This window comes from Roseburia sp. 1XD42-69, assembly GCF_003612565.1.
In the GTDB taxonomy this organism is placed as follows: Bacteria; Bacillota; Clostridia; order Lachnospirales; family Lachnospiraceae; genus Roseburia_B.
In genome coordinates this window covers 1-57,384 of record NZ_RAZG01000020.1, presented here as the reverse complement: position 1 = coordinate 57,384, position 57,384 = coordinate 1, and the positions used below count along the sequence as shown (strand labels likewise).

60 protein-coding genes, 1 tRNA gene and 1 pseudogene (1 of these 62 only partly in view) are annotated in these 57,384 nt (G+C 45.8%); 4 read left to right on the top strand and 58 right to left on the bottom strand.

Annotation, left to right across the window (positions count from 1 at the left end; translation table 11 throughout):
- From cobT to D7Y06_RS11750, 12 genes are all read right to left on the bottom strand, one after another.
- On the bottom strand, positions 1-345 hold the 5' end (the start) of the coding sequence (cobT, locus tag D7Y06_RS11805; protein ID WP_243119283.1) for a nicotinate-nucleotide--dimethylbenzimidazole phosphoribosyltransferase. 726 nt of this gene lie to the left of the window's left edge; the window shows 345 of its 1,071 coding nt (coding positions 1-345); its start codon is at positions 343-345; its stop codon lies beyond the left edge, outside the window.
- Positions 342-1,721 (bottom strand): cobyrinate a,c-diamide synthase, encoded by a 1,380-nt coding sequence (locus tag D7Y06_RS11800; protein WP_120408001.1) that lies wholly within the window; start codon positions 1,719-1,721, stop codon positions 342-344. Before D7Y06_RS11800 ends, cobT begins: the two co-directional genes overlap by 4 nt.
- Entirely contained in the window at positions 1,722-3,407 is a 1,686-nt protein-coding gene (locus D7Y06_RS11795; RefSeq protein ID WP_120408000.1) for an AAA family ATPase, read from the bottom strand.
- A gap of 111 nt (positions 3,408-3,518) precedes the next feature.
- Entirely contained in the window at positions 3,519-5,477 is a 1,959-nt protein-coding gene (gene cobK / locus D7Y06_RS11790) for a precorrin-6A reductase (RefSeq protein ID WP_120407999.1), read from the bottom strand.
- Positions 5,474-6,217 (bottom strand): precorrin-3B C(17)-methyltransferase, encoded by a 744-nt coding sequence (gene cobJ, locus D7Y06_RS11785; RefSeq protein ID WP_120407998.1) that lies wholly within the window; start codon positions 6,215-6,217, stop codon positions 5,474-5,476. The genes cobK and cobJ overlap by 4 nt, the downstream gene beginning before the upstream one ends.
- A complete protein-coding gene (locus tag D7Y06_RS11780; protein ID WP_120407997.1) occupies positions 6,199-7,314 on the bottom strand; it encodes a cobalt-precorrin 5A hydrolase in 1,116 nt (371 codons plus the stop codon). The genes cobJ and D7Y06_RS11780 overlap by 19 nt, the downstream gene beginning before the upstream one ends.
- Before the next feature lies 1 nt (position 7,315).
- Positions 7,316-8,071 (bottom strand): precorrin-4 C(11)-methyltransferase, encoded by a 756-nt coding sequence (gene cobM / locus D7Y06_RS11775; RefSeq protein ID WP_120407996.1) that lies wholly within the window; start codon positions 8,069-8,071, stop codon positions 7,316-7,318.
- A gap of 46 nt (positions 8,072-8,117) precedes the next feature.
- The gene (gene cobI, locus D7Y06_RS11770) at positions 8,118-8,801 is read right to left on the bottom strand and encodes a precorrin-2 C(20)-methyltransferase (protein WP_120407995.1); all 684 of its coding nucleotides are present in this window, start codon (positions 8,799-8,801) and stop codon (positions 8,118-8,120) included.
- A 1-nt stretch (position 8,802) separates the two neighbouring features.
- Entirely contained in the window at positions 8,803-9,918 is a 1,116-nt protein-coding gene (gene cbiD, locus D7Y06_RS11765; RefSeq protein WP_120407994.1) for a cobalt-precorrin-5B (C(1))-methyltransferase CbiD, read from the bottom strand.
- Positions 9,915-12,128, bottom strand: a complete 2,214-nt coding sequence (locus D7Y06_RS11760; protein WP_120407993.1) for an ASKHA domain-containing protein — start codon at positions 12,126-12,128, stop codon at positions 9,915-9,917. The genes cbiD and D7Y06_RS11760 overlap by 4 nt, the downstream gene beginning before the upstream one ends.
- Positions 12,129-12,140: 12 nt before the next feature.
- Positions 12,141-12,500: an SdpI family protein gene (locus D7Y06_RS11755; protein ID WP_120407992.1), complete on the bottom strand. Its 360-nt coding sequence runs from the start codon at positions 12,498-12,500 to the stop codon at positions 12,141-12,143.
- A gap of 57 nt (positions 12,501-12,557) precedes the next feature.
- Positions 12,558-14,255 carry an AAA family ATPase gene (locus D7Y06_RS11750; protein WP_120407991.1) on the bottom strand — a complete coding sequence of 566 codons (1,698 nt, stop codon included), beginning with the start codon at positions 14,253-14,255 and terminating at the stop codon, positions 12,558-12,560.
- Between the two features lie 169 nt (positions 14,256-14,424).
- On the opposite strand from D7Y06_RS11750, the gene D7Y06_RS11745 reads away from it, so the two are divergent.
- The gene (locus tag D7Y06_RS11745) at positions 14,425-14,955 is read left to right on the top strand and encodes a GNAT family N-acetyltransferase (RefSeq protein ID WP_120407990.1); all 531 of its coding nucleotides are present in this window, start codon (positions 14,425-14,427) and stop codon (positions 14,953-14,955) included.
- Here the strand turns inward: D7Y06_RS11745 and D7Y06_RS11740 are convergent.
- The 7 genes from D7Y06_RS11740 to D7Y06_RS11710 form a co-directional block, all read right to left on the bottom strand.
- Positions 14,950-16,359: an APC family permease gene (locus tag D7Y06_RS11740; protein ID WP_120407989.1), complete on the bottom strand. Its 1,410-nt coding sequence runs from the start codon at positions 16,357-16,359 to the stop codon at positions 14,950-14,952. The two genes, D7Y06_RS11745 and D7Y06_RS11740, sit on opposite strands and share 6 nt — an antisense overlap.
- 20 nt (positions 16,360-16,379) lie before the next feature.
- Positions 16,380-16,787: a P-II family nitrogen regulator gene (locus tag D7Y06_RS11735; protein ID WP_120407988.1), complete on the bottom strand. Its 408-nt coding sequence runs from the start codon at positions 16,785-16,787 to the stop codon at positions 16,380-16,382.
- Positions 16,788-16,859: 72 nt separating this feature from the next.
- Positions 16,860-18,206: an allophanate hydrolase gene (locus D7Y06_RS11730; protein WP_120407987.1), complete on the bottom strand. Its 1,347-nt coding sequence runs from the start codon at positions 18,204-18,206 to the stop codon at positions 16,860-16,862.
- A gap of 36 nt (positions 18,207-18,242) precedes the next feature.
- The gene (gene uca / locus D7Y06_RS11725) at positions 18,243-21,821 is read right to left on the bottom strand and encodes an urea carboxylase (protein ID WP_120407986.1); all 3,579 of its coding nucleotides are present in this window, start codon (positions 21,819-21,821) and stop codon (positions 18,243-18,245) included.
- Between the two features lie 35 nt (positions 21,822-21,856).
- Positions 21,857-22,504 carry an urea amidolyase associated protein UAAP2 gene (locus tag D7Y06_RS11720; RefSeq protein ID WP_120407985.1) on the bottom strand — a complete coding sequence of 216 codons (648 nt, stop codon included), beginning with the start codon at positions 22,502-22,504 and terminating at the stop codon, positions 21,857-21,859.
- An 18-nt stretch (positions 22,505-22,522) separates the two neighbouring features.
- Entirely contained in the window at positions 22,523-23,242 is a 720-nt protein-coding gene (locus D7Y06_RS11715) for an urea amidolyase associated protein UAAP1 (RefSeq protein ID WP_120407984.1), read from the bottom strand.
- Positions 23,243-23,444: 202 nt separating this feature from the next.
- On the bottom strand, positions 23,445-24,206 hold the full coding sequence (locus D7Y06_RS11710) for a helix-turn-helix transcriptional regulator (RefSeq protein ID WP_120407983.1): 762 nt from the start codon (positions 24,204-24,206) through the stop codon (positions 23,445-23,447).
- A gap of 75 nt (positions 24,207-24,281) precedes the next feature.
- On the opposite strand from D7Y06_RS11710, the gene D7Y06_RS11705 reads away from it, so the two are divergent.
- Positions 24,282-24,354, top strand: a tRNA-Phe gene (locus D7Y06_RS11705).
- 215 nt (positions 24,355-24,569) lie between these two features.
- Here the strand turns inward: D7Y06_RS11705 and D7Y06_RS11700 are convergent.
- The 37 genes from D7Y06_RS11700 to D7Y06_RS11525 form a co-directional block, all read right to left on the bottom strand.
- Positions 24,570-24,779, bottom strand: coding sequence for a DUF3791 domain-containing protein (locus D7Y06_RS11700; protein ID WP_120407982.1), 210 nt, complete (start codon positions 24,777-24,779; stop codon positions 24,570-24,572).
- Position 24,780: 1 nt separating this feature from the next.
- On the bottom strand, positions 24,781-25,026 hold the full coding sequence (locus D7Y06_RS11695; RefSeq protein ID WP_120407981.1) for a hypothetical protein: 246 nt from the start codon (positions 25,024-25,026) through the stop codon (positions 24,781-24,783).
- Positions 25,023-25,502 (bottom strand): DUF3990 domain-containing protein, encoded by a 480-nt coding sequence (locus D7Y06_RS11690; RefSeq protein WP_120407980.1) that lies wholly within the window; start codon positions 25,500-25,502, stop codon positions 25,023-25,025. The genes D7Y06_RS11695 and D7Y06_RS11690 overlap by 4 nt, the downstream gene beginning before the upstream one ends.
- 50 nt (positions 25,503-25,552) lie before the next feature.
- A complete protein-coding gene (locus D7Y06_RS11685; protein WP_330566435.1) occupies positions 25,553-25,930 on the bottom strand; it encodes an HsdM family class I SAM-dependent methyltransferase in 378 nt (125 codons plus the stop codon).
- Complete coding sequence (locus D7Y06_RS27935) at positions 25,905-26,036, bottom strand: hypothetical protein (RefSeq protein ID WP_330566434.1); 132 nt, start codon at positions 26,034-26,036, stop codon at positions 25,905-25,907. The genes D7Y06_RS11685 and D7Y06_RS27935 overlap by 26 nt, the downstream gene beginning before the upstream one ends.
- A gap of 237 nt (positions 26,037-26,273) precedes the next feature.
- A complete protein-coding gene (locus D7Y06_RS11680; RefSeq protein ID WP_120407979.1) occupies positions 26,274-27,662 on the bottom strand; it encodes an MATE family efflux transporter in 1,389 nt (462 codons plus the stop codon).
- A 13-nt stretch (positions 27,663-27,675) separates the two neighbouring features.
- Positions 27,676-28,179, bottom strand: coding sequence for an NUDIX hydrolase (locus D7Y06_RS11675; protein ID WP_120407978.1), 504 nt, complete (start codon positions 28,177-28,179; stop codon positions 27,676-27,678).
- A gap of 68 nt (positions 28,180-28,247) precedes the next feature.
- Positions 28,248-29,366 carry a DUF362 domain-containing protein gene (locus tag D7Y06_RS11670; protein ID WP_120407977.1) on the bottom strand — a complete coding sequence of 373 codons (1,119 nt, stop codon included), beginning with the start codon at positions 29,364-29,366 and terminating at the stop codon, positions 28,248-28,250.
- A gap of 15 nt (positions 29,367-29,381) precedes the next feature.
- Positions 29,382-30,140, bottom strand: coding sequence for a zinc ribbon domain-containing protein (locus tag D7Y06_RS11665; protein ID WP_120407976.1), 759 nt, complete (start codon positions 30,138-30,140; stop codon positions 29,382-29,384).
- 12 nt (positions 30,141-30,152) lie between these two features.
- Entirely contained in the window at positions 30,153-31,535 is a 1,383-nt protein-coding gene (locus D7Y06_RS11660; RefSeq protein ID WP_120407975.1) for an SPFH domain-containing protein, read from the bottom strand.
- Between the two features lie 79 nt (positions 31,536-31,614).
- The gene (aguB, locus tag D7Y06_RS11655; RefSeq protein ID WP_120407974.1) at positions 31,615-32,496 is read right to left on the bottom strand and encodes an N-carbamoylputrescine amidase; all 882 of its coding nucleotides are present in this window, start codon (positions 32,494-32,496) and stop codon (positions 31,615-31,617) included.
- 85 nt (positions 32,497-32,581) lie between these two features.
- On the bottom strand, positions 32,582-34,033 hold the full coding sequence (locus D7Y06_RS11650) for a HAMP domain-containing sensor histidine kinase (RefSeq protein WP_120407973.1): 1,452 nt from the start codon (positions 34,031-34,033) through the stop codon (positions 32,582-32,584).
- On the bottom strand, positions 34,030-34,740 hold the full coding sequence (locus tag D7Y06_RS11645; protein ID WP_120407972.1) for a response regulator transcription factor: 711 nt from the start codon (positions 34,738-34,740) through the stop codon (positions 34,030-34,032). The genes D7Y06_RS11650 and D7Y06_RS11645 overlap by 4 nt, the downstream gene beginning before the upstream one ends.
- Positions 34,741-34,747: 7 nt before the next feature.
- Entirely contained in the window at positions 34,748-35,716 is a 969-nt protein-coding gene (locus D7Y06_RS11640) for a hypothetical protein (protein ID WP_120407971.1), read from the bottom strand.
- A gap of 10 nt (positions 35,717-35,726) precedes the next feature.
- Positions 35,727-36,497: a hypothetical protein gene (locus tag D7Y06_RS11635; RefSeq protein WP_120407970.1), complete on the bottom strand. Its 771-nt coding sequence runs from the start codon at positions 36,495-36,497 to the stop codon at positions 35,727-35,729.
- The gene (locus D7Y06_RS11630) at positions 36,494-37,180 is read right to left on the bottom strand and encodes an ABC transporter ATP-binding protein (RefSeq protein ID WP_120407969.1); all 687 of its coding nucleotides are present in this window, start codon (positions 37,178-37,180) and stop codon (positions 36,494-36,496) included. Before D7Y06_RS11630 ends, D7Y06_RS11635 begins: the two co-directional genes overlap by 4 nt.
- 79 nt (positions 37,181-37,259) lie before the next feature.
- Positions 37,260-38,825 (bottom strand): AAA family ATPase, encoded by a 1,566-nt coding sequence (locus D7Y06_RS11625; RefSeq protein ID WP_120407968.1) that lies wholly within the window; start codon positions 38,823-38,825, stop codon positions 37,260-37,262.
- Between the two features lie 53 nt (positions 38,826-38,878).
- Positions 38,879-40,006 carry an agmatine deiminase gene (gene aguA / locus D7Y06_RS11620; protein WP_120407967.1) on the bottom strand — a complete coding sequence of 376 codons (1,128 nt, stop codon included), beginning with the start codon at positions 40,004-40,006 and terminating at the stop codon, positions 38,879-38,881.
- Positions 40,006-41,133, bottom strand: coding sequence for a carboxynorspermidine decarboxylase (gene nspC / locus D7Y06_RS11615; RefSeq protein WP_120407966.1), 1,128 nt, complete (start codon positions 41,131-41,133; stop codon positions 40,006-40,008). Before nspC ends, aguA begins: the two co-directional genes overlap by 1 nt.
- Positions 41,126-42,394, bottom strand: coding sequence for a saccharopine dehydrogenase family protein (locus tag D7Y06_RS11610; RefSeq protein ID WP_120407965.1), 1,269 nt, complete (start codon positions 42,392-42,394; stop codon positions 41,126-41,128). The genes nspC and D7Y06_RS11610 overlap by 8 nt, the downstream gene beginning before the upstream one ends.
- Before the next feature lie 15 nt (positions 42,395-42,409).
- Entirely contained in the window at positions 42,410-43,264 is an 855-nt protein-coding gene (gene speE / locus D7Y06_RS11605) for a polyamine aminopropyltransferase (RefSeq protein ID WP_120407964.1), read from the bottom strand.
- 31 nt (positions 43,265-43,295) lie between these two features.
- Positions 43,296-44,762: an aminotransferase class I/II-fold pyridoxal phosphate-dependent enzyme gene (locus tag D7Y06_RS11600; protein WP_120407963.1), complete on the bottom strand. Its 1,467-nt coding sequence runs from the start codon at positions 44,760-44,762 to the stop codon at positions 43,296-43,298.
- Positions 44,763-44,989: 227 nt separating this feature from the next.
- Positions 44,990-45,421, bottom strand: a complete 432-nt coding sequence (locus D7Y06_RS11595) for a hypothetical protein (RefSeq protein ID WP_120407962.1) — start codon at positions 45,419-45,421, stop codon at positions 44,990-44,992.
- A gap of 59 nt (positions 45,422-45,480) precedes the next feature.
- A complete protein-coding gene (locus D7Y06_RS11590; protein WP_120407961.1) occupies positions 45,481-46,038 on the bottom strand; it encodes an accessory gene regulator B family protein in 558 nt (185 codons plus the stop codon).
- Position 46,039: 1 nt separating this feature from the next.
- The gene (locus D7Y06_RS11585; RefSeq protein ID WP_120407960.1) at positions 46,040-46,186 is read right to left on the bottom strand and encodes a cyclic lactone autoinducer peptide; all 147 of its coding nucleotides are present in this window, start codon (positions 46,184-46,186) and stop codon (positions 46,040-46,042) included.
- Positions 46,187-46,276: 90 nt separating this feature from the next.
- A complete protein-coding gene (locus tag D7Y06_RS11580; RefSeq protein WP_158591360.1) occupies positions 46,277-47,566 on the bottom strand; it encodes an ATP-binding protein in 1,290 nt (429 codons plus the stop codon).
- A complete protein-coding gene (locus D7Y06_RS11575) occupies positions 47,559-47,915 on the bottom strand; it encodes a helix-turn-helix domain-containing protein (RefSeq protein WP_120407958.1) in 357 nt (118 codons plus the stop codon). The genes D7Y06_RS11580 and D7Y06_RS11575 overlap by 8 nt, the downstream gene beginning before the upstream one ends.
- A 103-nt stretch (positions 47,916-48,018) precedes the next feature.
- On the bottom strand, positions 48,019-48,261 hold the full coding sequence (locus D7Y06_RS11570; RefSeq protein ID WP_120407957.1) for a hypothetical protein: 243 nt from the start codon (positions 48,259-48,261) through the stop codon (positions 48,019-48,021).
- Position 48,262: 1 nt separating this feature from the next.
- The gene (locus tag D7Y06_RS11565; protein ID WP_120407956.1) at positions 48,263-49,375 is read right to left on the bottom strand and encodes a TNT domain-containing protein; all 1,113 of its coding nucleotides are present in this window, start codon (positions 49,373-49,375) and stop codon (positions 48,263-48,265) included.
- 27 nt (positions 49,376-49,402) lie between these two features.
- The gene (locus D7Y06_RS11560) at positions 49,403-49,786 is read right to left on the bottom strand and encodes a DUF4280 domain-containing protein (protein ID WP_120407955.1); all 384 of its coding nucleotides are present in this window, start codon (positions 49,784-49,786) and stop codon (positions 49,403-49,405) included.
- 47 nt (positions 49,787-49,833) lie between these two features.
- Positions 49,834-51,249, bottom strand: a complete 1,416-nt coding sequence (locus tag D7Y06_RS11555; RefSeq protein WP_120407954.1) for a contractile injection system protein, VgrG/Pvc8 family — start codon at positions 51,247-51,249, stop codon at positions 49,834-49,836.
- 55 nt (positions 51,250-51,304) lie between these two features.
- Positions 51,305-51,634, bottom strand: a complete 330-nt coding sequence (locus D7Y06_RS11550) for a DUF2185 domain-containing protein (RefSeq protein WP_120407953.1) — start codon at positions 51,632-51,634, stop codon at positions 51,305-51,307.
- Entirely contained in the window at positions 51,631-52,161 is a 531-nt protein-coding gene (locus D7Y06_RS11545) for an ankyrin repeat domain-containing protein (RefSeq protein WP_120407952.1), read from the bottom strand. Before D7Y06_RS11545 ends, D7Y06_RS11550 begins: the two co-directional genes overlap by 4 nt.
- Positions 52,162-52,169: 8 nt before the next feature.
- Positions 52,170-53,264 carry an HNH/ENDO VII family nuclease gene (locus tag D7Y06_RS11540; RefSeq protein ID WP_199714694.1) on the bottom strand — a complete coding sequence of 365 codons (1,095 nt, stop codon included), beginning with the start codon at positions 53,262-53,264 and terminating at the stop codon, positions 52,170-52,172.
- Positions 53,265-53,536: 272 nt separating this feature from the next.
- Positions 53,537-54,265, bottom strand: coding sequence for a LytR/AlgR family response regulator transcription factor (locus tag D7Y06_RS11535; RefSeq protein WP_120407951.1), 729 nt, complete (start codon positions 54,263-54,265; stop codon positions 53,537-53,539).
- Positions 54,266-54,649 carry a helix-turn-helix domain-containing protein gene (locus D7Y06_RS11530; protein ID WP_120407950.1) on the bottom strand — a complete coding sequence of 128 codons (384 nt, stop codon included), beginning with the start codon at positions 54,647-54,649 and terminating at the stop codon, positions 54,266-54,268.
- A gap of 103 nt (positions 54,650-54,752) precedes the next feature.
- Positions 54,753-55,094, bottom strand: coding sequence for a helix-turn-helix domain-containing protein (locus D7Y06_RS11525; protein WP_120407949.1), 342 nt, complete (start codon positions 55,092-55,094; stop codon positions 54,753-54,755).
- A gap of 625 nt (positions 55,095-55,719) precedes the next feature.
- On the opposite strand from D7Y06_RS11525, the gene D7Y06_RS11520 reads away from it, so the two are divergent.
- On the top strand, positions 55,720-55,995 hold the full coding sequence (locus D7Y06_RS11520; protein ID WP_120407948.1) for a hypothetical protein: 276 nt from the start codon (positions 55,720-55,722) through the stop codon (positions 55,993-55,995).
- A gap of 44 nt (positions 55,996-56,039) precedes the next feature.
- Here the strand turns inward: D7Y06_RS11520 and D7Y06_RS11515 are convergent, their stop codons facing one another.
- Positions 56,040-56,369: a hypothetical protein gene (locus D7Y06_RS11515; protein WP_120407947.1), complete on the bottom strand. Its 330-nt coding sequence runs from the start codon at positions 56,367-56,369 to the stop codon at positions 56,040-56,042.
- Positions 56,370-56,834 (bottom strand): hypothetical protein, encoded by a 465-nt coding sequence (locus D7Y06_RS11510; RefSeq protein WP_120407946.1) that lies wholly within the window; start codon positions 56,832-56,834, stop codon positions 56,370-56,372.
- A gap of 26 nt (positions 56,835-56,860) precedes the next feature.
- Between D7Y06_RS11510 and D7Y06_RS11505 the strand changes: the two are divergent.
- A pseudogene (locus D7Y06_RS11505) lies at positions 56,861-57,175 on the top strand (sensor histidine kinase); the annotation flags it as partial.
- Between the last annotated feature and the right edge of the window lie 209 nt (positions 57,176-57,384).

Genomic DNA, 57,384 nt, shown 5'->3' with positions numbered 1-57,384 from the left:
AAAAATATCCGCCCCTGTCTCACGGCAGAGAATTGCGGCTGTGGCCTGCTCTTTTAAGAAATTTTCCGCTACAATGGCCGTGACTTCCTGGCCTGTCTGGGTCACGCCCTCCTCCACCACCCCGTTGTCTGCGCACATAACAACCAGGGCCTTTTTCGGCTTTTCCACCTTAAACTCCCCGGTAATCCCCGCCAGAAAAACCACATAATCCTCCAGTTTCCCCAGGCTGTGGAGGGGGTGGGCGATTTCATTCCAGCGCCTTTTCGCTTCCTCCCTTGCCCCTTGGTTTACAGGGGGAATATTTTTTATCCTGTCATAAAATTCCATGGTTGTTTTATCTCTCATCTGCTTTCCTCCCTAAACTCCCTGCAGGCGCCTAAAAAGGCCTCAGGCAGTTTCAGGTTTCCGTAAAAATACTGGTGGGGAAACCCTGCAAATATTGTGCCACTGCTGTGGATACAATGCCAGTTTCTGTGGCTTAATGGTTTTTGGGCCAAAAAACTGCCGCCCGGATTTTCCGTATCGTAGTGGTGGAACTCATGGGCACGAATCGTCCCCACATCCCTTCCAAATGCTTTTCCGCCTTTTAATTCCACATAGCCGAACCGCATCAGTTTTCCCCCATCATATCCACTGCCAGGAAATACACCTGCCATGGGATATTCTCTTCCGGAATCTTTATCCTGAAGGGATTCCAGAAGATAGAGAAATCCACCGCACTCCGCCATTGTGGGAAGGCCAGATAAAATTTTATCCCTGATTTCATTTCGTAAGATTATATTATTACTTAATTTTTCTGCATATAATTCCGGATATCCTCCAAATAAAAGAAGCCCGTGTATCTGCTTTGGCAAATGCCCATCAGAAAGGGGAGAAAAGGGATACAATTTTACTCCCAAATCACGGAGGAGTTCTAAATTATCCTCATAACAAAAACAAAACGCCTCATCCTTTGCGTAAGCAACAGAAATCCCCTCCCCGGCAAAAGGGCTGGGAAGCCCTGTTATCTCTTCCCCTGGTTTTCCCTGCATTTTTTCTGCTCCCCTGGCCAGGCGCAAAAGCCCCTCTATATCCAGGGTTTCCTCCATAACTTTGGCAATTTTATTTAATCGTGATTTAAAATCACAGATTTCCTCTGGCATAAAAAGCCCCAGATGTCGGCTTTCTATCTCACAATCTTTCATTACCGGAAGATAGCCATATACCTTTACCCCTGTCTCCCTCTCCACGCACTCTTTCATTCTGTCATAGAGCATGGGGGAGAGTTGGTTTAAAATCACCCCTTTGATATGGGAAACTTGGCGAAATTCCAAAAAACCCTTGATAAGCGCCGTCACAGACAGGCCCATACCCCTGACATTTACCACCAAAACCACCGGCGCCCCTATCGTCCCTGCCAGTTCATAGGCACTGCCCCAGGTGGAATTTCCCACTCCATCATAATAGCCCATCACCCCTTCCAACAATGCCAAATCCGCCTCTTTGGCATGTCTGGAAAAAAGGTATCTCACTGTTTCCTCTGAGGACAAAAACAAATCAAGATTCCTGCATTTTGTCCCCAAAACTTCTGTGTGAAACATGGGATCTATGTAGTCCGGACCGCATTTAAAAGACACAATATTTAATTTTTGATTTAATAATACCTGCAAAAGCCCGCAGGTCAGCAGTGTTTTTCCGCTTCCGCTGGCCGGGGCTGCAAGCATCAGAGATGGTGTATTCATTTAACCGATCAAAACCTCTTTCCCCTCAAAGGCAAACCCGTACTTCTTTATCCTGTCCGCCTCTATCCCCCGGCTTAACATTTCTTCCTCATACTTCTTCTCCTCTATCTGCCTTAATGCCTCCTCCACTGTCTCAGACAGGCTTTTCTCATCCTCCCTGTCCCGCACCTTGAATTCCAGGATGTATGCGGCATCCTCTTTTTTCTCCGGCACAAGCATCACGTCATAGCGCCCGAACCCGCTCTCCCGGTTTGAGCTTATCTGGTAGCGTCCTGCCAGATCCACCATCAGCCCCAGCACAAAACCATGGTAGAAACGCTCCGGCTCACTGGCTGGTGAGGGATTCTTCCCCGTATCAAAAAAACTGAAGGTGGAAAGGGCTACACGGTTCATATATACATTCATGGCCTTTTTATCGTTTAAAAGCAGGGCCTTGATAAAGTCGTTGTAATCTTTGGTATATTCATAAAACCAGTCACGTATCATCCCCTCGAACATGATTTTTACTTCCCGGTTGGTTAGTTTCAGCTCATACGTCATCCGGTCTGTCACCGGGTTTGCCCTGCAGCTTTCCACTTTCAGGTACCCGCTGGCAACCAGCAAGCTCCAAATGGCTGACTGCTTCTTCCCAAGCTGGTTGAACACAATCTGCTCATCAATTTCCGTAAACAGGGAATTCCCTTTTAAAAGATCCTCCATGGCCATCTTCACATCCGCATCGCCCTCACGGATCAGTTTTCCGGCAAGGCTATTGGAACTGGTGTTGGCCCAGTAGGTACCGAACATCTTTTTATCCAGAAGGTTAATCACCGACCAGGGATTATAAATGTCTGGCTGGTTCCCGAAGACGAAGCCGTCATACCAGAATTTTGCTTTTTCCTTCTGTTTGGACAAGCCAAACGCATCCATGGCCGCAAAGACTTCTTTTTCCGTAAATCCAAAGGCTGTGGCATATTCATTGGAAGTGGTAGTTACGACATTCAAATTATTCAAGTCGGAAAACATCGACTCCCGGCTCACCCTGGTAATCCCCGTCATAAGCCCCCTTTCGATATAAGGGTTTGTTTTAAAGGTAGAGTTAAATAGGCTTCTGGTAAAGGAAACCAGCTCCTCCCAGTACCCATGCACATAGGCTTCCTGCATGGGGGTGTCGTACTCATCCAACAAGATAATCACTTTTTTCCCATAGTAACGGGAGAGGTAACTGGAAAGCTGATTTAAAGACTGGGTGGCAACATAATCATCCATTTCAGGATCTATTCTTTTTACAAATTCTTTTTCCTTTAAACTTAATCCCTCCCAGTCTGATAAAAACCTGTATTTATCAAACAATTCTGTAATGAACTGCCCTGTTTTCAGCCGCACACTGCGAAAATTATCTTCCTTTATCCCCGCAAAGGAAAGGCTGATAACCGGATACGTCCCCTGAATCCCCCGATACTCCTCTCTTTCCCAGATAGAAAGTCCCTCAAACAAATCCCCGCGCCCTGCATACTCCAAAGAAAAAAACTGTTCCGTCATACTCATGTTTAAGGTTTTCCCAAAACGCCTGGGGCGGGTGATTAACGTCACATCATCATTGCTCTCCCACCATTCACGGATAAAATCTGTTTTATCTACATAAAATATATTTCTCGTCCTTATCTTTTCAAAATCCTGGATTCCGATTCCGATTGTCTGTTTCATCCGTCCCCTCCTGTTTCTATATTTTATGCCATAGCAGCTTTCTGCCAGCTTGCCGACGCCTTTCAGCCATGGAAGGTAAACCTCCACGCAGCGCATATACTTCACAATTCATTATAACACATAACTCTCAAACAAATACACCGGATTTCCCCCCATCATCATGTGATACTCCCCCAACACCTTCGACTTTGCCACAGAAAGAGCCGTGATCTCCGTTTTTCTCCCAAACCGCTCTTCTAACGCCTTCATCTCCCCAAAAGCCTCCCCTATGGTCTCTAAGGAAACAGCACTGACCACAATCCCTGCTCTTAGATTCTTTTTTAAAACCATTTCTATTATCTCTTTTAAATTTCCTCCGCTTCCTCCGATAAACACATGGCTTGGCCCAGGCAAATCCTCCATAACCTCTGGAGCCCTCCCGGGAACCACAAAAAGGTTCTCTGTTCCAAATTTCTTTTTATTCTTAAGAATCAACTCCACCGCCTCCGGCTTTTCCTCAATGGCATAGACTTCCCCCAGAAAAGCCGTTCTGGCAAGCTCCACAGAGACAGAGCCGGTTCCCGCCCCGATATCGTAAACCACCGCTTTTCTTGTCAGCTTCATTTTGGACAAAATAATGCTGCGGATTTCCTCTTTTGTCATGGGCACATTTCCCCGAATAAAAGCATGATCCCCGATTCCACAGGTACAGACCGCCTCCTCCTTAAGTTCCAGAAGGCATACGCTTAAAAGGCTTGTCTCTGTATGAAGAAAGTCCTCTGCCCTGCCCCGGGTAATTTTTTCCTCCGGGTATCCCAGGTTCTCCCCCACAGACACACAGGCGTTTTCCAGGCCGCAGTCTTTTAACCTTTGGCAGAGCCCCTGCAGGTCGTCCCCTTTCCCAAGAATCACAAAAACCCTGCCCCGCTCCCTTAAAATTCCTGCCACATTATCTTTTTTTCCGTGAAGGCTCACACTGCTCACATCCTCCCAGGAACAGGGGAGTTTAGAACAAAAATAGGAAAGGGAGGAGATTCCGGGCATCACCCGGGCCTCAGGAAAGATGCCGGTGAGATTTTTTGCCCCGCTGAAAAACCCTACGTCCCCGGATAAAAGAATGGCAGCTTTCCGGCAATGGCTGTGGGATTTTAAGCAGGATTCTATCTCATCTTTTAAATAGGCATGGCAGGCTTCCCGCTCCCCGTCCTCAAACAGCTCTGTCATGCGCTTTGCCCCTATGATTAAATCTGACTCTTCAATCCATTTCAGGGCTTCCCCCGTAAGTAAATCCCTGTTTCCCATGCCGATTCCAATCAGGGCAATCTCCTGTTTTGGGGTAAAGCCGAAAAATTCCGCCAGATACCTTTTTCCCTCCCAAAGGGAAATCCCTTCCTCTTCCTTGGGTTTTCCGATTACAACTAAAGTAACGCCGCACTCCTTAGCCGCCTTACATTTTTCTTCAAAACCCCCGGCATCGCCGCTCTCCTTTGTCACAAGATAAGACGCCTTTACCTGTTTTAGCATAGCTGCATTCATCTCTTTGGAAAAAGGCCCCTGCATGGCAATGAGATGGCTGCCCCGAAAGCCCAGGGCATCACACATAGTTACCACCTGGGGAAGGGATAATACTCTGGCAAAACAGCGTTCTTTGTAGTTTTTCATTGCCGTATACTCTTTTAACTCTTTGCTGCCGGTGGTAATTAAAATATTTCCTTCCCCGGCATCTAAATACGCCGCCCCTTCCTTTACGGAATCCACATACACTGCATTCTCTGCGGCCCTAGTATCCCTTAAAATCCGAAGATATGGAATCTTCCTGTCCTCACAGGCCCTTTTTACATTTTCCGTAACCTCACAGGCATAAATATGGGTGGCGTCCACCACAATCCTTGGAGATTCCTGATCTAACAATTCACAGATTCCCTGGAAATCACGTTTTCCATGGACAATATTTAATCCACTTATAACATTTAAAATTTCCTCCCCGTACTCTGTCGCCACAGAGGCAGTCACCTTTCCAAGGTTACTGCAGAGATATTCCGCAAGGATCCGCCCTTCTTTTGTCCCTGCAAAGACAAGTGCATCCGTCATATCCTGTTCCTCTCCCTCCCATAGCCTCTGGGGGTCACCATTTTCCCCTGTATCACAAGGGTTTCCTCATTTCCGATAAATACCGTGGTAAACATATCCGCCTCCTTGTCCCGAAGCTCCCTTAAGGTAAGGATTTCACTGATTTCCCCCTCCCTGGCAATATTCTTTGCCAGGCCGCACACGGTGTCCTCTTTTTTACATTTTAAAAGGATATCACATGCCCGGCTCAGATAATCCTCCCTTTTTTTGCTGGAAGGGTTGTAAAGGCAGATAACAAAATCCCCCTGGGCCGCTGCCGTAAGCCTTTTTTCGATTTTCTCCCAGGGCGTTAAAAGGTCGCTTAAACTGATAAAACAGCAGTCGTGCACCAGAGGCGCCCCCAAAAGAGCCCCCCCTCCCAAGGCCGCCGTCACCCCCGGCACCACCTCAATGGAGATATCTTTATACTTTCTGCCAATTTCATACATCAGCCCCGCCATGCCGTAAATCCCTGCATCCCCGCTGCAGATTAAGGCAACCCTCCTGCCCTTTTCCGCCTCCTTAAAGGCAAGTTCACACCGCTCTTCTTCCCTGCGCATCGGGGTTACAATAAATTCTTTTTCGGGAAAATGTTTTCGCACCAGTTCCACATACACCGTGTAACCTGCGATGACATCGCACTGGGACAAAACATTTGCCCCCCGGATGGTCATCTCCTCATAGGCCCCCGGGCCGATTCCCACTACATAGATCTGTCCCATATAATCTCCTTTCCCAAGACAACAGCCGCAGCCGCCGTCACCCCGTCACCGGAATATTTTCCCTCCAAAACCGCACCATTTCCCTGATCCATGGCACACGCCAGCGCACTCCGCTCACACACATTGTCCACCCCTGTCACCTGTTTTACAAAAGAGGAACTGCTAAATTCCCCCAGGATTTTGGAAAGGTGTTCCGAAGAATAGGTTTTCAGGGAAAGTCCAAAATTTTCTGCAAAGGCCAAAAGCCCCGGCTCCTCTTTTTTCATATCAATGGTTGCCGCCATAAAAAAAGCCTCCCTGCAAAGTTCCTTTTTGCGGCAGAATTCCTCCACCCTGCTTTTTATCACTGTTTCTTCCGTGCCTTTTTTGCACCCCAGTCCCAGTATCAGAGATTTGGGAATTAAGTGCAGGGTCTTCTCAAAGAGAAACTCCCTATGTCTCACCCCCGCATAAATTCCCAGCTTGTCCTTCTCTTTTTTCTCTTTCAAAAATTCAGATTCTAAAAACAGGGAAATTCCCTGGGACAATAAGACTTCCCGCCGTTTCAAAATTTCTGTTTTCCCCTCCTCTGTTAAAATCTCATCCCCAAACACCAGGGGAAGGATTTCCCCTGCCAAAATGGAGGAGGAAACTTCTTTTGCCAAAACACGTTCTTTTATGTAAAAACCGTTATCCAGGGCAAAAACATCCACTGAAAACTTTTCCCTAATATCCGTGGCTGTGGTAACCACAGGGCATGCCTCCGCTATCCCTGCAATTTTTCTGCACCATTTATTTCCCCCTCCGGCATGTCCGCTAAGGAGTGAAATGCAAAACTCCCCTCCCTCATCCATCACTAAAACCGCCGGGTCATTCCATTTGTCCTTTAAAAAGGGGGCAATACTCCTCACTGCAATGCCGCAGGCACCGATGAACAAAATAATATCAGCATTTAAAAAAGCACTTTCTGTCCACTGATGCAATGTCCCAAAAAACCTTTCTCCAATTCCCATTTCCTGGCTTGTCTTTTGAAAAAGCCTTGCATTAAAATCAAATTTATTTTTAATTTTACTCCCCAGTTCCATTCCTTTTTTGGTAAATCCTATGATGTAAAGCATCCTATTTCCCCTTCCGAAATTCTGTGGAAAACTCCGGATGATACAGTTTGGAACGCTGATAAGAAGTGTGGGCAATCACATCCCCCACAAGAATTAACGCCGTTTTCTTTATCCCCCGCTCTTTTGCCTTTTCTTCCAGTTCCCCCAGGGAACAGGTGATTTTTATCTCGTCCTCCCAGGTAGCCTTATACACAATAGCCGCAGGAGTATTTTCCTTATATCCTCCCGCCAGAAGCCTTTTTGTCAGTTCCCCCAGCATCCCGGCGCTTAAAAATACAGCCATGGATGCCTGATGGGCCGCAAAGCTTTCTATACTCTCCTTTTGGGGTACAGGAGTCCGCCCTGCCATACGGGTTATCACCAGGCTCTGGGACACCTCCGGCAGAGTATATTCCAAATTCAAAGAGGATGCTGCGCCGCAGAAAGAACTCACCCCAGGACAGCTGTCGTAGGGAATCTTTTTTTCTTCCAGAATATCCATCTGCTCCCGCACGGCCCCGTAAAGGCTTGCGTCTCCCGTGTGAAGCCGCACAATCTCCATTCCCTGCCCATGGCCCCACACTAGTTTTTCCGCCACTTCCTCCAGGGTCATTTTAGCGCTGTCATAGAGGATACAGCCGGGTTTTGCCTCCTCCAAAAGTTCTGGATTTATGAGAGATCCCGCATAAATAATCATATCTGCGTCTTCGATAAATTTTTTCCCCCGAATGGTTATTAAATCCTTAGCTCCGGGGCCTGCTCCTACAAAATGTACCATTTTTTTACTCCTGCATCTGCCCCTATCTGTGTCACAGATAGGTCCGTTAATCTTTTACTATCATAAGGGAATAATAGCTCCCCTCATCCGGCATTTCCCTGGTAGAAAAATACCGTCTTTCCCCCTCCATGCCGCAGTTTTCCACCATTTTAACTTCTGAACCTGCTGCTAAAAGCTGATCTTTCACCTGCTTTAACTTTTTCCCCGACTTCATAAGCACCTTTGTCCCAGGCAGTTTTAAGGCTTCCTCTATGGGGTAGGAGGCAGGTATGATATGCAGGCTTTCGGCCTGTTCGGAAAGGCTTACGTTTAACGCCGCCGCCGCTGCGCAAAAAGAGGGGATTCCGCTTACCATCTCTGTATCATATCCCCGTCCCTCCAATATTTTTTTCACATACAGGTAGGTGGAATAGATACTGGGATCCCCCAAAGTAAGAAACGATACCTGTTTTCCCTGGTCTAAAAATCCGGAGAGAATCTCTGCCCCCTGCCTGTGGCTTTCCTTTAAAACCTCTTCCTTTTTTGTCATGGGCATGGGAAGGGCCACCGTCTCTTTTTTTAAAAGACAGGGGCAGGCCCTAAGGGCAATCCGGTACGCCACGCTGTTTTCCGGCGCCTCCCCCGGCACTGCAATTACACTGCTCTCCTCTATTACCCTCACCGATTTTAATGTCATTAATTCCGGGTCTCCAGGCCCCACTCCTACTCCGAAAAGTTTTCCTTTTTTCATATCAGTTCCTTACCTCCGCCAGCTTTCCTTCCACACTGGAAAAAAGTATCACGTCAATTTCCACACCCTGGGCCCTTCTGCACAGGTTTTTATGTATCCTTTTCACTGCAAGGGCCATAGCAGGCTGTAAAAGCCCTGCCTCTTTTAAAATCTGTACAGCCTCTTCTGTTACCGCCGTCTTTAAAATTGCCTTTGCCACATCCAAATCCGCCCCCGCCTCTATGGCACAGGCGGCCATAAGCTCCGCCCGGCAGTCAGAGTTTTTGGAATGGGTATCCATAATGTTCCCTGCCACCTTAATAAATTTTCCGATGTGGGCCGCAAAGGTAATCTTTTTTACTCCCAGGGAAACAGCCAAATCCAGGGTTTTCCCCACAAAATTACTGCAGTGGATACTTTCTTTCAAAGGGATATCCGGGCAGGCCCTGGCAAAATCCTCCCCGTAATTTCCCGGGGTTATGAGAATATGGCTCTTTCCTTCCGCCAACTGCATATTGATCTGTGCCTCTACGCTCCCCAAAAATCCTTCCTCACTCATAGGCACCACAATCCCCGTTGTCCCCAGGATAGAAATCCCCCCCTCTATGCCAAGCCTGGGGTTAAAGGTCTTTTCCGCAAGTTTTTCCCCCTCCGGCACTTCAATAAGTACCTTCGCCCCGCCGCAGAACCCGGATTGTTCCAAAACTGCCTGGACTTCCTTTTTTATCATCTCCCGGGGGACGCTGTTAATGGCGGCGCCGCCTATGGGCTGGTTTAGCCCCGCCCTTGTCACCCGGCCGACGCCGACGCCTCCATCTATCAAAACCTCCCCAAAAGAAAGGGCGGAATCCTTTGTAAGTTTTGCATAAATCAATATCCCGTCTGTCACATCCGGGTCGTCCCCAGCATTTTTTTTAACGGCGCACCGGACAAAATCCTCCCCCCTTGACACATCCTCCACCCCAAGGGTCAGGGAAACCTCTGCGGGGGTAATCAGACGCACCTGGGAAATCTCTTCCCCCAAAAACAGCATAAGGGCTGCGGCCTTGGCCGCCGCCGCACTACAGGAGCCTGTGGTACAGCCGCAATATAACTTTTTTCCCCCGCTTAGCACATATTGGTCTTTTAACTCTTTCATTTCCTCTCCTTAACCGGAAAATCCATAAACTTCACATAAAGTTCCTGAAAATCCGGCTCTTTTGCCAGGGAAATCCCCTTTGCCCCTGCGGCAATTTGGTTTAATATTTCTCCGGCATCCTCTCGAAAAAAACAATCCTCCGCTCCTTTCAGGGAGGTGTTTCCTGCCACGGTGATTTTTTCTAACAATTCTTCCGGCAAAAGGCCCATATATGCCGCCTTTTCCCTGGGCAGATAAAATCCAAAACCCCCGGAAAGATATACCTGTTTTACATCCCCGTACCCAATTCCCATTTTTTTCAGGAGAACTTCAATCCCTGCCCGGACTGCCCCTTTTGCAAGCTGGAGTTCCCGGATATCCTTCTGGAATAAACGTATTATCTCCCCGTTTTCTTTTTCTGCCACGGGAAATCCTGTTTCAAAATATTCTTCCGACAGCTTCCCCGAAAAGTCTATGATTCCTGCTTTTAAGAGCTCCGCTGTTATCTCAATTAAACCCGTGCCGCAGATTCCTGTTGGCGCCCCCTCCATAATGGTGTCCACCTGAAGTTTCCCATCTGTATACCTAGCGTGGGATATGGCCCCTTTTACGCTTCCTGTGCCAAAGGTAATATTCCCCCCCTCAAAGGCAGGCCCCACCGCAGTGGAGGCGGTAAAAAAAGAATCACAGTTTCCAAGGGCCATCTCCCCGTTTGTCCCCAAATCCAAAAACAAAGATATCTCTTTTTTCTCCTGCCACCTGCAGGCAAAAAGCCCGGAAATAATATCCGCCCCGATAAAAGCCGACGCCCCAGGGGGAAGAAACACCTGAGCTTTCAAAGTTACCTCCCCCAAAGCTTCCCTGGAAGATAAGGTCTCCTCAGCCAAAGACACAGGGGTAAAGGGCGCCGCTCCAAGGCTTTTGCAGGAATACCCCCTTAAGAGATGAAACATAGTGGTATTGCCGGAGAGCACAATTTTTTTCAGTTTATGGGTAGGAAGCTTCTTTTCCGCCAACAAAATCTGAATCCCTATTTGCAGTTCTCTCTGTATCAACTCCTTTAAGGCTTTCCCATCCCCCTGGTTTGCACTCTGGATACGGCTCATCACATCAAGGCCGAAAGCCCTCTGGGGATTCATGGAGGCATAGGAATGCAGCACTTTTTTACTCTCAAGGCCCACCAGGGAAAAAGCCAGGGTGGTAGTGCCCAAATCCACCGCCGCTCCATAAGAAATATCCTCTGATTCCCGGCCGTTTTCCCCTTCTGCCTGGGATTCCTCCCCCAAAAAGCTTCCCAGTATCTGGGCTTTTTCACTCTCATCCTCTTCCATAGAAACCGTAACATTGTCCCAAACCCGCGCCTGGCACCCCAGGCGGATACCTGCCTGTAATTCCTCTGCCATAAGGCAGGTTTCATCTGCCCGGGTAACTGGCAGTTTCCCTTTTACCACCTTTACTCTGCACTTGCCGCACTTGCCCATTCCCCCGCAGGGTTTTAAGAAAGATATCCCATGTTCATTCAGTATGTCTGCCACAAGAGTTCCCGGCGCACAGGGTATTTCCCTTTTTCCCTGCTTATCAAGAAGGGTCAGCGTAACGGTTCTTGGCCTGATTAAACATTCCTGATTGCCGCACCTGCTGCAGTTGTGTCCTGCCTGAAAAACACTGGCATCCTCCGTCACTGCCAAAACATAGCACATAGATTTTTCCGGGTTCATCATATAAGCAGAAGTCAGGGAAATCCCCAGGGTCCGTTTCGCCTCCACAGCGTCACAGGCACTTTTCTGGATTTCCATGGGCAAATCCTCCGGTATGGAGAGCCTTCTTGAAACGCCCAATCCCTCTTCCCTGCACATCTGTTTTATATGCTCCTGCACCTGGCTTTCAAAGGCAAACAAACTGGCGTCCGCCATAAGGGACACCAGCAGGCCGGAAAATGCATCTCCCTTGTCAAAGAAAGATTTACACAGTTTATCCGGACCTTTTCCCAGGGTAAGCACCACATACATAATAGTATCCTGCCCCCATATCCCCTTTATTTCCTCCAATGCAGGTGTAAGGACAAGGGCTGCCCTGGGCTTTAGGTAGATGCGAAATTTGGGCAGCAGAATGTCAAACTGTTTTTTTACCTCTTCCTGTGATTTTTCCCCGCCTTTGCAGCCAAAGAGTTTTAACACAGCAGAGAATTCCGGTATAATATTTTTTCCTGTAATGATACGGATGTCCGCCATGATTTCTCCTTGTTAAGAAAAATTTTTCCTTAATGCTTTTTCCACAAAATAAATGGTGGAAAGCATTCCCACGCACTCTAAGGTACACACAATTCCCCCCAATATGCCAACCATTCCCTCTGATTTTCCATAAAAAGGAATATGTACCAAAGCGGAGGGAATACTCATAAGCCATCCAATTTTCCACCAGAGCCGCCCGCAATACTCCTGGGCAAATTTCCAGGTCTCTTTATTTTTCATGGAGCGGCGGGTTCTGTAACCCACCATTCCGTTTATGCTTTTGGGGGGATATTTCCACATCATTCTGCCGCCCAAAATCATAGCGGCAGGTACAATGAAATCGCATATAAACATAAACCACCAAAACCACATAAAAATCTTTTCCTTTCTGTGAAAATTTTATACTTCACACCCTCAGTATGTGCAGGATTATCCGGAAATAACCCTGCACCGTTTTTTGTAACAGGCAATCCCATATTTACGGATTTTCGTCATTCCGTCATCAAGCAATAACTCCTGATAATTTCTGTCATCAATTTGTTTCAGGGCTTTTTTGCACCCCTCCTCAAATTCCGCTTTCTCCGCATATTTAAATTCTATAATAATGCCGATTTCCTTATCCTCAACCTCCACGCAGATATCACTGTAACCCTCTCCGGCCTCAGCATTGGACTTCACTTTCCATCCGTCCATCCCTGCAAATAATCCCAGCAGGATTCCGTGATAAAAATTCTCTTTCATTTCTTTTTTCACATTGGTATCCCGGATGCTGATGGTTTTTCGCAGGTACGACGTAAAACATTTCTCTATAAAGGCCGTATCATTCTCCTCAAATGCCAGACAGAACTCCTCCCGTTTTTTTGCATCCCTTTTTGTCTCCCACTCAAACCATTCCTGTATCTGTTCCTCAAAGATCCATCCTATCTCCCTGTTGGGAATGGCCAGCTTTGTCAAGCCTTCCTTGTCTTTCCCTCTCTGTGTGAGATAGCCCGTTGTAAAAAGAACGCTCCATAAATGATCCATTTTAGCATCCAAATCCCGGTACGTTAATTCCTGATGTATTTTCTTATAGATGCTTCCGCCGCTAATCAGCCGTTCCACTTCATCCCTTGCCGTTGCGTCTGCCCTGTCAATAAATTTTCGGATAATGCTGTTGCTGCTGGTATTTACCCAATAATTCTGCGGCACAATGGATGGACTCATTTTTAATGCATGGCAGTAACTTATCACATCCCATGGACAGTAAATCTCCAATTCGCCAAAATGGTAACCGTCATACCATTCCTTAACGGCATCATATTTATCCATAAACCCGTAATATTCCAGAATTTCCCTGACCTCAGCATCTGTAAAGCCAAAATATTCGTTATATTGCACGTCTTTTATTGTATATACATTAAAGTTATTCAAACCGGTAAAGATACTCTCTTTTGATATACGCAGGCATCCGGATAAAACCGCAAAATACAGGCTATTGTTTGTTTTAAGCGCCCTCCCGAAAAGTATCCGGATTAAGTTCACCATAGCGTCATAGTAACCGTACTGGTATGCCTTATCCAGGGGTACGTCATATTCGTCAATCAGTATAATTGTATTCTGCCCGTAATGCTTTTCCAGAAAACGGGATAGCATCAGAAGGCTTTTAGACAAAAGCTCATCTGACATGGCATACTCTCCGTTATTATCCAGCTCAATAAGTTTTTTGTACTGTTGCCGTTCTGTGGCTGTCAGCCTGCCGCTTTCTGAAAGAAAGGAAAACCTCACCGCCTCATCGCCGATTACTGAGCGGAGAATCCGTTTTGCCCCTTCAAAACCGTCCCCTTCCACCTCTTTTAAACTAATAGAAATCACCGGAAATTTCCCCATATATTTCTCACAGAGTTCCTTTTCCCTGGAAATCGCAAGTCCGTCAAAGAGTGTGCCCTCACTGCCTGTCTCAAAAAAATATTTTAACATACTCATATTCAGGGTTTTCCCAAACCGCCTGGGGCGCGTAAACAAATTCACATATGCCATATGTTCCAGGAGACTTTTGATTAGCCCTGTCTTGTCCACATAATAAAACCCATCCCTGCGAATTCGTCCAAAATCCTCTATTCCAATGGGAAGATTAGCTTTTTCCCTCATATCCTACCGCCTTTATTTAAAATATCACATTTGTATTATAACCTCATTGCCGCCATGACACAACCCAAAGTTTGCCGCTCCCTAAAACAGCATTTACTTTTCTGCAAAAAGAGATAAAATAGAACAAAGAGAAAAAGCAAAATAGAAGGACGATAGGAGGTTTTCCAATATGATACAGTACAGAGAACTCCACAGCGAAGAGATTAACCGGGAACTTTTCCGCAATTTTATCCGCCGTCAGAACGTGACAAAATGCTGGCGGAAGGAAAAGGGTACATGGACGATAAAAAACGCCCCTTTTGTGGACGACTGGTCAGAAAATGACTATAAAATATTAGTAGACTGCCTTAAGAACACCCTCTTAACGGAAGGATTTGTATACGCCGCTTTTTGGAATGAAAATCTGAAGGGTTTTGTCTCCGTGGAATCGGAATTTTTCGGGGGAGAGGAAAAATATCTTGATTTGACAAGTATCCACGTATCGGAAGATGTGCGGGGAAAGGGCATTGGACGCCGCCTGTTTTCTGCCGCAAAAAAATGGGCAGAGGAAAAGGGAGCGAAAAAGCTCTACATTTCTGCCCATTCTGCTGTGGAGAGCCAAAGCTTTTACAAAGCTATGGGATGCCGTGAGGCAAAGGTGTACCACCGGCAGCATGTGGAGGCGGAACCATATGACTGCCAGCTGGAATGCCCCCTATAATTTTTTCCCCTCCCTTGCCAAAGCCCTCTTTATGCTGTGGTAGGCCGGGCTTTCCATGGTCATTACCTGGTGGATGCCCACCCCTTTAAACAGGGAGATTTTCAGCCTGTATTTTACCCAGAAAAAAGAGTAAACGCAAAGCCCTGCAAAGAGTACAAAGCACAGCTTATAAATATTCATTCTCTGGATGCTGTCTGTGGAAATGTGAAGCATCATATAAACCTGCAGGAGAATGCCCACTGCCTGAAACACAGGGTAAAAAGGGGTTTTATAGGAGCGGGGCACATTTTTCATCTTTTTCCGCAGTATGATGACGTTTACGTGGGAGGTAATATAGGACATCATCCAAAACAGCGAACAGGTAAGGGTTAAAAAGGAGACCTGCTCCCCGGTGGATATGCCGGAAGCCTCTATCACGCAGGTGAGAAACCCAAGTATCAGTATGACAAAATAGGGCGCCCCATGGGCGTTCTTTTTCTGGAAAAATCCGGGGAGAAGGTTCATCTTCGCCATGCCGCAGCAGATTTCCGAAACGGAACAGATAATGGAATTCTGGGTGCTCACCGCCGCAAAAATTGCCACCACAATCATCCAGTACCTTCCCCATTTCCCCAGCATGGCCACGGCGTACAGCACATGGGGGGAAGCCGCCTCCCCAAGGGCCGCCCAGGGAGTATAATTTTTAAAGCCGAATACCATCACAATCTGTATCAGCCCCATAATCCCAAGGGAGAGAATCATGCTTAAAGGCACGTTCTTTTTCGGATTTTTCATATCCTTTGCCAGGGGCACAATAAATTCCGCACCGATAAAAAACCAGAAGGCGGTGGCGGTGAGGGGGAGAATATCTTTTAAATCCGAAGAAATCACCGCCGCCTGGCGCACCGTCTCGCCGGAGCCAGCCCCAAAGGCCCCCACAAGGCTTAAAATCACCAGGGAGATCACCATAAAAGTTGCCACAACCTCCTGGACAACCGTTGACATATTGACCCCCATGAGATTTACCACCACAAGGATTACCGTAATCCCTACGCTGAACACCTCCGGGGGAATGGAATCTCCCGCAAGTTCCGCCATAATATTGGCAAACATGGCCCCCTCCGCCGGGGCCGCAAACACGTTGCTGATAAGATACCCTCCCACCATGGTGATAATGGTAATCAAAGGCCCAAGCCCCGCCAGGGTGTACTGGGCGATGCCCCCGGTAAGGTTTGGCATGATGGCGTTTAACTCGGCGATAGAAAGCACCGCCATCATATTTGCAATGCAGGCTATCACAATGGCAATGACAAAGGGTGTGCCAACTGCGCTTGCGCCGCTGGCAGAAGAGATAAAACAGCTTGTGGCAATGAGCATTCCCACCCCGGTGGAAATTGCGCCGAACATTCCGATTTTTTTATTCATGACAAAAACTTCCTTTCCTGTTAATCATTTGCAGATATATTTAAGGCATCCACACCCTCCTCCCCGGTCCTCACCCGGATAATGTTGCGTATATCGGAGACAAAAATTTTCCCGTCCCCGATGTGTCCCGTATACAGTTCCACTTTCAAAAACTCTATCAGCTCATCCACCATTTTCGTCTCACAGATAATGGTCACTACGCTTTTGGGCAGAAGCTGCATGGCAAGCTGGTTTGGCAAAAGCTCATAGGCGTACTCCGCCTGCCCGTTCTGCACCCCGCAGCCGATGACATTGTTAAAAATCGTAACTCCCGTAACCCCAAGTCCGGTTAACTTCTTCACCGTCTCCTCCTTGCCAAGTTTATGGATAAAATCCGCCACCTTTCCCGTGCTGCTCATAATCTCTATTCTTGAAAATTCTGCTTCCATATGTCTCCCTCACTTTTCTTGTTTTTTATCTGCCGGCTTACGTCTGTTCCTGCATAACAGTTCCTTAAAGCCCTACGGCTCTGTCTGCAAAAATTTTGCCGCCGCCCCTCTTACCAGGTTATCCTCCCCCGCCAGGCCAAATATAGTAATCCCAAAGGGTAAATCCTTATCCCTTGAATTTTCCGGGACAGCGGCAGCACAGAGATTTAACAGATTGCAGTGGTTTGTGTAAAGCCCCATCCTGCTGTTTGTCCCCACCGGGTCTTCTCTCACCTGTTCCCTTGTGAACGTCCCTCCGGCGGTGGGCATTACCATCACCCCGTTTTTCAGAAGTTCTGCCGTTTTATGCCGGTAATACTTAAGCTTATGCAAATCTTCAAAAAGCCTTGCCGCAGTCTTTTCCTCCGATGCCCCGGATTTTAATATCTGCTCTGTCACTGGGAAGGTTTTCCCCGGATTTTTTTCTACAAAATCTTTTAAATCCGCCCACCGTTCCGCCACGTAAGCCCCTTCGTACAGCAAAAGGGCGGCGTCATAAAACAGTTTGTAATCCAGGTACTCAACGTCAATGCCAAGATGCTCGATCCGCTCCGCCGCCCCAAGCCACTTTGCCCTGTGAACCTTGCGGTTATCCCCGAAAAATTCCGGCTCTTTTTCCGGAAGGAATATTTTTTCCGGGAGCTTTTCTTCCTTTTTTTCATATTCCACAGACCAGATGCAGTCCCTGTCGTATCCCCTGGCAGATTCGTCTACGAAAAGGGCGTCATCCAGGCTGTTGGCAAAGACGGTGACACAGTCAAGGCTTGCACAGGCGGGAACCACCCCGGAGGTTGACCAGGCCCCTAAGGGGGGCTTATATCCCACCAGGGTATTTAACATGGCGGGAACTCTTCCTGAGCCTGCCGTATCGGTCCCCAGGGAAAAAGCCGCCATCCCAAGGGCCACCGCCACGGCGGAACCGGAACTGGAACCGCCGCTGATATATGCCGGGTCATGGGCATTGTGCACTTCCCCGTAGGGGCTTCTGGTTCCCACAAGCCCCGTTGCAAACTGGTCCAGATTGGTTTTCCCCACAGGCAGCGCCCCCGCCTGAATCAGCCGCTCCACCACAAATGCGCTTTTTTCCGGGGTATAGGAAAAACCGGGACAGGCCGCAGTGGTGGGCACATACTCCAAATCAATATTATCTTTTATGGCAAAGGGGATTCCCCACAGAGGATATCCTTCTTTCCGGGCCGGAAGCCTTTTTATGTATTTTTCCGTCAGTTCCCGGGAAGGGGGCGTAATCCATATATTTTTATCCCTTGTCTCCCCGGCCCTGCGAATAATCTCCTCCACAAGCTCCTCCGGGGTAAGGCTGCCCTTTTCATAGGCGGTTTTCACCCATTCCATTGTCAGTTTCTCAGGGAAATTTCTCATAGTAACCAACTGCCTTTCTTTTCCGTTTTTCCTGTATCACACACTTATCGCAGCAAGCATCTGCCCGGCGTTTATCTGCTGCCCCGCTTTCACATAGACTTTTTTTACGGTGCCTGCAACTTCCGCCTCCACGGGAAATTCCATTTTCATGCTCTCCAAAACCGCAATTTCCTGGCCTTTTTCCACAACGTCGTTTTCTTTCACCAGGATTTTCCACACGCTGCCCGGAAGGGAGGCCGACACGGCTTCACACTCTTTCGGCAAAACCTCTTCCTCTAAAACTTCCTCTTCTGTCTCCGACACAAAATGGTCTAAGCCCTGCAAAACCCACCGCTGTCTCTCCGCCTCAAAAGCCGTTTCCTGGCGGGCTTTAAACTCTGCGGCGGATTCTTTGATACTTTCCAGGTAACGCTTATATTCTCCCAGGTGAAAGGTAGTCTCTTCTATCTCCACCGGAAATTTTCCCCTCAAAAAATCATCTCTGTAGGCAAGGATTTCTTCGCTGCTGCAGGGATAAAATTTCAGCCTGTCAAAAAAGTTTAAAAGCCAGGGTTTCCCTTTCTTAAAAACCTCCGTTTCCATCAGGGAATTCCACATCTGGATGGTTCTTCCCACAAACTGATACCCTCCGGGGCCCTCCATGCCGTAAACGCACAGGTAAGCGCCGCCGATGCCCACGGCATTTTCCGGAGTCCAGGGCCTTGCGGGATTATATTTGGTAGTCACCATCCTGTGCCGTGGGTCAACCGGGGTGGCCACAGGGGCTCCAAGGTAAACGTCCCCCAGTCCAAGGACAAGGTACTCTGCGTCAAATACAATCTTTTTCACATCCTCTATACTGTCAAGTCCGTTAATCCGCCGGATAAATTCCGGGTTTGAGGGACACCAGGGCGCATCGGGCCTTACGGTTTTCTGATAACGCTCCGCCGCAAGCCTGGTCTGGGGGTCGTCCCAGGAGAGGGGCAGTTTTATGATTCTGGAGGGAACGGTAATGTCGTCCAACTCCTTTAAGCCCTCATTGATTTCCTCCACCTTTTTGCACATCTCCCCGGCGGAAATCTGATTTACATCAAAGTGCACCTGCAGGGAACGGATGCCCGGGGTCATATCGATAATGGGCAGATTCTTTTTCTCTATTTCCTTCATAAGAATATGCACCCGGAAGCGAAGCTCAATATTTAACTCCATTTCCCCGTACTCGATTAAGATATTTTCCTCCCCCTGGAGACGGATTTTATAGGCTGTGCCGTCATGGGTTCCCTCTGCCAGAACCCCGTAGGAGGGATCTAACTCCTGGTTTTTAAAAAGAGGGGTTTTTGTGTAATCCATATGGATATTTTTTTCCTGGCTCTTTCTGATTTTTTCCGCCTGCTCCAAGGTCAGGAGTTTAAAATGCACTTTGTCCCCGGGATGGAGCTGCCCTAATTTCCACAGTTCTCCCTTTGCCGTGGTGACGGGGCATACAAAGCCGCCAAGGGAAGGCCCGTCAGGCCCCAGCAGAATAGACTGGTCTCCCGTCAAATCCAGGGTGCCGATAGCGTATGCATTATCGTGGATGTTGGAGGGGTGAAGCCCCGCCTCCCCGCCGTCCTCCCTGACCCACTGGGGCATGGGGCCATTTAGGCGGATGCCTGTCCTGGCGCTGTTAAAGTTCACGGTGTATTCTGCACTTACAAGGGTTTTTAAATATTCCGGCTTTAAGTATTCCCCTGTGGGCTGGGGTCCGGGAATCACCCCGATTTCCCAGGTGTTGTCTATCCGGGGAATATACTCTTTCTCGAAGGATTTCTCTTCTCTTGCCGTACAGTTTTCCCCCAGGTGAAGCACGTCCCCCGGCCGAAGGGCCCGGCCGTTGTGGCCGCCGAATTTCCCGTCGCAGAAGGTGGCGCATGAGCCCATAACCTTTGGCACCTGGATGCCCCCTGCAAGGAGAAGGTAGGTGCGCATACCCTTTTCGCAGGTCTTAAATCTAAGCTCCTGCAAAGGCTTTGCCTCTGTTACGGTATACATGGGGATTTCCTCCCCGTCCAGGGTGGCCTGCATATCCGCCCCTGTGATGCAGAAAGACACGCTGCAGCGGAACCGGTACGCCCCGCCCCGGAGGGTAAGCTCTAAGCCCGCAGCGTCCTTTGGGTTTCCAAGGAGCATATTTCCTATCTTAAAATTGTAGTCATCCATGGCGCCGCAGGGGGGAACTCCCACCGTCCAGTATCCAATCATGCCCTCTGCATCCTGAACCGTTGACTGCACGCCCCCGTCCAATACCTCCAATGCCTTTTCCTCTGGGAAAAAGCCGGAAAGCATTTTTGTATAGAGCCTTCCCTCTCTGTAATTTTCCGTGGAAATCAGGTTTTTTAAGTAACAGAGGTTGGTGGTTACCCCATATATCTTTGTTTCCTCCAAAACCTCCAGCATTTTTCCTACGGCCTGCTCCCTTGTCTCCCCGTGTACAATCAGTTTTGCCAGCATGGGGTCATACAGGGGGCTGATTTCAATATGTTTCCTGATCCAGGTCTCCACCCTGGCTTTTTCGCTGAAAGTTACCCCGTCAACCCTGCCATTTCCCGGCCTGAAATGATTGATACAGTCCTCCGCATACACTCTGACCTCAATGGCATGGCCTTTGGGCTCTCCATGAAAGTCTCCGATTCCCTTAAGCTCCCCCGCTGCCTCTTTTATCATCCACTCCACAAGGTCAACGCCGTATACTTCTTCCGTGATTCCGTGTTCCACCTGAAGCCTAGTGTTCACTTCCAGGAAATAAAATTTCTCCTCCCCTTCATCGTATAAAAATTCCACTGTCCCAGCGCTTTTATAGCCGCTTGTCTCCGCCAGTTTTTTTGCGGCGCAGTACATTTCCCGGCGCACACTCTCTGGGAGGTTTGGGGCAGGGCACTCTTCCACCACTTTCTGGTTCCGCCTCTGGACAGAGCAGTCCCGCTCCCCCAAAACGGCTGTCTCGCCGTACCCGTTTCCAAATATCTGCACCTCCACATGCCTTGCCTTCCGTATGTATTTCTCCAAAAACACCCCGGCGTCATTAAAATTGGCCTCCGCCAAGTGGCACACATTGTCGTAAGATGCGGCAAGCTCTTTTTCATTTTCACAGATTCGGATTCCGATTCCGCCGCCTCCCGCCGTGCTTTTTATCATAAGGGGATACCCGATATGTTCCGCTTCCCCTACCGCTTCCTCAAGGCTTCCTAAAAGTCCGGTTCCGGGTAGCAGGGGCACTCCCGCTTTTTCCGCCAGCTCCCTGGCTGAATGTTTCAGCCCGAAAAGCTGAATCAGGGAAGAGTCCGGCCCGATAAATTTAATGTGGTTCTCCTCACATTTGGCGGCAAAAAGTGTATTTTCGCTTAAAAAGCCGTATCCGGGATGAACCGCCTCCGCTCCCGTGTCAAGGGCCGCCTGTATGATTTTATCCACGTCAAGGTAGGTCTCCTTCACCGTTCCCTCCCCAAGGTAAACCGCCTCATCGGCCTTTTCCACATGCAGGCTGTCCCTGTCCGCTTTTGCGTAGACAGCCACGCTTTTTACTCCCATTTTTTCCAGTGTCCGCTCTATCCTTACCGCAATGGCGCCGCGGTTTGCAATCAAAACTTTCTGAAACATATCATCACCCTGTCCTTTCTGTTTTCTGCCGTCTGCTAATCCCAGATAAGAAGCCTTACCGGGGTGGGGTTGTAGGCGTTGCAGGGATTATTTAGCTGGGGGCAGTTGCTGATTAAAACCATCACGTCCGTAAGGGCCTTCATCTCCACGTATTTTCCTGGGGCGGAAACCCCGTCGTCAAACTTATAGCCCCCCTCCGGGGTGATGGGCACATTCATAAAAAAATTGATGTTTGGAGCTAAATCCCGCTTCTTTATGTCAAGGCCGCAGTCTGCAAGCTGCAGCATGAAGCTGTCCCGGCAGTTGTGCATATATCTTTTTTCCCTGGCATAGCGCACCGTATTGCTCTGGGAGGAACATGCACCCCCTAAGGTGTCATGCCTGCCCGTCTTATCTGCGGTAATTTCCAGGAAAGGTTTTCCCGATTCCCCCCGAAGGATGCTTCCGGTGGTGAGGTAAATATTTTTCTGGGCTACAACGGTCTGCACTGCTCCGTAATGGTCCTGTGGGTTGTTTAAATCGTAAAATGTGGTGTCCACCGCCTGATTGCCTTTTAAATCCAAAATCCGAAAACTCTGGCCTTCTTTTAATTCGTGCATCCAGCCAAGGCCAGCCTCTAACACTTCGTCATATACCGCGTCCTCTATTTTCAGTTCACTGTCTTTTTCCACAAATCCATACATATCTATGTCCTCCTCATCCTATTCTCCCATGAGATTTAAATAATCCCATGTGTTTTCAAACGCCCTGTAATTTTCCTCCCGGTAGTTTACACACTCGTCCGTCAAATCTGTCCTGGGGGCATTGTAAACTTCCAGGGTAACCGGTACGGATGGATATTTTTCTGAGGGGTCTAAAGGATTCGGCGTGTTGGATATCACGATCATGCAGTCCATCTCCGTCCTCAGGGTCACGGTTGCCCCCTTTTTACAGTGGTCTGTCACATAGTGCATACTTCCGTCTTCCTCCACGTACACCTTTGCAAAAAGGTTGACGCAGGGAACCAGATCCCTTTTGCCCATATTGTTCCGCACCAGCTCCACTTTAAAATTTTCCTCCCCGCAGCGGTAATAATCATTTCCCTGGGCCTGATAGGAAGTTTTCCCGTATTTCTCATCTGTCATCTTCCTGGTTGTATGCCCTGTAATGGAATCGTGCCAGCCAAGGCTGTCCTCCACAATGCTTGCAAGCACCCTGCCGTTATCGCTCATCAATACATTTCCCTTTGTGAGATGGGCGGTATACTGGGCCTTTAAGGTATCCGGCATATTGTACCTCTCAGATGTGTCTTTTGCGTTGTATAAAAGCACAGACACATTTGCATTGTCCCCCAGGGCCTTGAAATGAATGTATTTATTCTTTCCTATCACGGAAGACCATTTCTCCCCCGGCCTGAATTCCTTTGTAAATATTTTCTGCATAAAAACCACCTTGCCTTTCTTTTTTCAATAGAAAAAGAGGCCTTTACCTCACATTCCTGTGTGGTAAAAGCCCCTTTGCTTTTAACAAGGCTTATTATATACGGAAAAACTTTTTCCTGTAATTGTCCAAAAGGATACTTTTTCCGCCATTTTATACTACTTTGGTTCTATATCTGATACAACTTAGTATTCGTTGTACTGGCTACGCCGAAAGCAGGGCTAAAAGCTGCACCCTGCCGGAAACTTCCGTTTTCTGAAAGATATGGTACATATGTTTTTTTACCGTTGACAGGGAAATTACCAGCTCGCTGGCTATCTCCTGGTTGGAATACCCCTTATTTAACAGAGAAAGCACCTCCTCTTCCCGCTCCGTAAGCCGGTATGTCTCACAAAACCTGCGGATGTTTTTCTCCCCCGCATCTTCGTTCTCCCTTTCTCTTTTTGGCGCAATGCTGCACACCATGTTTTCCAAATGCTTTTTTAAAAGATTCAGGATATACAGTTCCCTGTCGGTAAAATCCCCCATATTTTTGTCCCGGAAAAGATTAAACAGTGCAGTAATTTTTGTATCCCGCACCATCATGACGCCGCAGCCGTAGATTACCTCCTGAGGTTTTAAATAGTCTCTGTAAAAACAGGTCTCCCGCCGCATCTCTTCGTCTAAAATATCCGTGTCCCGGTAAACGGAGGTTTCCGGGGTAATCTCATACAAGTACCCCAAATAGTCTTTTTCGTAGTAGGTTTTTATATAATTTTCCCTGGCCAAATCGTCAAAACCGGTGAAGTAGGATTTCTCCCGGTCAATTTTTTCTTCCCCGTCCAAAACCAGAAACCATCCCTTTGTGTAGGGTATCATCATCCGTATAATTTTCATGATTTTGGCGGCAAGGACGTCAATGTGCCGCACTGTGTACAGTTCCAGCAAAATGTTGTTTACCGTAATCCATTCTGATTCCTTCAGCATATTTTTTCCTCTTCATGTGATTATTTTCTTGACAAGCCCGGTGTGTTTATGTAATAATATTTTTGTTGTACAAATGCCCAGTTAGCTCAGTTGGTAGAGCAGAGGACTGAAAATCCTCGTGTCTCTGGTTCGATTCCGGAACTGGGCATTTTTTATTTCAGCAAGGAATAGGGAAATATATTTTCTTACATCAGTTCCTCTTTCAATTCATAAACGATTCATACCGGATTGCCTTTTCGTCTCCTTCCGGTTACTGTTCTCACCCATCTTATATCCTATTTTCTGCTGGAAGTTAAATAGAATCCTGCTCTAAAATCTAATGCACAAAGATTTTCACGAATTTCTGGTTTTTCAAACACAATATTACCATGCGTGTTTTCCAGTAGCAATTAAACTATTAATATCTTCAAATGCGTTTTCAATTCGTTCCGTATGATATTCCCAGTAGCTGTCATAGATTTTTTGTGTAATATTATGGCTGTCCCATTCCATTAATACTTCCCCAGTAGTCTTTTTTTTGTATTCAGCATAATACTCCAACAAGTATGAAAAAAACTCCATTTCTTTATTCAACCTATTCCCCCCTAATATATATAGAATTTCTTGGATCACCGGTAATTTTTTCACATTCCCAAATTTCAAATAAAGCCCCTGCACCAAAATCTGTCATTCCAAGCTCTGCATTTTCCAACATTCTATGTGTTTTAGAACATACAAATGCCCGGAGCGCATCCATAGGAGTTATTCCATATTTTTCTGAAATCATTTTTAAAACTTCCGTATTATAATAATCAATTATTTCCGGTTCAAGTCGTTTCATAAATATTTTACCTCTACTAATCCTAAAATCAAAATAGCGTTTTCCGTCTTAAATGCATATTGGTCTTTTAAATTTTGAGGCAACAATAATTGAATGGCTATATCTTCTGTAAATCTACCTTTTAGAAAATCGTTTACGGTACGAATTGCTTGATCGTTGGCCACCGGTCCAATAACAACATCATACTTGTCATTTGCTGATTTATCCATTCTATATACAGAAATATATCTAAGCCATTCTTTATCGGGTCTTTCAAATTTCAAAACAGATAATTTTTTTAACTCCTCATCTTCAACATTATAAACAGAAATTGCAGGACGGCCTTCTCCACGCCTGCCCGTAGTTCTAACAGCCCATTTCTTTGCCTGCCCATAATCACTTGTAAGGTAAAATCCCGCCCCAAAGTCCAATAACTTCCTGGACCTAATGATTTGAGGATGCTTTACCTCAATATTACTTCCATGGTATAATATCATATTTTTCATATCCTTTTTATGTAAATATATTTTAGCGCATATGTCAAATTTTATAACTTTTCCAACTTATGTTGGTGCAGGGTATCACTATTACGGAGTTTTGGGTTTTCCGATACAATCCCGTGCAAAAACATATTCAACCTTGCAAGATTATATGTGGGAGTCATAAGCTCCTGTCCATAGTATTGAATATAATTCGGTTCAGCCGCATAATTTTTTGCATTTAAAAATAGTGATCCGGAACTCATACAGGGATCATATACCGACAGCCCCCGCTTGCCCTCCCGCTCTGCAATCACTATTTTGGTTAAAATCTTTGACACCGCCTGGGGCGTATAAAACTCCCCGGCTTTCTTGCCTGTCTCAGACGAAAACTGGCCTATTAGGTATTCATAAGACAGGTCAATATCTGTAAATTCTTGCCGCATCTGCAAAATACTTATATGTCCGCTCCGGTTCTATCACATAATGGCATGTTTTCCTTATTTCCTCTTTCAATTCTTTTGCGCTTTCATCCTCCAAATACCCATTCATACACCTATCGTGCTAAGTATAGCATACGCCTATCAAAACCACAATCAAATTGTTTTTCCTCCCCACACCCAAAAACTATTTGAACAAACCCCAAGCTCCCCACATACCGCATCATCGGTAAATTTCCGTATGAGAGCCTACGCATAAAAGACGGCACAGCCGAAATGTTCCTGCATCTGGCTGTGCCTAAATCTAAGTAGTTCCTCAAAGGGGTTTCCCATTTTTATATTACAGCAATCATTTTCCCATACTTTCCCGAAACACCCCTCTGCCATAAATCTCACGTCCAATCATCACTCCGGAAACCACTGCCGCCGTAATATCCGCCGCAGGCCCTGCATACAAAATCCCGTCGATTCCCATAATCAGAGGCAATATTACAATAAGGGGCAGCAAAAACAATATCTGCCTGGTAAGGGACAAAAACATACCCTTTTTGGGCTTTCCAATGGCGGTAAAGAAATTGGAACTGATGGGCTGCATGAAATTTACAAAGGTAAAAAACAAAAATATGCGGAAATAACTTACTGCAAAGGAAACATACTCCCCGGATCCATCCCCAAACAGCCCGATAATGGCATGGGGAAATACCTGAAATATCAAAAAGGCTGTAAGGGACACGGCAAAGCCGCAGAATATGGACATGAGATACACCTTCTTCACCCTGTGATATTTCTTTGCCCCATAATTAAAACTGGCAATGGGCTGCATTCCCTGGGACATGCCGATGACAAAAGAAAAATAAACCTGATTTACCTTTGCTATAATCCCGGCACAGGCCAGTGGAATTTCCTGTCCAAACCGGGAAAGGGCGCCATAGTAAGTTAGGGATTTATTCATCACAAGCTGCACCACCATCATGGCAAGCTGATTGCTGCAGGGCGCCGCCCCCAGAGACATCACTGTGGCAATATACTTTTTTTCAATATGAAAGTGTTCCCTCACAAGGGTAACGCTTTTGCAGTTAGAGAGATAACCCATTGCCATAACACCGGAAATGTACTGGCCGATAATGGTGGCAGCTGCAGCCCCCTCCATGCCCCAGTGAAAACCAAAGACAAAGAGGGCGTCTAAAATTGTATTGATAACCGCCCCGGTAAGATTTAAAATCATGGTAAAATTAGGGCTTCCGTCCGCCCGGATTAAATGGCCGCCCCCGGTGGCAAGAATCATCATGGGAAATCCCAAGGAAGTTATCCTCACATAGGATTTTGCATACTCCATCACGCTGTCCGGAGTGCCAAAAAACACCAGCATGGGGGAAAGGAAAAGCTGGGTAAAAATCAGGAGGATACAGCCCAGGGACACCATGCCCATTAGGGCGTTTCCCATGTAATAAACCGCATCCTCCTCCTCCCTTCCCTTTGCCAGGTTAAAAGCGGAAGCCCCGCCGATACCAAACAGCAGGGCTATGGACAGACAGCAGGTGGTTAAAGGGAAGGCAATATTGGTTGCCGCATTTCCCAGCTCCCCCACACTATTTCCAATAAAAAACTGATCCACAATATTGTAAAGTGCACTGGTGAGCATAGCAATAATGCTTGGCACTGTAAATTTTAACAATAATTTGGGAATAGACAATTCTCCTAAAGGATTGCCCGTTTCCATATTTTTCTGCTTCTCCATAAAATGCCTCTTTTTATAATTCAAATGCTTCTTTTATACTGTCATAGTGGAGAAAAATCCCCTGATTTCCCAGCTCCTTAATCTCCTGGGCTGTGGCAAACATATACCCGTCTGTCTCCGCCTCCTGGAGCTTCAAATCCTTCTCGCTAAAATCTCCCACAAAACGGTAAATATCCACAAAGTAATTATCCCCCTCACCGGGATTTTCCCGTTTATAACTGAAAAGGTATCCCCCCTCAAAACCGGACGCATCAAGACCTGTCTCCTCTTTTATCTCACGAAGCACAGCCTCCTCTGACTCTTCCCCTGCCATGGCGGCTCCGCCGGAAACTTCCCACCACCCCGGCGCCCAGGCTTTTGTCATTACCCGTTTTGTAATTAGAAACTTTCCGTCCTTTCTGGCAATCACCCCAAGGACGGTAAGATGATACTCGTCATCCTTCAAACACCAGTCGTTGCGTTTCATCTTTTTCCCTGTCTTTTTCTTCTCTGCATCATAGATATCCCAATATTCCATTTTTCTTATTTCCTCTTTCTGTCATTCCTTTTATTTAAGGAAACGCTGATGAAAGCGTTTCCTTAGATTTAAATCCGAATTAATTCATATTCCTTTGTGCCCAATCCGATTTTTTCAGCATGGCTGATGCAGGATTTCCACTCCGTATCCGGGTGGGTCATAAAGAAGTGGTCATGATGCTCTTCATTTCCCATCTCCTTTAAATTCTCTCCCAAAATACTGTCCTCCACCGGAGCCATCTGGTTGCACAAATCGGCACAGGCCACATCAAGAGCCACCGGGTCAAAGGATGCCAGCATACCTACATTGGGAATAATAGGTATGTCATTCTCTGCGTGGCAGTCACAGTTTGGTGAAACGTCACAGATTAAGGAAACGTGGAAACACGGCCTGTCTTTGCACACAGCCAGGGAATATTCCGCCATCTTGTAATTTAACACGGCTATGGAATCCGTAAAATCTGCCGCAATCACATCTTTGGGACATACTGCCAGACATCGTCCGCAGCCCACACATTTGTCATGGTCAATACTTGCCTTTCCATCTTTGAAAACTGGGGCGCCGTGGGCGCAGATTCTGCTGCAGGCTTTGCAGCCGATACAGCCTGACTGGTCTACGCTGGGCTTGCCGTCACAGTGCTGCTCCATCTTCCCCGCCCGGGAACCGCAGCCCATACCAATATTTTTTAAAGTTCCCCCAAACCCGGCCATCTCATGGCCCTTAAAGTGGGTTAAACTGATAAACACGTCCGCATCCATAATGGCATGGCCGATTTTTGCCTCCTTCACATATTCCCCGTGAATGGGAACAAGGGTCTCGTCCGTGCCTTTTAACCCGTCTGCGATAATCACATGGCATCCTGTCTGATAAGGAGAAAATCCGTTGATATAGGCTGTTTCCAAGTGGTCTAAGGCATTTTTCCTGCTCCCCACATACAGGGTATTACAGTCGGTTAAAAAAGGCTTTCCCCCCAGTTCTTTTACATAATCCGCCACCACCCTGGCATAATTGGGACGTAAAAAAGCCAGATTGCCGTACTCCCCAAAATGAATTTTAATGGCCGCATATTTGTCTGAAAAATCAATGGATTCAAACCCTGCCGTCTTCATCAAACGGTGGAGTTTCTGCAAAAGATTTTCATGCTCCGTTGCTTTAAAACTGGTAAAATATACTTTTGACTGTTCCATATTTACTCTCCTTATCTACATCGCCTGACTTACATTTACAAAAGACCAAGCGTGGATATTTATCTCTATCAGAGGCGTATCGCAGTATTCACATACTTTTGCACCAAGAGAAGACACAGGCGCCCCGCAATTTGGACAGTTTACCCCCAAAGCGTGATCCCTCTCGTCCTCCACCAGATTCCGATCCTGAATATACGCCATATCCACATTGTATCTGGTCTGATACTTATACTCTTTGCTTCCCTCAGAAATCTGCCCTTTTGTATCTTCTATGTAGTGAAAACATTCCAGGGCAGACTGAAAGGTTATGATGCACCTTCCCGCTGACTTTTTATACTGGGAAATTTCCGTGCGGTGAATTTTTATCCGGTCAAAAACCTCCCTTTTCCCCTGGGCTTTCGCCATAGAAATCTCATTCTCTGCCTGGTCCTTTAACTCCCTGGTCCCGTCAGTAATCCGGCTGATATTTTGCTCTGACACGGCCCGGAGGTAGGAAACCAGAATATTTTCCGCCCTCTCCCGCATCTCGTGATATTCAAAATCCGGGAAATCTTCCGTAATGCCCGGCAAAAGCAGACTTGTCATGGCAGATACGGACTTTGGAGTGGAGGCGTACTCCTTTTTCATCTGGGCGACACCCTCCGCTAAGGTATCCTTTCCCCATAATGTTCTGGAAATCTCCCTTGTCTTTCGTTTTACAAAAAGCACTAGTGCTGCCGCAGCTGAAAAAAGCAATGCGAGAAACACCAGTGCAAGAATCCATCCATACTTCATTCTTTTCTCCCATTACCTGGCAGGTGTCACATCATTTTCATCAAAGATATCCCCGCACTCCGGGCAGAATTTCGGTGGATGATAGGGATCCTCAGGCTCCCATCCGCACTTGTCGCATTTATATAACGGGGCTCCCTCCGGTTTCTTTTTCCCGCACTCCATACAGAATTTCCCCTTATTTACTGTTCCGCAGCTGCAAGTCCATCCCTCTTCCACAGGCTTTTTACTGCCGCACTCCACACAGAATTTTCCAGTGTTTACCTTCCCGCACTGGCAGGTCCAGGTATTTCCCCCGGCTTTTTCTCCTTCTTTCGCCCTCTGGCTCTCCTGTCCCGACGGGTTTCCCTGTTGAACCTGGCTATTCCCCGGCTGACTGTTCCTCTGTGCCCCCATCTGAAACAGTTCCCCTGCCTGAAAGCCTCCTGCATTATTTGCCATATTCATTCCCGCAAAAGCCATCATGGGACCTGTTGCGGTATTGGAAGCCGCCGATTTCATAGCTTCAGCCTGAGCTCCCACCAAAGTAGCCGCAGCCATATTGGGATTTCTGAGCACTGCGGTTTTCTGCAGTTCCTTAATCATAGCCTCGTCTTCCTCGGAAGCCTTTATGGTGTTTACCCCAAAGGAGACAATGCGGATTCCCCGAAGCTGCTGCCATTTTTCCGTGAGCACTTCATTTAATGCATCCGCCACCTCCATGGTATGGGCAGGCACCGCACTGTAGCGGATTCCCATAGCGGAAATCTGTGCAAAAGCCGGCTGAAGAGCCGTCATCAGCTCGGATTTTAACTGGCTGTCAATTTTGTCCCTTGTGTACTCCTCTGTCACGTTGCCGCAGACATTGGTATAAAACAAAATAGGGTCTACAATCCGGTAGGAATATTCCCCGTTGCAGCGCACGGAAATATCCACATCCAGCCCGATATTGGCATCCACTACCCGGAAAGGCACCGGGTTTGCAGTTCCATATTTATTTCCCAGTATTTCCTTTGTGTTGAAAAAGTAAACCCTCTGGTCTTTTCCCGTATCCCCGGCAAAGGTAAAACGCCTGCCGATGGCGGCGAAGGTCTTCCCGATATTATCCCCTAAATCACCAAACAAAAGACTGGGCTCCGTGGAGGTATCATAGAGAAAGTCCCCTGCCTCCGCACAGATTTCTACCACCTTGCCCTGGTCTACAATAATCATACACTGGCCTTCATTTACCGCCACTACGGAGCCATTGGTAATAAGGTTGTCATTTCCTTTATTTCCACTGCCAAATTTTCCGGAAGCGCGCTTTATCCCCTTTGTCACCAAAACATTTGCATCCATGGAATCGCAATAAAAATACTCCTTCCACTGGTCTGCTGCCACCCCCCGGATTGCTCCGGAAATTGCCTTAATAAGTCCCATACTTTTCCTCCTGCGTCTCTAACTATTTTTCTTATTTTACCTTTTTTGTGGAAAAAACACAAGGATTCTCCCTGTAAATCTACACTTCCCCTATCTTTCCATACAGTTCCGGCCTTCTGTCACGAAACAGCCCCCAGGAGAGCCGATTTTTTTCTATCTCCTTAAGGTCATAAGTATAAAGAAGAATCTCCTCCTTATCCCGTGAGGCATCCTTCACAAGCGCCCCGGTCTCATCCGTCATAAAAGAGGAACCGTAAAACGTCAAAGCGGATTCCTGCCCCCCGTTTTCCTCACAGGGGGAAACCGCTTCTGTTCCTATGCGGTTTGCCGCAATCACAGGCATAAGGTTTGCCCCTGCATGGCCCTGCATCACCCTCCGCCAGTGGGGCATACTATCACAGCCAAGCACCGGCTCCGAGCCGATGGCAGTGGGAAAAAACAATAGCTCCGCACCTTTTAGCGCCAGGCATCTCGCCGTCTCGGGAAACCACTGGTCCCAGCAGATGCCCGCCCCGATTTTCCCATACATTGTATCAAAAACCTGAAATCCTGTGTGCCCCGGGGTAAAATAAAATTTTTCCTGATAGTAATGGTCGTCGGGGATATGGGTCTTCCTGTAAATTCCAAGAACTTTCCCGTCCCCGTCAATACATGCCAGAGAATTGTAACAGGTATTCCCCTGGCGCTCAAAAAAACTCACCGGAAGCACCACAGACAGTTCCGCGGCAAGCCTTATCCCCAGCAGCACCGCCGGGTGCTCCTTAGCTGGCCTGGCATATTCATAAAATTCATACTGCCTCTGCTGACAGAAATATTCCCGCTCAAAAAGTTCCGGGAGAAGAATGATCTGGGCACCTTTCCCCGCAGCATCCCGTATCATTTGTTCCGCCTTTTTTAAATTTTGTTCTATATCTGCGCTGCACTGCATCTGGATGGCAGCTACGGACACCATTTTTTCCATATCGTTCTCCTGATTCTAATTTGTGATATATTGGAATTCTGACAGTTTTCTGCCGGAAAGTCAAGAAGGGAGATTAGGAATTAGTTTAATTTATCGACAAAAGATACAGCTCAAACACATTCCTCCCCCCCTTTCTCCTGTAAACAATCCCTCCATTATGCTTCTCCATCACCGCCTTTGCTATAGCAAGGCCAAGGCCGGTGCCGCCCCTGGAGTTTCTGTCCCGCTCCCCCCTAACAAAAGCATGGAACATGGTATCCTGCACATCCCTTGCAATCTCCTCCCCGTCATCCTCAACTTTAAGGGTCACCCCCTCCCCTTCCATAAGTGTAATCTTAATTTCCTTTCCCTTTTCGTTATATCTTTTTGCATTGGTGAGAAGATTTCCAATCACCCTGGCAAGAAGTATTTCATCCCCCAAAACATTCACAGGCTCCTTTGGAATTTCGATTTCAAAATCAAACCCCGCCTCTGCAATCTCCCCGTAATATTCCCCGCAGATGCGCCGGGTAAGCTCCGCCAGATTTAAGATTTTCAGTTTTGGCTGGTAATCGGCGCTCTCCATTTTCAGCATGGTAAAAAGGTCCTCCGACAGGGTATTCACCCGTTCCGCCTTAAGTGCAATGGTGTGGTAATACCGGGATAATTCCTCTTTTGGCACCATCCCCTCCTCTAAGGCACAGGCGCAGGACTTTATGGTGGAAACCGGGGTTTTAATATCGTGGGACAACTCCAAAAGCATTTTCTGGCGGCTTTTTCCCATTTTTTCATTCTCTGCTTTCTGCATATGAAGCTGCTCTGTCATACGGTTAAAAGCCTCCCCGATTTCCACAAACTCCCGCTCCGTGTGCATGGAAAGCTCCACCTGCTCTTCCCCGGATTCCACCCTCTTCATCCCCAAAATCAAACTGTCCAGGGGGCGTTTGATTTTCCGGGAAATATAAAAACTCACCCCAAACACGTCCAAAACCAAAAGGAAAAACACCGCAAGAAGCTGCCCTCCCGTTACATTTGAGACAACCGCCCTGTCTACATTCATATTATAGACAATGCTAAAGGCATCCCGGGGATAAAAAATCAGATAGTATCCCCCTTCCCTTTTCTGCCAAAACATATGGTAATTCGTCTCCCCCTTATTCTGCGCCGTGTTATGGACTGTGACAAGAGCGTCCCTGCCAAAATTCTTTGTCTGTCCGTCCTCTGAAAAAGCCGTTATAGAAATCAATTCTTCCGGCGTATAGGACTTACTTTTTGTCTGTTTCTCCCCGTAAACTTTTGTCACCTGAAAGTCTTTATCCAACACCTCCACCCAGCCCCCCAAATTTGAAATTTCCTCCAAATGCTCTATGCTGCCGTCCTCTTTTAAGTTAAGCCCCGGAAAATTTTGAAAAATAATGCCGCCGTCTGAAAATGTTAGAAACAAAAACAGACTGGCCAATGTAATTATAATTGCAATCAGGGTAAATGCCACATAGCTTCCAATGAGTTTTCCAAAAATACTTCCCTTATAGTTCTCCCTTCCGCTCTCCCCTCTCATAGCTGCTCCTTTTCAAACCGATAGCCAAGCCCCTTTACCGTCCGAATCATCTCCGGTTTTTTCGGCTCATCCTCTATTTTATTCCGCAGATTGCTGATATGCACCATAACCGTTCCCTCATCCCCCATAAAGGGTTCCTCCCAGGAATACTCAAAAATCTGCTGTTTTGTGTAAATCCTTCCCGGGGACTTCATAAGAAGTTCTAAAATTTTAAACTCCGTTTTCGTCAGGGCAATCTCCCTGCCCTGCTTTTTTAAGGAACATTCCCTGAGATTTAACTCTAAGCCAAAGGCTTTTAATATTTCACCCTCCCCTTTTTTCTCCTCCTGGTAATCGTAGCACCGCCTGAGCTGGGCCTTTATCCGTGCCATAACTTCTAAGGGGTTATAAGGCTTTGTTATGTAGTCGTCCGCCCCCAGTTCCAGTCCCAAAATCTTGTCATAATCCTCTGTCCTGGCCGTCATCATAAGGGCCGGAATTTTACTGATTTCCCGGATTTTCCTTAAAACAGAAAAGCCGTCCATCCCCGGCATCATCACATCCAAAAGAACCATATCCGGCTTTTCCTCCTGAAACAGGTTAAGGGCAGCCACACCGGAGGCTGCCTTCACCATAACCATATTTTCTTTCCCCATAAACAATTCCAGGGCGTCTAAAAGTTCCACTTCATCATCCGCCGCTAAAATCACAAATTTTCCATCCTTCATAGGTTTCTCACTCCTCCTGGCATACGCCCTTCAACGCTCCGTCAAACCCTTCCTCCAGAGAAAATTTTTCCTGCCAGCCCTCCCCTGTCTGGTCAAGGAGAAGCCCTTTTAACATTCCCATCTGGTAGTATTTGCCGCTTCCCTTTTCGTAGCTGAATTCTCCCATATAATGCTCTTCCCAGGCTTTATCCCCCTCAAGGCTGCGGTAGGCAAGGCTTTCCACATACCTGGCGCTCCCCTCCAAATTTTCCAGGTAAAACTCCATGGCATTTGCGGAATCCGGCAGAATTTCCCTCCTCTTCTCTGCAAGGGAAAGCGCCTTTAAAATATACTCTTTTTTCTCCTCCCCTTCCCCCTCATAAGCTTTTTCCAAAAGTACCATCTCTTCCTCAAAAAGGGCGGCCGCCTTAGGGTTTTCATCTGCTTCCCTTACAATAATATCTTCCCTGTTGTCCTCTGCGGAAAGATTCACCCGCTTCATCAAAGCGTCGATCTCATCCTGCCATCTGTTTGTCTGCCATGCATGGAACGCTTCATGCCAGATTGTAGCCACATGTGCATTTTCGCTGTAAGATTCTTCTGTAAATGCCATTGTCCCTTCAGACATACCCTGGGAAACCGTACCCGCCGCACCTAACATATCAAAGAGAGCAGAAAATTTTTCATAGGTGGGAATCAAAACTTGATACTCCCCCTCTACCTCCCACACAGTCCCTGCAAAAACATCCAATACCGCATCTTCCTTTGAAATATTTTCCCCTTCCACCACATAATCACAGTTTCCATTGTAAAACCGCACCTTGTAATCCGCAAGGGAAAATTCAGAAAACCCCATTTTTTCCATATCATTTTCCAGGGATAATGCCCTCCTGTAAATTTCCCGGTCTGTCTTAGAAAGCCCGTAGCTTCCTGTGAAAGCAGTACATGCCGCCAATAGAAATCCTGTCAATGCATATCCGATTTTAAATAATTTCATCCTTTACCCCCTACGCTTCTTTTTTCCGAAAAATAAAAAGTCCCAATGACACAACCCACAGTGAAAAAAGTAAAACAAAAATAAGATGGGCTTCCATTTTTTCTCCTGTGGCAAAATGGCAGGCCGCATTCTGGATTCCGCTTAAATCCGGCACAAGAAAAAGGAAAAAAGACATGCATTTTCCTCCCAATCCTCCCAGCATATTTTTAAACAGCCCTATCATTCCGTGAAACACGCCGAAAACCATAACGATTACCCCCAAAATTCCCGCTGCCATAACAGGCAGTTTAATACTCATGACACTGACAAAAAGGCTGACGAAGGAAATGCTTAAGGATAATATCAAAAACGCCGGAATCATACGGAGCAAAACTTCCCCATGGCCCTTGGTCACAGCATAGACCCCCAGGGCCAAATAGAGAATAGCCGCAGCCGAAAGGCTTGCGCACACATTGGCAAGGGTCAGTCCTCCGTGGTACGCTTCCTGGCTGATATTCCGCACCCACACAAGATGGCTGTTCTTCCTCTCATACTCCTTTGGAATGGTGCCAAGGCTTAAAACCACTGCCAGGACGCAGCCCACAAAATGAACCAGGGTATGCATCAAAAGAAACATATTAGAAAATCCCGTCACCGCCTCCCCGTTCATGGTAATACTTGTCACATCGCTGCTGCACAGTAAAAGCAGCAGTATGGCAAGAATTACAATAATATATAACTCTTTTCTCCGCATACGCTCTTTTAACGCCGTTTTCATGATAATTCCCACACTGCTTTTCATTTCTCTATCCCTCCGCTTATCGTCTTTGTAAAAATTGTCTCAAGGCTTTCTCCACCCCTTAAATCCTCTTTCGTAAATCTTCGCAGCACTTTTCCTTTCTGCATAATCATCCCTTCGTCACAGACCTTTTCTATGTCACTTAAAATATGGGAATTCATTAAAATTGTCTTACCCGCAGTTTTCAGCTTCATAATCAGCTCAATCATTTCAATCCGCCCCATGGCGTCAAGCCCTGCACAGGGCTCATCTAAAATGAGGATTGAAGGATTCCCAAGCATTGCCTGGGCAAGGGCCAGCCGCTGGAGCATTCCCTTGGAATAAAATTTTATCTTTGTCTTTTCCTCCGAAAGGCCCACCAGATGTAATAGCGTACCACATTCCACTTTTAACTTTTCCCTGGGAATTTTCTGCAGCACCCCATAGTATAAAAGCACCTCCATCCCCGTTAAAAAAGGCGGGAAATAAGGGGTCTCCGGGGAGTATCCCAAAAGGGCATCCTCCGGGATTTCAATCCTTCCCCCGTCCTTTTTTACAAGGGAAAGCATCATTTTTATGGTGGTGCTTTTCCCCGCCCCGTTGCTGCCTAAAAGTGCAAACAGTTTTCCTTCTTTCATGGTAAAAGACAGATCGTCTACCACTTTTTTTCCATTGTAGGACTTGGAAAGCCCGGTTACTGTAATCATAAGAATATCCTCCCTGCTTTTTATAGTCCTATCTTACACCTGGGGTTTTAAGGCAAAATAAAAGCAACCTTAAGAAAACTTAAAGGTTGCTTTTATGGATTTTACAGGTATGGATTTTATCTTTTGAGTCATAGTTGATTCCCACAAGGAAAATTTCGCCGGAATACTCTTTTAATTTATCCGGATAATGCTTTCTCTCTATCTGTTCAATGGCTGCTCCTGCAGATTTATCTCTCTTTAATTCTACTAAAATGGCAGGAAGGTTTACATTTTTCCTGGGCAAAAATACCATGTCCGCAAATCCTTCTCCGGCAGGCAGTTCCCGCCACATCTCATATTTCTCCCGGGCGGCATAATATGCCAGACAAATCACGCAAGCCAGAGAATTTTCATCATTGTACTTTAATACAGAGGTATTCTCCCTGTGACAGTCTGCAATGCTTTCCGCCACCAGATCCGCTTCTCCCCGCAGCGTGGCATCCAGAAGCTCCCGGGACGACTTTATAGATTTTATCACATGTTCCCAGCCGCCGTCCTCAATGGAATTGATAAACTCCCCGGCAACTTCACGGTTTGGAATACGGACCTTTTTTGTATAAAAATCAAATGTCAAATATCCCAGATGAACCAGCAAAGTTAATATGTCATCCGCACTGTGAAAAGTTGTCATATCATTTTGAAACTTTGTGGGATTTATTGCAATCTCTTCCCCGGCAATCAGCCTGGTAACCATTTGGTTTAACCCGTCAAAATCCATGGAAATGTAAACTTTTAACGCCTCATAAGTCTCCGTGGAGGTCCAGTAATTGTTAAAGTACCCCCCGGTGAAAGACATGACAACGGAACGTGGATTATATACCGGCGTTCCCATTAAATGATAGCCGTCATACCACTGCTTTACCTCTTCAAAAGGCATGTGATACCTTTCACACAGCGCCATAACTTCCGGCTCTGTAAATCCTGTAAATTCCCCATATTCCCTTGGGTCTGTCATAGAAACTTCCGTAAACATATTCAGGGCCGAATGAGCTCCGTATTTTTTTATGGGAAGAATTCCCGTCATATATGCAAGGGCAATGTAACTTTGGTTTTTCATAAGATTCCGCAAAAAATCCAGGTATAAACTCTGGGCTTTTATGTCCTCTTTATGCTCTCTGAATATACAATCCCATTCATCTATAATAAATATAAAAGGAATTTTTGTCCTGGCATAAACATCTTTTAAAGTGCGCACCAGATTTGTGCTGTCAAAAAATTTCACTTCCGTAAATTCTTCCGTAAGATCAAAAAGCAGTGCTTTTTCCAGTTCACCCACCATCAGGCCAATCTCTTTTATATGGGAAAATTCTGCCATATTGATCCGAATTACATGATACTGGTTCAAATGCTCCCTAAAACTTTTCGATGCGGAAATTTTATAGTCCTGAAACATTTCCCCGGAATCACAGCCTCTGCTGTAATAGGCCGTAAGCATATTTGCCGTCACCGATTTTCCAAACCGCCTTGGACGGCTGACGCAGACATATTTCTGCTCTGTGCGGATTACTTTATTGGTAAGTGCAATAAGGCCCGTTTTATCCACATAAATTTCAGAATTAAGGGCCTCTTTAAAATCAATATTATCAGGATTCAGATATATGCCCATATGATGTTCCTCCTAAAATATTTTTGCAATCTGCCGCCTTTTACAATGTCTGCCTATGGAAGTCTGCCCTTCCCCCAGGGAATCTGCTGGGTAATACAATGTATATTCCCCCCGCCCAAAAGGATATCCCTGGCAAATACAGACATCACCTTCCGCCCCGGGCAAAGCCTGTGTAAAATCTCCGCCGCCCGTCTGTCGCTGTCTTCATTTTCCCCTCCGAAAGCAGGCAGAATCACCGCTCCGTTGGAAAAATAAAAATTCACATAGGAAGCCGCCAGACGCTCTCCCGCTTCCCGCACATCCTCCCCGGGTTCAAACACATACCCTTTCAAATCCTCCTGTGTAACCTTTACCGGGACATCAGGGATTGGAAGCTTATGAACGGTTAATTTCCTGCCCTTAGCATCCCTTAACTGCTCCAAAACCCTAAGGCTCTCTGAGGACAGCTCATACTGAGGGTCATTTTTATTATCCGTCCAGGCCAAAACCACTTCCCCGGGCTTTAAAAAAGCGCACACATTATCCACATGCTCATCCGTCTCATCCCCGTAAATCCCCCTGGGAATCCACAGCACTTTTTTGGCCCCAAGGTACTCCAAAAGACGCCCTTCAATCTCCTCCTTAGAAAGCTCCGGATTTCTCCCGTGACTGAGAAGGCAGGCCTCCGTTGCCAGAACCGTCCCTTCCCCGTCGCAGTGGATGCTCCCCCCCTCTAAGACAAAAGGCGCCGCATCGTAACAGGGCGCACCATAAAAATTTGCAAATATTTTTGCAAAAGCGTTGTCTTTTTCCCAGGAAGGGTAAAGGCCGTTGTACGTCCCTCCCCAGGCGTTAAATTCCCAGTTGACGCAGCGCCTTTCCCCCTTCCCGTTTACCAGAAAAGTAGGGGCGATATCCCTGGCCCAGGCGTCGTCTGTCTCTGCGGAAAAAACCGTTACACCAGGGATATCCTTTAACGCCTCCCTGGCATCTCCTATACAGGACTTTCCTGCAGCCACATAAACCTTTTCACTCTCCGCAATACAGCGGATAACCTGAACAAAGGCCCTCCTTGCCGCCCTAGCCCCGAAAGGCCAGGAACCGGGACGCTTTGGCCAGATTAAAATACATCCCTCATGGGGTTCAAATTCTCCGGGCATATAAAACCCGTCATGTAAAGGTGTGTTAAGTCTATTCTCCATCAGGACAGCCTTCCTTTAAAATCTTCATATCCAAAATGCTTCACAGTTTCTATCTCCCCATTTTCTTTTAACAGGCAGATATCCGGCAGGGGAATGCCGTTAAAGGTATTGTTTTTCACCATAGAGTAAATGGCCATATCTTCAAATACCAGCCGGTCCCCAATGGAAATCTCTTTCTCAAAGCTGTAATCCCCAATCACATCCCCCGCCAGGCAGGTAAGGGAGGAGAGACGGTAAGTGTAAGGTTTCTCCCCTGGCTCATAGCCCCCCTTTAAAGGCGGGCGGTAGGGCATTTCCAGCACGTCGGGCATATGGCAGGCGGCGGAGGCGTCCAAAATCAAAATCTCCCTGCTGTTTTCCACCTTGTCCATCACCTCTGTCACAAGGTATCCGGCATTTAAAGCAACAGCCTCCCCTGGCTCTAAGTAAATTTCCGCCTTATATTTTTCCTTCACTTCCCGAAGGAAAGAAATCAGTTTCCCTCTGTGATAATCCTCCCTTGTAATGTGGTGGCCTCCCCCCATATTAATCCATTTTACTTTGGGAAGCCACTTTCCAAACTGCTCCTCCACCGCCTGGAAAGTTGCAATTAAATCCTCCGCATCCTGTTCACACAGGGTATGGAAATGAATGCCCTCAAGCCCCCCTTCGCCAAAATCCGGGGCAGGGGGAAACTGCTCCAATGTCACCCCAAGCCTGGAAAAAGGACCGCAGGGGTCATAGATGGCATGTGCCTTCTGAGTGGAGAAACAGGGGTTCACCCGGATCCCAAGGCTCACGCCGCCGCACATATCCTTATAGGTTTCATACTGCCTGAAAGAATTAAACACCATGTGGTCACAGATTTTCGCCAATTCCCGCACATCTTCTTTTTTATATGCCGGGGCAAACACATGGTTTTCCTTTCCCATCTCCTCATACCCAAGCCTTGCCTCATAAAGGCCGCTGGCTGTGGTCCCGCTTAAGTATTTTCCCATTAGGGGATACAGGGAATACATGGAAAAGGCCTTTTGGGCCAGAAGGATGCGGGCCCCTGACTGCTGCTCCACATCCTTTAAAATAGAAAGATTCTCTTTTAATTTTTTTTCATCCACCACATAACATGGGGTTTTCACCTGCTCAAACATCTGAATCCACCAACCTAGGGTTCTCATCTACCACCCAGGGAAGCCCATATTTATTTAACATGTCCATATAGGGGTCTGGGTCGAATTCTTCCACGGTAAACACCCCGGGCTCCTTCCATTTACCCAAAACCACAAGGGCCGTGCCAATCATAGCAGGAACTCCCGTGGTATAAGAGATTGCCTGGGAGCCCACCTCTTTGAAGCACTCCTGATGGTCACACACATTATAAATGTAAATCTTTTTCTCTTTTCCGTCCTTTTTTCCTGTAAAAATACAGCCGATATTCGTCTTTCCCACCGTCCTTGGCCCAAGGGAAGCCGGGTCTGGAAGAAGGGCTTTTAAAAACTGGATGGGAACAATCTCCCGTCCCTCATACATCACCGGGGAAGTGCCAAGCATCCCCACGTTTTCCAGGCACTTCATATGGGTTAAATAACTCTGCCCAAAGGTCATAAAGAAACGGATTCTCTTTACTCCCGGAATATTTTTCGCCAGGGATTCAATCTCCTCATGATGCAGAAGGTACATATCCTTCCTGCCAACCTCCGGGAAATCGTACTCCCTTTTTATGCTCATGGGCGCAACTTCCACCCATCTGCCATCCTCCCAGTAAGAGCCTGGAGCAGACACTTCCCGCAGGTTAATTTCCGGGTTAAAGTTGGTGGCAAAGGGATAGCCGTGATCCCCTCCATTGCAGTCCAAAATATCAATGGTTTCTATCTCATCAAAATAGTGTTTTAGGGCATAGGCGGTAAACACACTGGTCACTCCCGGGTCAAATCCTGTGCCAAGAAGGGCTGTAATCCCGGCTTCCTTATATTTTTCCTGATAAGCCCACTGCCAGGAATAGTCAAAATAGGCGGAAAACCCAAGTTCCTTGCACCGCTTGTCGTAAATCTCCCGCCATTTCGGCTCCTCTATATCCTCCGGCTCATAATTTGCCGTGTCAATATAATCTACCTTACATTCCAGGCAGGCATCCATAATGGTAAGATCCTGGTAGGGAAGGGCCACATTTAACACAGCCTTTGGCTGGTATTCTTTTATCAGCTTTACCAGTTCCTCTTTATGATCCGCATCCACTTTTGCAGTGGTAATCACCGTCTTTGTCTTTCCGGAAAGTTCTTCTTTTAAAGCGTCACATTTTTCCTTCGTCCTGCTGGCAATACAAATCTCTGTAAACACATCACTGTTCTGGCAGCATTTTGTAATGGCCACCCTGGCCACGCCGCCGCATCCAATAATTAATACTCTGCTCATCTTTCCCTCCAAAAATTAATTTTCTTCCTCCATCAGCATATCCTCCACATATTTGGGCAGCATAAAAGCCCCCTTGTGCAGGTTTGTGGTATAATACCAGGTTTCTATCTTCCTGCCGTTCCACCGCTTTGCATCCAAATCCCTCAAGGGATGGTATTTTTTTGACACAAAGCCAAAGAGCCAGTACCCGGAAGAACAGGTGGGAATGTGGGCCTGGTACACTTTGCTGATGGGAAAACTGTGGCTTGCCTTCCTGTGCATAGCCCGGCAGGATTCCTCATCCTCATCATAAAAAGGGCTCCCATGCTGATACACCATCATGCCGTCCTCCTTTAAGGCCCGGTAGGAATTGCCGTAAAACTCTTTGGTAAAAAGCCCTGCCGTATGCCCTAAGGGGTCAATGGCATCGTTGATAATCAAGTCATACTCCTCGTGCCTGGTGCGAAGAAATTTCAGCCCGTCTTTATAATAAACCGTAACCCTGGGATCATTTAACCCGCAGGCATTGTCGGGGAAATACTCCCTGCACACATTGACAAAAACCTCATCCGGCTCCACCACGTCGATCTGCCGGATTTCTTTATAATAGGACAACTCCCGGCACACGCCGCCATCCCCGCCTCCAATGACAAGGACTTTCTCCACATGGGGATGGACTGCCATGGGAACATGCACGATCATCTCATCATATGTAAACTCATCTTTCTCAGAAAAGACAATACTCCCGTCAGAGCTTATAAACCTGCCGAACTCCTCAGACTCAAAGACATCCAGCCTCTGATAATCTGTCTGTGCCCCAAAAAGCTGTTTTTCCACCTTAACAGATACTTTCACCTTTTCCGTATGATAATCTGAAAACCATAATTCCAAATCTATTTCCTCCCGCTAAACAAAGTTATTGTCACCAGGCGTTTCCCTCACTGGCCAGAACATTTAAATTTTCCACATATGGGTCCTGAGTCCCCTGCATGGAACACCCCTTTTCTTTGGCATAATTAATATATTGTATAATCTCAGGGGTTATAATCTCTCCCGGGGCTAAAATCGGAATCCCCGGAGGATAACACATGACAAATTCACTGCATATCTTCCCCGCCGTCTCCCCGATAGGCATAGATACTTTGTCCGCATAAAAAGCCTTCTGGGGGGAAACACATACTTTCGGGGCAATATATTCCGACTTTAGCATATGGGCCGGATTTTTGCTGTACAGTCGTTTAATGTCAGACAACGCCCCCACCAGGCGCTCAATATCCTGAATTCTGTCGCCAATGGAAATATATGCCAGAATATTTGTAATATCCCCAAACTCAATCTGAATATCGTATTCATCCCGGAGCAAATCATAAACTTCAATCCCCGCCAGCCCGATATCCCTGGTAAACACAGAAAGTTTTGTCACATCAAAATCAAAGACGCTGTTGCCATTCATCAGCTCCCGCCCATAGGCATAATACCCGCCAATGTCATTGATTTCCTCCCTGGCATACTCTGCCATCTCCACTACCCGGGCAAAAGATTCCCGGCCCCGCATGACTAAGTTTCTCCTTGAAATGTCAAGGCTTGACAGCAAAAGATAGGAGGCGCTTGTGGTCTGGGTGAGATTTACAATCTGGCTGACATACTCCCAGTTTACCGTACTGTTTACCAAAAGCAGGGAGCTTTGGGTTAAGCTGCCCCCGGACTTGTGCATGGACACGGAAGCCATATCCGCACCGGCTTCCATGGCGTTTACCGGAAGATTTTCCCCAAAATAAAGGTGGGTTCCATGGGCCTCATCCACCAACACCAGCATATTGTGTTCATGGGCAAGCCTTACGATGCTCTTAAGGTCGGAACAGATTCCATAGTAGGTGGGATTGTTTACCAACACGCACACGGCATCGGGATTGTCAAAAATGGCCTGCTCTAAATCCCCCATTTCCATCCCCAGGGAAATCCCCAGACGCTCATCCACTTTAGGATTTACATACACCGGAACCGCCCCGTTTAACACCAGGGCATTTATCACGCTTTTGTGTACGTTCCGGGGCAGGATAATCTTCTGCCCCGCCTGGCAGGCCGTCATCACCATGCTCTGCACGGAAGAAGTAGTTCCCCCCACCATAAAAAATGCGTGGTCAGCCCCAAAAGCCTCCGCCGCCAGCTCCTCCGCCTCCTTTATCACAGACATGGGATGGCAGAGATTATCCAAAGGCTTCATGGAATTTACATCAAGGCTGACACATTTTTCCCCCAAAAGTTCTTTTAACTCAGGATTCCCCCTGCCCCGCTTATGTCCCGGCACGTCAAAGGGCACCACTCTCTTTTTCCTCAGCCGCTCCAGGGCTTCATACACCGGAGCATGTTTCTGTGCTTCTATATTCATCCGCTTTCTCACCTCTATCTACAACTACAGTCTGCCAGAGAAAAAAAGAACAGGTGAAAATGAATCACCTGCCCGTAATATCCGCTGTTTTCTGCCTGGCCAAGCCATAGGCCAACTTTCTGTCAGGCACACCTGTATGGGGCAAATTCCCCTGTTTCTCTTGTCTTTCCGTTTCATCATTCATGTAGTTGTAGAGTATCATATCACAGGTAAAAATGCAAGAATTTTTACAGATATTCCCGCAAATCCTCTACAAGGGTTTCCTCCGCCCGGATAAGCTCTCCTGTCAAATCTTTTACTTTCTGCTCCGCCTTTGGATACTGGTGCAGATACTTATACAGAGACTTAATTCCCATATTGCATCCGTCCGTAATGATATCCGCCGCCATGGAGTCGGAATTCTCCCCTTCCAGCTTCATATTGGACTTAAACCAGGACATTACCTTTGCCATCACCGCCGGCTCTTTCCCCTCTTCCTGGTACTCCACAAGATATTCATGTGTCTTATTTCCCAGCCTGGAATGGGTGTCCTTACTTTTAAGCAGCAAATTCTTTAACCCGTCGTCCCTCACATGGCCCAAAACATCATCCAAAGAAGTTACTCCCATTTTAATGCCCGCATTACATTCCTGAAGTAAATTTACCGTATCTTCCGTCATAAAAAAATCCCTCCTTTTGGGACGTATTGTCTCCTTGGGAGGAATGTTTTATACATGGGTTATTTTGCTTTTGCAATTATCATGGAAATTGCTATTAATAAAAAAGTTGCCCCCATTAAAAGCAGATATCTTTCCTTATAAAATGCCAGACAAGCCAAAGCAAGAAAAAAATCCAACAAAAGAAAACTTCTTAATTTCCTTTTAAACCAGGCGTTTTCTTCCCTGTCCACTTCCCTGTTCTTATTTTCAACAGGATACAGCCAATAAATCGTAAATTCCAATGAGAGCAAAACCAGAAAAGAAAAACAGCCAGGAATCTCTATATACCTGGCTAAAAGCAATACACCGGAAAATGCCAGGCATGAAAGTAAAAAACAGGCCTTGAATGTATCCATATGCAGTCCCCCGGCATATGACCTTAAAGGGACAAATATAATAAAAAACAATAACCCTTCCACAAGCATATGCATATGTAATGCCATCAGAAAACAGAACAAAACAAAGAGCCCTGCTTCTGCTGTTATCTGAAAAGCATATTCATACATTTCCCTGTCCGATTCTTCTATCATGCCTTTTTGCATGACATAATCCGCTAGTGTTTCATATAGTTTTTTCATACTAGAACTTTCTGAATTTTTTTACTTCAACGGGCTGTTTGGGCTGATGGTAAAAAAATACACATCTGCTGTTCGCCGCAGCAGAAAGGGCTTTGTCTGCCGCTGCCGTCAAAAGTTTTGCCGCTGTCTTTTTATCACGATTCTCCATGGCCATATCCCTCCTTTATCCTAGAATAAGTACAGGATACATGAATTTAAGGGAAAATGGCCTAATCTGTCAAAAATACCTGCTTTTTTGTCAAAATTCCCCAAAATTCATCACCACAGTTAGAGAAAAAACGTTATCTGCATCCTCCACAACTACGTCTCCCTGATACTTTGAAGCTATTTTCATAATGGACTTTAATCCATATCCATGTCTGCCTTTTTCGTCTTTGGAAGACAAAATTATTCCCCGCCTGTCCCTGGCAATTGGCTGCTCATAAGGATTTTTCATTACCAGGATCAATGCCGATTTCTTTGTCCCCATAGAAATATCTATGATTTTATCTTCCCTGGCGCACTTTCTCACCGCCTCCATTGCATTGTCCAATGCATTTCCCAAAACAACTCCAAGGTCTCTCTCCTCTATGGGTAAATCCTCCGGCACAAATATCTTCAATCGGAAATCTATCCCCCATTCCCTTGCTACCGTATACTTAAAATTAATAATCGCATCAATGGTTGTATTCCCGCACTCTGAAATACTGTCCGTATAATGGCAGTTCTTTATAATCTTATTCAGATTCCGAATGACTTCCTCCGTCTCACATTTTTCCACTTCACTTTTCAAAACAATCAGCTGGTTCACCAGATTATGTTTTTCCTCGTGAAAATCTTCTATCATTTTCTTCTGTTCCTCCGTATTGGCGGAAATAATTTCTGACTGTTTTGCATAAATGATTCTTTCCTTTTCCTGCATAAAAAGCTCATTCATTTTCATATAAATCTCAAAAACCACCACATTGAATAAAAGCAGGACACTTACAGAAGCTGTAGCTAAAAATCTACTATTTTCACTTCCCCCAGAATAAAACAGACTTAATGCAATAAAGATACTGCCTCCCGGCAGAAAAAGAAAGTAGAAATAAAAATGCCCAGACACAGCCTCATCATATCTCTTATTCCAAAACACAGATATTGTGTAAACCAAAACTATCATCAGCATTTTTGATATAATCGTGCCAAGCACATCCTGGCTTTCATGCTCCATAGGAACTCCGCTAATCATAACAAAAGTAAGCATTTCGATTAAAAACCATAAGGCACACAGCATTACGGATAAAAAGCATTTTTCCTTTCCGGTGGAACGATAGCCCCACAGCGCTATATTAAACAGCAAAACCACCGTCAAGGGCAAGGTAATAACATGCAAATTTCCTGTGTCTATCTGAAAATAAATCTGAAAAACAAAATACAGAATCCAGGCTGTTACCGACAGGAGACTTCTCTCTTTTTTCTCGCAAAACGTTCCCAAGAACCTGCGTACAATCCACATGGATGCAACCGCCATGGCCGTATTCGGTATGTATTCTCCAAATTTATACATCTGTCTTTTCTCCCAAAAGTAAATCCTTTGCCTCCCGGATTGCAATTTGGTGCTGTACATAATTTTCCAGGCGGCGCAGCTCTTCTAACTCCATGTGCTCTGTGCTCTCAATCACCAGATTCATTTCCGACAAAGAACTCTCTCCCAAATACAAATCATTTGGAGTTATCTCAAGAACCGAACAGATTTTTAACAGGCTTTCCGGCCGTAGTCCTTTGGTGCCATGTTCTGCACTGGAAATCGTCTGAATCGTTAACCCCGCCTGTTCCGCCAGCTTATCCTGCGTCAAATACAATTGTTTCCGCCGCTTTTTAATCCGCTCTCCCATTTGTTTGCGCAAATTTATCATTTGAAACCTCCATGCTGTAGGTATAGATATATCATAACGTCTTTAGCATGAATTTATAAGCGACCATGGCTTAAATTATATTATGTCATAGTTTAAATCTTGTTTAACTGAAATTCAGCCCAGGCAAATTTCTTTTAATCTGTTTTATCAGGCAGTTACAGGCTTCCTCCTCATCGTCAAAACGCCCGATATTTGAGCGTGTTCCCCTTTCACTGTAGTAAACCTCCCATTTACCATCAATTTTATCTATACAATACGCCTCGTTTGGCAGCCCTCCTTGCAAGGAATACATATCAGAGGGAACCTTATTTTCCACTAACATTTTTTCTAATAATTTTCTATCCATGTTACTCTCCTACCTTTCTCAATATACCCTGTTCAACCAAAGATGAAACAGATTGTTCAAATTTGTACTGCACACCGCCGCCCTGTTCTCCAAACCACGGCGCTACGTTTCCTGCCTTTACATCTACCGGCTTTACAACCTCATATACCGAATATAGAAGCTTATCTGAACCGGGAAACATAGAGCGCTGTGTATATGGCGTGCCTTCGGGAGCCACAAAACTTCCGCCGCCATATCCGTATCTGTCCACTTTAGTTCCAGGCTGTAATGTTTTTTTCACAGGAGTACCGTCAAAACCATCATTCTGGGGCCACTTAATGGTTCCATCTGAATTAATATAATTATATTTGCCTCCTTTTTCATATTGCACTCCCTGTTTACTGCTCCGGTATGCGTTTATAGATGCATACTCCACAACTGCCCCATTGGTATACCATAATGCCAGTCCAAAGGTTTCATAGGCATCAACGTCATTTTGAAACACCTTGTCCAAAACCACATTATAACCGCTGTTACTTGCATATATATCATTTACGGTATAAACTCCCGTTGTAACGGTAAGCCCATATACCCCATTTGTTACTATAGCAGGTACAACATTCTGCGTAAAAGATGAAACACCTAAATAATTCCATGCACCCATTCCGGCTATAGCCCCTACCGAAGGAGCTGCTACCACAGTACAATATAAAAACGCCCCGGACAAAGCACCGACAGCCGCACCTCCTGCAAGTCCTTCTGCATATCCTCCCACGCTCCTGCCATACCCGGTTTCCTTGTCGCTCTGGTACATCCCCACTGTAGCCGCAGTTGTACCTACAGCTGCACCGGCCAGGGCAACAGCTGCCAATGCCGCTCCGCCTGTTGCAACTGTGGCAATGGCCAAGCCGGCAAAAACTGCCGCAACTGCCAAACCGGCAATCAATCCCTTGGTAGGGTCCGGCGGAATGGCAATCAAGTCGTCCTGAATTTTGGGATAAGACTTTATTTCACTTAACTCTAAGGAGGTATAGGTGCTGCCAAATAGGTTCATCTCCCCTCCTTCCATACTTAAGGCTGTTACACTGCCTCCCGGTTCCAATAACGAATATGTGTCTTTATCTGTCCCTGGCATGTCCTCCTCCTAAGTGACCGGAATCCATCAGTCCTCATATTCCATTCCCGATGTCATTGGTTCAATAATTCCCCCGCAGGAGCACACGAGATAAGAATCCATAGTAACTCCCTGCCCATTGGTATTCTCCCATTTTTTTAAAATGGAAGGGACACACTGCATTCCCTGAACCTCCGGCGGCACACCCATATAACCAGGATACCTCACCAGTGTTGCCCCCGCTGGGGGAACAGGGCTGCTGCAGACCCCGAAAGATGAAATATTTTCCTTAGTGCAGTCCTCATCCATAATCACCGGATGGTCACATATGTATTCCCCGTGGCTTTGGGGCAAATTCAGACGCCTGGGATGACTTCCCATCCTGCAGCTTAACATCGCTCCCCTTACCAAATATACCTGTTCGTTTCCCATTTTGCATTACCTCACCTTCGTTCACAATAATTTATCATATAAGACCTTTATTCCTTCACCTGTAAGCTGGTCCCCTTCAGTTTCAGCTCATCTTCAAACGTTATACTACTGTCTCCCCGTGCCAATTTAATACTTTTTGTGGCCTGAATATCCATTCTCATATCACTTTTCAGAACAATACTATCCTCCGCAGAAACTGTCACATTCTTATTGGATGCAATCATTACTCCCTTTTCATCATCCAAAGCTACCGTCATACCTTTATTATTCGTAAGAATCACCGCCCCAGGTGTAAAAGTAACCTGCTTGCCATGCATATTGGATATGGCTTTCCTGGCCGGATCGCTTCTCGGCTGCCCCTTTCCCGCTTCCGAATCCCCGGTATTCCCTAGGTTAATCGCACTTATGACATATCCCTCATCCTCGTACTCGCTGGGAAAATACAGCCTCACCTTATCCCCTCTTTCGGGCATACAATACCAGCCAGATCCGTCCGGCGAGGAATACACTGTGGAATATGGAAACCACTTTGCCTTTGATTCCTCCTGTTTTTTATCCACCGCCACCACAATTTTTACCGTATCCTTATCCACAGCAAGAACAGCGGCATCAAGAGATGCCCCGATAAGTCCTCTGTTATGTCTGGATGGTGTTTGAAACCCTCCTTCCCTGCGCAGGGTATAAGTGTGCACCAATTCTTCTCCTTCTAAGACACTTACAGCTTCATACACAAAAAAATCATGATGACATAAAACTGTCCGCTCTCCAAGTTCCAAATACTCCCTGCTCTTTACTTTATAAAAAGTAAAATCATCCGCAATAATCTCCGGTATCTGTCCCTCTTTCATAAGAAATTCCTCTCTTGCATTTCCGGTGGAAAAACTGTACACATCCAGCTTTTTTTCCGGCACCTTTGCAGAAAGGCCAAAGGAATAGCGTATCCCCTCCCCGGCGTAATCCGGCAGGAGAGGCTGATAAAACCGGGACGCCATCCGCTTTAAAAATTCCCAGTCCGTCTCTTTGTACTGAACAATTAACTTTTTAATTGGATTTTCTACCTTGCAATTTGGAATGCAGGAGACTTTTTCATATCCGGCATTTATCTCTTCTAAAAGCTCGTCATATGTCATCCCTTGGTTTTGAAAAGTGCGGGTATGCTTGACGCAATCCATAAGCTTTGTACTGCCTGACAACACAATCCGGGCCGTTTTGACGCCCCCTGCGTTTTTTACCTCCATACTGTCTATAATACCGGAAAAAATATCTTTCCTCTTTCCTTTTTCATCCAGTATGTACAGCGAAGCATTCCCGCTCTCCGCATTTTTAAACAATTCCCCTTCGCTGCCCTCTGCAATCACCCCCCGGATAACTGCCATACCGTGCTCATTTGCCTTTTTGTGGATATACACTTCCTGTAAGGCCACAAAAGATGCCATAGACAAACGGATTATCCTGTCCCTCACTTGGGTTCCCCCTTTCTCAGCGGTATATTATGAAGCCCTTTCAAACTTATACATCTTATTCGCTCCCAAATACACATTTTTCACCGGTATCTGTAAATATAAAATACTTTTTTTGCCCTTCATACACCAGCGTTAAATCTGTACCCACCGGCATGTCAAAAATAGGTAAAATAGCCGGTTCAATTTCAAAAATAGTCCCCCAGTCACACACGACCATATTGGCAGCATTTTTCAGGTATTCATCGGTATCTATTTCAGATAGGAAACGCCATCCGTTATCTATTTCATTTACGCCGTTCTCCCGAAAACACCATTTTAATCTGCCTTTTTTTTCCAAAATATTTTTGGATACAATAGAGCCGCCCATATTCATACTTTTCTTCATCTCTTACTCTCCATTATCTGATTTAATCTCTCAGTTCCCCGCTGGTTAATTAACATTCTGATACTGTATCCCGCTTTATTACAAGCATCAAAATCCTCTATCCTTTTCAGACAATTTTCTAAAAATTTCATTGTCTCCTCAGTCCGAACCTTAAAAATTTCCTGGCATAAAGTAAAGAATGCTGAATTTCCATACTTTTTATCTTTCTGTGCTAAAGATACTCCTCTTTCTAATAAGATTTCAGCAACTTCCAATGCCCCCTCATATCTTATTCTGCTGGCAATATAATGAAATTCATTACACCCTTCACTGGAAACATGATTTACTTTACAGTTATTAGACAGCAAATAATTTGCAATATCAAATTTTCCTGCCGCCAAACTCACTTCAAGCAGGCTCATCCCCTTTGCGTCAGTGAAATCAAAAACTTCCCCGGCTTTTTTCCCTTCCTGCTCTAACTTCGCACAAAAATCTTCCAAACTTCCTAAACTGATAACTGTCCCAAAATCGCATTTTTCTATATTCATTTGTCACCTCATTCAAATTTGTGGCCTCGATTGGTACTTGGCAATTCAGGACGGTAGTTTGCGGGATTTCTATACCATTCAAGAAACTCTTCCAGGGTCATTTGTCCATCCATATATAATTTATACATATCAGAATATTTTTGTCCCGGTATATGGCCCATATCCCATTGTCCGCTTCTGGGCCGGGTACGATCCCATGTAATCTCTGCTCCCGAAGGGTCATATACTTTTCCTGTTACAGGGTCTTTTGCATTTTCCCAAACTTGTTCCACTTGACCTGGCCCATAGCTGGGTCTGTGTTTCGCATATGGTTTCTGAGACGATGTATTCTCCTGGCTCCCCCTTTCGTATTGCACCCCCTGTTTATCAATCCCGCGATATGCGTTTATGGAAACATACTCTACAACCGCCCCGTTTGTAAACCATAACGCCAATCCAAAGGCCTCATAAGCTTCCCTGTCATTATCAAATACTTTATCCAAAACAACATTATAACCGCTGTTGTTTGCATATATATCATTGACCGTATAAGCCCCGGTGGTAATGGTAAGCCCATATACTCCATTTGTTACTATAGCAGGTACAACATTTTGTGTAAAGCCTGAAACACCTAAATAATACCCTGCATCCATTGAAGCAATAGCCCCGGCTGCAGGAGCTGCCGCCGCAGTCCAGTAAAGAAATGCCCCAGCTATTGCACCGAGGGCGGCCCCGCCTGCAAGTCCCATGGCATATTCCCCCACACTCCTGTCATACCCATTTTCTATGTCGCTTTGGTACATCCCCACTGCTGCCGCAGTTGTACCAACGGCTGCACCGGCCAGGGCAACAGCTGCCAATGCCGCTCCGCCTGTTGCAACTGTGGCAATGGCCAGGCCGGCAAAAACTGCCGCCACTGCCAAACCGGCAATCAATCCCTTGGTAGGATCCGGCGGAATGGCAATCAGGTCATCCTGAATTTTGGGATAAGACCTTGTTTCACTTAACTCTAAGGAGGTATAAGTGCTGCCAAAAAGGTTCATCTCCCCTCCCTCCATACTCAACACTGTTACACTGCCTCCCGGCTCCAATGACGAATATGTATCTTTTCCTTCATTTGCCATCTTGCACTACCCCCTTCTGCAGCATAATAATCTAAATAAAAAAAAGCAGCCCAAACCACCTATGTGCCCGACTGCTAAAAAACTAAAATATGCCAGACATGACAGAAAGAAGCGCAAGTATCTTTTTTCTGTCATTCCTTTTCAGATGGCATAATCCATTCCTATTTCATAAGATATTTTCGTTCTGGAATATACCTATAGCATACATTAAAATTTTCTTTATTTAATTAATCTATCAAAAATACCAGGTATCCTGTAAAATTCCCCCAATTTTACATATCTATCTCGCTGCCCAGAAGCCTGCTGTAACTATTGCTAAAAGCTTTTTGTCTCTCTTCGCTTACTGGCAGCTTTGTACCGTCCGTAAGCTTTACCTCTGTTTTTGACCGTGCACTTATATGATGGTAATTTACCAGGTAAGACTGGTGGATTCTTAAAAAAGGAATTTTTCCATTCACCGACCACTCTTCCACTGCTGATAACTTTCCGTTAAAAACTCTTTCGCCTCCCTCTTTTACGTGTATAATAATCTTCCTTCCGGTACTCTCAAAAAATAAAATATCCATACAGAGCAGTTTAAACTCCTGCTTTTTATACTGGTAATTAAAATATAACCTCTGCCTGTTAATTTTGCGGTTTGCATCCAAAAATATTTTCTCAAACTGCAGATTATCTATGGGTTTTTTAATAAAAGTAAAAACATCTAAGCGAAATAATTCCATTAAATATTTGTCGTATCCAGAAACATAAATCAACAATGCATTTTCGTCTATCTTGCGGATATTTTTAGCTGCCGTGATTCCGTCTCCTTTTGCCATCTGGATGTCCATGTAAATCAAATCATAATATGTACCTTTATATATTTCCTGCTCTAAAGATTTTCCACTATAAAACACATCTGTATCCACCGGTATATTTTCCCGTCTGCAAATATCCAAAACGCATTTTTCCATCTGATTTGCTATTATCTTTTCATCATCACAAACAGCAACTCTCAGCATTTATCTTTCTCCTTCTCGTATAAGACTATCCTTCGCCTCTGCTTCCTCTTTAATTGCCATTTTTGTCTCCCGAATTGCTATTTGATGATGCACATAACTTTCCAGGCGGCGTAATTCCTCTAACTGCATATGTTCCGTACTTTCAATGACAAGATTCATCTCCAGGGATGAACTTCCTCCAAGATATAAATCATTTGGAGTAATCTCAAGAACCGTGCAGATTTTTAATAGACTTTCCGGCCGAAGCCCCTTCGTGCCGTGCTCTGCACTGGAAATGGTTTGGGTAGTCAAACCTGCCTGTTCCGCCAGCTTATCCTGGGTTAGATACATCTGCTTTCGGCGCTTTTTAATCCGTTCCCCCATTTGTTCCCGCAAATTTATCATTTGAACCCTCCATGTGTAGGTATAGTTATATCATACCTTCTTTCACATGAATTTATAAGCGACCATGTTTTAAATTATCCCATGCTATAATTTAAATTCTATTTTATTTTGTTATATGTTCGGATGCTTCCACAGCTTCAATAAAATTTTCTGTGATTTTTTCAAAGCATTGAAAATGTTTGGAGGACAGAAGAGAAATCTTCTCGATAAATGAACATTTATTTGATGATACGTTTTTCCCAAATAGCAGATACTCTGAACTCACCTCCAGGGCGATGCAGATTTGATAAAAGTTTACGATACGCAATTCTTTTGTCCCACGCTCAGCGCTGGAAATGGTCTGGGGCGTCACATTTGCCAGCTCTGCAAGCCTTTCCTGGGTAAAATGCATTTGTATTCTCCGATTTCTGATACGTGTGCCAATTTGCTTTTTTAAATCTTTCATTTGAAACCTCCATGCTTTTTTATATTGACCTTAGCACGGATTTCTTCTGGAATATAGTTATAGATTTGCAACGGAAAATGATTTATTCATTTTATACAATCCACCTTCTCCGGCTTTCACTTTTTATATCGTAAAAAACAGCATATTACCAAGATTATCATCTATGTACTCTATGGCATCAATTCAAGATTGCCGCCTGTGCCGCCGTTAGGGTTCAATGACTTTTACCCCATTTATCCCGCCCAATCTGCGATTCGACAAATTACGCTTCTGCCGACAAAATCCATACTTTCCAGCGCAGCGCAGCCGCATCAGAGCAGCTTAACAAGCGCAGGCTCCCCGGCTTCTTGGTCATCTCCTTATGCCAAATACTTGCGGATATTGATTGCAAAAAATTTATTCATTACTGGCATTTAATTTCTCCCTTGCTTTCTGTTCCCTGAATCTCATAAATTCTCTCAGTTCATCCTCAGTTTCAATAAACTTTACATTTACTGGAGTACGGACAGGACGGTTCTTGGCAGATTCTTCAATCGCATTGACAAACATGAATTTTTTATAATTTCTTTTTCCACTTGCTAACCCGCCAAAACAAAGGTAAGTTACGACACCACGGAAGGAAGGATTGGAGAAAGACTCTGCATTATACCAGCTCATGGACACACGCATGAACGGTGTCATGAACGGTATCGTTATCGGTGACGGGGAATATCAGACGATTCTCCGAAAGTCTGACGTATACTCCGGCGAACTGGACAGGATGGATTTATCAAAAGAAGTCCGGCTGTATTTTTTTTACACAAAAAAGGAGCTGCGCACGAATTGCTTAGTACGACAGCCCCACCCAAAACCGCCAACACAGCGGTTACACCCGTCCCTTCCTTTTCCATTATTACCATAGAAGATCTGCATTTACAGACTTTTTTCATAGTGTCGCATTCTGCACTACCTTTTAAATATCAACTTATTATTCCACTCATCAATACAATTTTTTTTCTCTTCTAAATAATCAGGATGGCTTGCCAGTTTTGCAAAATTTATATCCTTTAAGTTTTCCCAAAATTTCGGCACACGATATGTAGCATGAGCACTATGACGACATGCACTACACCAAGTCCACATGCCCCCACGAGCATTACCTTGCATATACCTATGAAAATATAAGTGCCCCTCTCTTTTTCCACAAATAGGGCAAGTTACAGGAAAACATTCTTTACTTGGTTTTTCAATATAATCTAATATTTCCATTATTCTATCATCATTATCTATCCACATCTATCTTCCTCCATTAATATAATCAGATAGCGCATTACCGGCACTATAAGCCGGTGGCTCCGTTGCATGACCACCTTTAATAAAATCACGTGCATGATTTAGTTCATGTGCAATTGTATTTGCCAACTCTGTTTCACTCATTAACGCATCTGGACCAATTTCTATAACATAAGGATTGACTCCCAAGGTTCTCCCATATATTCCCGGACGTATATTGGGATTGTATTTAATAGTTATGTTTTGTCCTGACCCTCTTAAATTTATACCATATTTTTTAGCTATAACGTATGCATAAGTTTCAGGATCCAATGCCATATCTAAAGTTTTTTCCGTTATTGAAACTGGACTTCCTGCATTCCCTCCAATGGTTCCAGACATACTATTCTGGTCTTTCAACTTTTGAACGGACTGGTTATTGCCAAACGACTCCTTACTGTCCCCTCCCGGCATACGGTTCATGTTCATTGCCCCGTACTCCATATAGACATTATTCCCAAGCCCTTTTTAACCTGCTGGACAATGCGGTGAAGTACACCCCGGCAGGCGGGAAAATCGCTGTGTCAGTGGTACTGTGGGAAATGTATGTGGAGATCAAAGTTGCCGACACCGGCAAGGGCATTTCCGAAAGCAATCAGGCCGCCATCTTCCGGCGCTTCTATCGTGAGGAAGAAGTACACGAACAGCAGGGCGTGGGCATTGGCCTATATCTGGCCCGCGAGATCGTAACGCGGCAGGGCGGCTATATCAAAGTGGTTTCGGAGCTGGGCAAGGGTTCGGAATTTTCTATTATGCTGCCGACAAAATAGAACGCAGCGGACGGCCATTTCCGGCTGCCCGCCGTAAATTATTTTGAAATGTCCGAGCGTTGTAATATTTTATACCTATTTTCAATGAAATTTTTTGGCTGCTGTAACATTTCGCGGACATTTGGGTTTTATAATACCCTTATCAACAGGCAGGAAGCCTTGAAAGGAGTTTTGAATATGAGCGTTTTACAGACTATCGACCTAAAAAA

Bases quoted from the DNA above. Each gene is read 5' to 3' on its own strand.
- D7Y06_RS11795 (WP_120408000.1), bottom strand. From the start codon at position 3,407: ATGAAACAGACAATCGGAATCGGAATCCAGGATTTTGAAAAGATAAGG.
- cobI (WP_120407995.1), bottom strand. From the start codon at position 8,801: ATGAAAAAAGGAAAACTTTTCGGAGTAGGAGTGGGGCCTGGAGACCCG.
- D7Y06_RS11755 (WP_120407992.1), bottom strand. From the start codon at position 12,500: ATGTGGTTTTGGTGGTTTATGTTTATATGCGATTTCATTGTACCTGCC.
- cobJ (WP_120407998.1), bottom strand. From the start codon at position 6,217: ATGGGACAGATCTATGTAGTGGGAATCGGCCCGGGGGCCTATGAGGAG.
- D7Y06_RS11560 (WP_120407955.1), bottom strand. From the start codon at position 49,786: ATGGGAAACGAACAGGTATATTTGGTAAGGGGAGCGATGTTAAGCTGC.
- aguB (WP_120407974.1), bottom strand. From the start codon at position 32,496: ATGGAAAAAATGGTGTCCGTAGCTGCCATCCAGATGCAGTGCAGCGCA.
- D7Y06_RS11645 (WP_120407972.1), bottom strand. From the start codon at position 34,740: ATGAAGGATGGAAAATTTGTGATTTTAGCGGCGGATGATGAAGTGGAA.
- D7Y06_RS11660 (WP_120407975.1), bottom strand. From the start codon at position 31,535: ATGGGACTTATTAAGGCAATTTCCGGAGCAATCCGGGGGGTGGCAGCA.
- D7Y06_RS11680 (WP_120407979.1), bottom strand. From the start codon at position 27,662: ATGGAGAAGCAGAAAAATATGGAAACGGGCAATCCTTTAGGAGAATTG.
- cobM (WP_120407996.1), bottom strand. From the start codon at position 8,071: ATGGTACATTTTGTAGGAGCAGGCCCCGGAGCTAAGGATTTAATAACC.
- D7Y06_RS11630 (WP_120407969.1), bottom strand. From the start codon at position 37,180: ATGATTACAGTAACCGGGCTTTCCAAGTCCTACAATGGAAAAAAAGTG.
- D7Y06_RS11760 (WP_120407993.1), bottom strand. From the start codon at position 12,128: ATGGCGGACATCCGTATCATTACAGGAAAAAATATTATACCGGAATTC.
- D7Y06_RS11600 (WP_120407963.1), bottom strand. From the start codon at position 44,762: ATGAATATAGAAGCACAGAAACATGCTCCGGTGTATGAAGCCCTGGAG.
- D7Y06_RS11730 (WP_120407987.1), bottom strand. From the start codon at position 18,206: ATGAGAAATTTCCCTGAGAAACTGACAATGGAATGGGTGAAAACCGCC.
- D7Y06_RS11530 (WP_120407950.1), bottom strand. From the start codon at position 54,649: ATGATAAATTTGCGGGAACAAATGGGGGAACGGATTAAAAAGCGCCGA.
- D7Y06_RS11610 (WP_120407965.1), bottom strand. From the start codon at position 42,394: ATGAGCAGAGTATTAATTATTGGATGCGGCGGCGTGGCCAGGGTGGCC.
- D7Y06_RS11565 (WP_120407956.1), bottom strand. From the start codon at position 49,375: ATGCCAGGGACAGATAAAGACACATATTCGTTATTGGAACCGGGAGGC.
- D7Y06_RS11575 (WP_120407958.1), bottom strand. From the start codon at position 47,915: ATGATAAATTTGCGCAAACAAATGGGAGAGCGGATTAAAAAGCGGCGG.
- D7Y06_RS11695 (WP_120407981.1), bottom strand. From the start codon at position 25,026: ATGAAACGACTTGAACCGGAAATAATTGATTATTATAATACGGAAGTT.
- D7Y06_RS11750 (WP_120407991.1), bottom strand. From the start codon at position 14,255: ATGAGGGAAAAAGCTAATCTTCCCATTGGAATAGAGGATTTTGGACGA.
- D7Y06_RS11670 (WP_120407977.1), bottom strand. From the start codon at position 29,366: ATGGAACAGTCAAAAGTATATTTTACCAGTTTTAAAGCAACGGAGCAT.
- aguA (WP_120407967.1), bottom strand. From the start codon at position 40,006: ATGGAGAATAGACTTAACACACCTTTACATGACGGGTTTTATATGCCC.
- D7Y06_RS11510 (WP_120407946.1), bottom strand. From the start codon at position 56,834: ATGAACATGAACCGTATGCCGGGAGGGGACAGTAAGGAGTCGTTTGGC.
- D7Y06_RS11650 (WP_120407973.1), bottom strand. From the start codon at position 34,033: ATGAGAGGGGAGAGCGGAAGGGAGAACTATAAGGGAAGTATTTTTGGA.
- D7Y06_RS11640 (WP_120407971.1), bottom strand. From the start codon at position 35,716: ATGAAATTATTTAAAATCGGATATGCATTGACAGGATTTCTATTGGCG.
- D7Y06_RS11675 (WP_120407978.1), bottom strand. From the start codon at position 28,179: ATGGAATATTGGGATATCTATGATGCAGAGAAGAAAAAGACAGGGAAA.
- D7Y06_RS11550 (WP_120407953.1), bottom strand. From the start codon at position 51,634: ATGAAGAAAAGTATGAATATGGGCGGCTCTATTGTATCCAAAAATATT.
- D7Y06_RS11690 (WP_120407980.1), bottom strand. From the start codon at position 25,502: ATGATATTATACCATGGAAGTAATATTGAGGTAAAGCATCCTCAAATC.
- D7Y06_RS11590 (WP_120407961.1), bottom strand. From the start codon at position 46,038: ATGAAAAAACTATATGAAACACTAGCGGATTATGTCATGCAAAAAGGC.
- D7Y06_RS11780 (WP_120407997.1), bottom strand. From the start codon at position 7,314: ATGCTTTACATCATAGGATTTACCAAAAAAGGAATGGAACTGGGGAGT.
- D7Y06_RS11535 (WP_120407951.1), bottom strand. From the start codon at position 54,265: ATGCTGAGAGTTGCTGTTTGTGATGATGAAAAGATAATAGCAAATCAG.
- D7Y06_RS11715 (WP_120407984.1), bottom strand. From the start codon at position 23,242: ATGCAGAAAATATTTACAAAGGAATTCAGGCCGGGGGAGAAATGGTCT.
- D7Y06_RS11580 (WP_158591360.1), bottom strand. From the start codon at position 47,566: ATGTATAAATTTGGAGAATACATACCGAATACGGCCATGGCGGTTGCA.
- D7Y06_RS11595 (WP_120407962.1), bottom strand. From the start codon at position 45,421: ATGACGGAAGATACGGTAAATTTACTTCAGGAATGTAATGCGGGCATT.
- cobK (WP_120407999.1), bottom strand. From the start codon at position 5,477: ATGACGGATGCACTTGTCTTTGCAGGGACAAAAGAAGGGCGGATCCTT.
- cbiD (WP_120407994.1), bottom strand. From the start codon at position 9,918: ATGAAAGAGTTAAAAGACCAATATGTGCTAAGCGGGGGAAAAAAGTTA.
- D7Y06_RS11745 (WP_120407990.1), top strand. From the start codon at position 14,425: ATGATACAGTACAGAGAACTCCACAGCGAAGAGATTAACCGGGAACTT.
- D7Y06_RS11570 (WP_120407957.1), bottom strand. From the start codon at position 48,261: ATGGATAGAAAATTATTAGAAAAAATGTTAGTGGAAAATAAGGTTCCC.
- D7Y06_RS11710 (WP_120407983.1), bottom strand. From the start codon at position 24,206: ATGCTGAAGGAATCAGAATGGATTACGGTAAACAACATTTTGCTGGAA.
- D7Y06_RS11740 (WP_120407989.1), bottom strand. From the start codon at position 16,359: ATGAATAAAAAAATCGGAATGTTCGGCGCAATTTCCACCGGGGTGGGA.
- D7Y06_RS11625 (WP_120407968.1), bottom strand. From the start codon at position 38,825: ATGGGCATATATCTGAATCCTGATAATATTGATTTTAAAGAGGCCCTT.
- D7Y06_RS27935 (WP_330566434.1), bottom strand. From the start codon at position 26,036: ATGAATGGGTATTTGGAGGATGAAAGCGCAAAAGAATTGAAAGAGGAA.
- D7Y06_RS11540 (WP_199714694.1), bottom strand. From the start codon at position 53,264: ATGGCAAATGAAGGAAAAGATACATATTCGTCATTGGAGCCGGGAGGC.
- D7Y06_RS11525 (WP_120407949.1), bottom strand. From the start codon at position 55,094: ATGAAAGATTTAAAAAAGCAAATTGGCACACGTATCAGAAATCGGAGA.
- D7Y06_RS11720 (WP_120407985.1), bottom strand. From the start codon at position 22,504: ATGTATGGATTTGTGGAAAAAGACAGTGAACTGAAAATAGAGGACGCG.
- D7Y06_RS11545 (WP_120407952.1), bottom strand. From the start codon at position 52,161: ATGAATATAGAAAAATGCGATTTTGGGACAGTTATCAGTTTAGGAAGT.
- nspC (WP_120407966.1), bottom strand. From the start codon at position 41,133: ATGTTTGAGCAGGTGAAAACCCCATGTTATGTGGTGGATGAAAAAAAA.
- D7Y06_RS11800 (WP_120408001.1), bottom strand. From the start codon at position 1,721: ATGAATACACCATCTCTGATGCTTGCAGCCCCGGCCAGCGGAAGCGGA.
- D7Y06_RS11665 (WP_120407976.1), bottom strand. From the start codon at position 30,140: ATGAAGTATGGATGGATTCTTGCACTGGTGTTTCTCGCATTGCTTTTT.
- D7Y06_RS11515 (WP_120407947.1), bottom strand. From the start codon at position 56,369: ATGTGGATAGATAATGATGATAGAATAATGGAAATATTAGATTATATT.
- uca (WP_120407986.1), bottom strand. From the start codon at position 21,821: ATGTTTCAGAAAGTTTTGATTGCAAACCGCGGCGCCATTGCGGTAAGG.
- D7Y06_RS11635 (WP_120407970.1), bottom strand. From the start codon at position 36,497: ATGAAAAGCAGTGTGGGAATTATCATGAAAACGGCGTTAAAAGAGCGT.
- D7Y06_RS11735 (WP_120407988.1), bottom strand. From the start codon at position 16,787: ATGGAAGCAGAATTTTCAAGAATAGAGATTATGAGCAGCACGGGAAAG.
- D7Y06_RS11585 (WP_120407960.1), bottom strand. From the start codon at position 46,186: ATGGAGAATCGTGATAAAAAGACAGCGGCAAAACTTTTGACGGCAGCG.
- D7Y06_RS11685 (WP_330566435.1), bottom strand. From the start codon at position 25,930: ATGCGGCAAGAATTTACAGATATTGACCTGTCTTATGAATACCTAATA.